Annotated in this window: 51 protein-coding genes and 2 tRNA genes (2 of these 53 only partly in view); 30 read left to right on the top strand and 23 right to left on the bottom strand. The window is 69.9% G+C overall.

From position 1 onward, the window contains the following. Positions 1-866, top strand: the 3' portion of a protein-coding gene (locus ACZ7J0_RS14145) for a site-specific integrase (RefSeq protein ID WP_470887340.1). Its footprint begins 175 nt before the window's first position; 866 of the gene's 1,041 nt are visible here — the last part of the coding sequence; the start codon falls outside the window, past its left edge; its stop codon occupies positions 864-866. Here the strand turns inward: ACZ7J0_RS14145 and ACZ7J0_RS14140 are convergent. From ACZ7J0_RS14140 to ACZ7J0_RS14125, 4 genes are all read right to left on the bottom strand, one after another. Beyond that, entirely contained in the window at positions 788-1,168 is a 381-nt protein-coding gene (locus ACZ7J0_RS14140) for a hypothetical protein (RefSeq protein ID WP_470887127.1), read from the bottom strand. The two genes, ACZ7J0_RS14145 and ACZ7J0_RS14140, sit on opposite strands and share 79 nt — an antisense overlap. 114 nt (positions 1,169-1,282) lie before the next feature. Beyond that, a complete protein-coding gene (locus ACZ7J0_RS14135; RefSeq protein ID WP_470887125.1) occupies positions 1,283-1,978 on the bottom strand; it encodes a hypothetical protein in 696 nt (231 codons plus the stop codon). 207 nt (positions 1,979-2,185) lie between these two features. Beyond that, a tRNA-Ser gene (locus ACZ7J0_RS14130) sits at positions 2,186-2,270 on the bottom strand. A gap of 44 nt (positions 2,271-2,314) precedes the next feature. Beyond that, a complete protein-coding gene (locus ACZ7J0_RS14125; RefSeq protein ID WP_470887123.1) occupies positions 2,315-3,790 on the bottom strand; it encodes a S1C family serine protease in 1,476 nt (491 codons plus the stop codon). Between the two features lie 202 nt (positions 3,791-3,992). Here ACZ7J0_RS14125 and ACZ7J0_RS14120 point away from each other — a divergent pair, with 202 nt between their 5' ends. From ACZ7J0_RS14120 to ACZ7J0_RS14110, 3 genes are all read left to right on the top strand, one after another. Beyond that, positions 3,993-4,799: a glycerophosphodiester phosphodiesterase gene (locus tag ACZ7J0_RS14120; RefSeq protein WP_470887121.1), complete on the top strand. Its 807-nt coding sequence runs from the start codon at positions 3,993-3,995 to the stop codon at positions 4,797-4,799. A gap of 53 nt (positions 4,800-4,852) precedes the next feature. Further along, positions 4,853-5,461, top strand: coding sequence for an ATP-binding protein (locus tag ACZ7J0_RS14115; RefSeq protein ID WP_470887119.1), 609 nt, complete (start codon positions 4,853-4,855; stop codon positions 5,459-5,461). 165 nt (positions 5,462-5,626) lie between these two features. Next, a complete protein-coding gene (locus ACZ7J0_RS14110) occupies positions 5,627-6,619 on the top strand; it encodes a DUF5926 family protein (RefSeq protein ID WP_470887117.1) in 993 nt (330 codons plus the stop codon). Positions 6,620-7,163: 544 nt separating this feature from the next. On the opposite strand, the gene ACZ7J0_RS14105 is transcribed toward ACZ7J0_RS14110, so the two are convergent. Then, the gene (locus tag ACZ7J0_RS14105) at positions 7,164-7,742 is read right to left on the bottom strand and encodes a hypothetical protein (protein WP_470887115.1); all 579 of its coding nucleotides are present in this window, start codon (positions 7,740-7,742) and stop codon (positions 7,164-7,166) included. Positions 7,743-8,019: 277 nt separating this feature from the next. Further along, positions 8,020-8,703: a bifunctional DNA primase/polymerase gene (locus ACZ7J0_RS14100; RefSeq protein ID WP_470887113.1), complete on the bottom strand. Its 684-nt coding sequence runs from the start codon at positions 8,701-8,703 to the stop codon at positions 8,020-8,022. Between the two features lie 460 nt (positions 8,704-9,163). Here ACZ7J0_RS14100 and ACZ7J0_RS14095 point away from each other — a divergent pair, with 460 nt between their 5' ends. Together ACZ7J0_RS14095 and ACZ7J0_RS14090 are read left to right on the top strand one after the other, a co-directional pair. Beyond that, positions 9,164-10,669: a PP2C family protein-serine/threonine phosphatase gene (locus ACZ7J0_RS14095; protein WP_470887111.1), complete on the top strand. Its 1,506-nt coding sequence runs from the start codon at positions 9,164-9,166 to the stop codon at positions 10,667-10,669. A 123-nt stretch (positions 10,670-10,792) separates the two neighbouring features. Then, positions 10,793-12,253, top strand: a complete 1,461-nt coding sequence (locus ACZ7J0_RS14090; RefSeq protein ID WP_470887109.1) for an aminopeptidase P family protein — start codon at positions 10,793-10,795, stop codon at positions 12,251-12,253. A 76-nt stretch (positions 12,254-12,329) separates the two neighbouring features. On the opposite strand, the gene ACZ7J0_RS14085 is transcribed toward ACZ7J0_RS14090, so the two are convergent. Beyond that, positions 12,330-12,788: an ATP-binding protein gene (locus ACZ7J0_RS14085; protein WP_470887107.1), complete on the bottom strand. Its 459-nt coding sequence runs from the start codon at positions 12,786-12,788 to the stop codon at positions 12,330-12,332. A 205-nt stretch (positions 12,789-12,993) separates the two neighbouring features. On the opposite strand from ACZ7J0_RS14085, the gene ACZ7J0_RS14080 reads away from it, so the two are divergent. From ACZ7J0_RS14080 to ACZ7J0_RS14040, 9 genes are all read left to right on the top strand, one after another. Next, a complete protein-coding gene (locus ACZ7J0_RS14080) occupies positions 12,994-13,809 on the top strand; it encodes a hypothetical protein (protein ID WP_470887105.1) in 816 nt (271 codons plus the stop codon). A gap of 94 nt (positions 13,810-13,903) precedes the next feature. Next, complete coding sequence (locus ACZ7J0_RS14075) at positions 13,904-14,644, top strand: YcnI family copper-binding membrane protein (RefSeq protein ID WP_470887103.1); 741 nt, start codon at positions 13,904-13,906, stop codon at positions 14,642-14,644. Positions 14,645-14,684: 40 nt separating this feature from the next. Continuing rightward, entirely contained in the window at positions 14,685-15,380 is a 696-nt protein-coding gene (locus tag ACZ7J0_RS14070) for an SCO family protein (protein ID WP_470887101.1), read from the top strand. After that, the gene (locus tag ACZ7J0_RS14065) at positions 15,377-15,841 is read left to right on the top strand and encodes a copper chaperone PCu(A)C (protein WP_470887099.1); all 465 of its coding nucleotides are present in this window, start codon (positions 15,377-15,379) and stop codon (positions 15,839-15,841) included. Before ACZ7J0_RS14070 ends, ACZ7J0_RS14065 begins: the two co-directional genes overlap by 4 nt. A 23-nt stretch (positions 15,842-15,864) precedes the next feature. Beyond that, positions 15,865-17,808: a copper resistance protein CopC gene (locus ACZ7J0_RS14060; protein WP_470887097.1), complete on the top strand. Its 1,944-nt coding sequence runs from the start codon at positions 15,865-15,867 to the stop codon at positions 17,806-17,808. Positions 17,809-17,844: 36 nt separating this feature from the next. Continuing rightward, positions 17,845-19,059, top strand: coding sequence for an iron uptake transporter deferrochelatase/peroxidase subunit (gene efeB, locus ACZ7J0_RS14055; protein WP_470887326.1), 1,215 nt, complete (start codon positions 17,845-17,847; stop codon positions 19,057-19,059). A gap of 102 nt (positions 19,060-19,161) precedes the next feature. Then, complete coding sequence (gene pheA / locus ACZ7J0_RS14050; protein WP_470887095.1) at positions 19,162-20,097, top strand: prephenate dehydratase; 936 nt, start codon at positions 19,162-19,164, stop codon at positions 20,095-20,097. 673 nt (positions 20,098-20,770) lie between these two features. Further along, entirely contained in the window at positions 20,771-22,048 is a 1,278-nt protein-coding gene (serS, locus tag ACZ7J0_RS14045) for a serine--tRNA ligase (protein ID WP_470887093.1), read from the top strand. Then, positions 22,045-22,848 (top strand): HAD family hydrolase, encoded by an 804-nt coding sequence (locus ACZ7J0_RS14040; protein WP_470887091.1) that lies wholly within the window; start codon positions 22,045-22,047, stop codon positions 22,846-22,848. Before serS ends, ACZ7J0_RS14040 begins: the two co-directional genes overlap by 4 nt. A 177-nt stretch (positions 22,849-23,025) precedes the next feature. Here the strand turns inward: ACZ7J0_RS14040 and ACZ7J0_RS14035 are convergent. Both ACZ7J0_RS14035 and lpdA read right to left on the bottom strand, forming a co-directional pair. Then, positions 23,026-23,110: transfer RNA gene (locus ACZ7J0_RS14035), tRNA-Ser, on the bottom strand. A gap of 324 nt (positions 23,111-23,434) precedes the next feature. After that, on the bottom strand, positions 23,435-24,838 hold the full coding sequence (gene lpdA / locus ACZ7J0_RS14030; RefSeq protein WP_470887089.1) for a dihydrolipoyl dehydrogenase: 1,404 nt from the start codon (positions 24,836-24,838) through the stop codon (positions 23,435-23,437). A 113-nt stretch (positions 24,839-24,951) separates the two neighbouring features. On the opposite strand from lpdA, the gene ACZ7J0_RS14025 reads away from it, so the two are divergent. Then, positions 24,952-25,632 carry a FadR/GntR family transcriptional regulator gene (locus ACZ7J0_RS14025; RefSeq protein WP_470887087.1) on the top strand — a complete coding sequence of 227 codons (681 nt, stop codon included), beginning with the start codon at positions 24,952-24,954 and terminating at the stop codon, positions 25,630-25,632. An 81-nt stretch (positions 25,633-25,713) separates the two neighbouring features. Then, positions 25,714-26,946, top strand: a complete 1,233-nt coding sequence (locus ACZ7J0_RS14020) for a CynX/NimT family MFS transporter (protein ID WP_470887324.1) — start codon at positions 25,714-25,716, stop codon at positions 26,944-26,946. A gap of 52 nt (positions 26,947-26,998) precedes the next feature. Here the strand turns inward: ACZ7J0_RS14020 and ACZ7J0_RS14015 are convergent, their stop codons facing one another. From ACZ7J0_RS14015 to ACZ7J0_RS14000, 4 genes are read right to left on the bottom strand one after another with little or no spacing between them, the layout of a single operon-like run. Continuing rightward, on the bottom strand, positions 26,999-27,718 hold the full coding sequence (locus ACZ7J0_RS14015; RefSeq protein WP_470887085.1) for an ABC transporter permease: 720 nt from the start codon (positions 27,716-27,718) through the stop codon (positions 26,999-27,001). A 13-nt stretch (positions 27,719-27,731) separates the two neighbouring features. Next, positions 27,732-28,643 (bottom strand): ABC transporter ATP-binding protein, encoded by a 912-nt coding sequence (locus ACZ7J0_RS14010; protein WP_470887083.1) that lies wholly within the window; start codon positions 28,641-28,643, stop codon positions 27,732-27,734. Then, positions 28,640-29,521 (bottom strand): ABC transporter permease subunit, encoded by an 882-nt coding sequence (locus ACZ7J0_RS14005; protein WP_470887081.1) that lies wholly within the window; start codon positions 29,519-29,521, stop codon positions 28,640-28,642. Before ACZ7J0_RS14005 ends, ACZ7J0_RS14010 begins: the two co-directional genes overlap by 4 nt. Beyond that, positions 29,518-30,492: an ABC transporter ATP-binding protein gene (locus ACZ7J0_RS14000; RefSeq protein ID WP_470887322.1), complete on the bottom strand. Its 975-nt coding sequence runs from the start codon at positions 30,490-30,492 to the stop codon at positions 29,518-29,520. Before ACZ7J0_RS14000 ends, ACZ7J0_RS14005 begins: the two co-directional genes overlap by 4 nt. A 240-nt stretch (positions 30,493-30,732) precedes the next feature. Between ACZ7J0_RS14000 and ACZ7J0_RS13995 the strand changes: the two genes are divergently transcribed. From ACZ7J0_RS13995 to ACZ7J0_RS13970, 6 genes are all read left to right on the top strand, one after another. Beyond that, positions 30,733-31,584 (top strand): M24 family metallopeptidase, encoded by an 852-nt coding sequence (locus ACZ7J0_RS13995; RefSeq protein ID WP_470887079.1) that lies wholly within the window; start codon positions 30,733-30,735, stop codon positions 31,582-31,584. Beyond that, positions 31,584-33,350, top strand: a complete 1,767-nt coding sequence (locus ACZ7J0_RS13990; protein ID WP_470887077.1) for an SDR family oxidoreductase — start codon at positions 31,584-31,586, stop codon at positions 33,348-33,350. The genes ACZ7J0_RS13995 and ACZ7J0_RS13990 overlap by 1 nt, the downstream gene beginning before the upstream one ends. Then, positions 33,347-34,258 carry a metal-dependent hydrolase gene (locus ACZ7J0_RS13985; protein WP_470887075.1) on the top strand — a complete coding sequence of 304 codons (912 nt, stop codon included), beginning with the start codon at positions 33,347-33,349 and terminating at the stop codon, positions 34,256-34,258. Before ACZ7J0_RS13990 ends, ACZ7J0_RS13985 begins: the two co-directional genes overlap by 4 nt. A gap of 12 nt (positions 34,259-34,270) precedes the next feature. Beyond that, entirely contained in the window at positions 34,271-35,212 is a 942-nt protein-coding gene (locus tag ACZ7J0_RS13980; protein ID WP_470887073.1) for a MerR family transcriptional regulator, read from the top strand. Between the two features lie 122 nt (positions 35,213-35,334). Beyond that, positions 35,335-35,877 carry an RNA 2'-phosphotransferase gene (locus tag ACZ7J0_RS13975; RefSeq protein ID WP_470887071.1) on the top strand — a complete coding sequence of 181 codons (543 nt, stop codon included), beginning with the start codon at positions 35,335-35,337 and terminating at the stop codon, positions 35,875-35,877. Between the two features lie 75 nt (positions 35,878-35,952). Then, complete coding sequence (locus ACZ7J0_RS13970; RefSeq protein WP_470887069.1) at positions 35,953-36,411, top strand: hypothetical protein; 459 nt, start codon at positions 35,953-35,955, stop codon at positions 36,409-36,411. Here ACZ7J0_RS13970 and ACZ7J0_RS13965 read toward each other — a convergent pair. Then, complete coding sequence (locus ACZ7J0_RS13965; protein ID WP_470887067.1) at positions 36,408-37,304, bottom strand: LLM class flavin-dependent oxidoreductase; 897 nt, start codon at positions 37,302-37,304, stop codon at positions 36,408-36,410. The two genes, ACZ7J0_RS13970 and ACZ7J0_RS13965, sit on opposite strands and share 4 nt — an antisense overlap. 179 nt (positions 37,305-37,483) lie before the next feature. Here ACZ7J0_RS13965 and ACZ7J0_RS13960 point away from each other — a divergent pair, with 179 nt between their 5' ends. Further along, positions 37,484-38,332 carry a Cof-type HAD-IIB family hydrolase gene (locus ACZ7J0_RS13960; RefSeq protein WP_470887065.1) on the top strand — a complete coding sequence of 283 codons (849 nt, stop codon included), beginning with the start codon at positions 37,484-37,486 and terminating at the stop codon, positions 38,330-38,332. Between the two features lie 91 nt (positions 38,333-38,423). On the opposite strand, the gene ACZ7J0_RS13955 is transcribed toward ACZ7J0_RS13960, so the two are convergent. From ACZ7J0_RS13955 to ACZ7J0_RS13940, 4 genes are read right to left on the bottom strand one after another with little or no spacing between them, the layout of a single operon-like run. Further along, entirely contained in the window at positions 38,424-40,130 is a 1,707-nt protein-coding gene (locus ACZ7J0_RS13955; RefSeq protein WP_470887063.1) for a sensor histidine kinase, read from the bottom strand. 20 nt (positions 40,131-40,150) lie between these two features. After that, positions 40,151-43,720 (bottom strand): thiol reductant ABC exporter subunit CydD, encoded by a 3,570-nt coding sequence (gene cydD / locus ACZ7J0_RS13950; protein WP_470887061.1) that lies wholly within the window; start codon positions 43,718-43,720, stop codon positions 40,151-40,153. 7 nt (positions 43,721-43,727) lie between these two features. Continuing rightward, positions 43,728-44,732 carry a cytochrome d ubiquinol oxidase subunit II gene (cydB, locus tag ACZ7J0_RS13945; RefSeq protein ID WP_470887059.1) on the bottom strand — a complete coding sequence of 335 codons (1,005 nt, stop codon included), beginning with the start codon at positions 44,730-44,732 and terminating at the stop codon, positions 43,728-43,730. 18 nt (positions 44,733-44,750) lie between these two features. Further along, positions 44,751-46,259 (bottom strand): cytochrome ubiquinol oxidase subunit I, encoded by a 1,509-nt coding sequence (locus ACZ7J0_RS13940; RefSeq protein WP_470887057.1) that lies wholly within the window; start codon positions 46,257-46,259, stop codon positions 44,751-44,753. Between the two features lie 202 nt (positions 46,260-46,461). Here ACZ7J0_RS13940 and ACZ7J0_RS13935 point away from each other — a divergent pair, with 202 nt between their 5' ends. Continuing rightward, positions 46,462-46,845, top strand: coding sequence for a cyclophilin-like fold protein (locus tag ACZ7J0_RS13935; RefSeq protein WP_470887055.1), 384 nt, complete (start codon positions 46,462-46,464; stop codon positions 46,843-46,845). 32 nt (positions 46,846-46,877) lie between these two features. On the opposite strand, the gene hisC is transcribed toward ACZ7J0_RS13935, so the two are convergent. Then, a complete protein-coding gene (gene hisC, locus ACZ7J0_RS13930; protein WP_470887053.1) occupies positions 46,878-47,972 on the bottom strand; it encodes a histidinol-phosphate transaminase in 1,095 nt (364 codons plus the stop codon). Between the two features lie 357 nt (positions 47,973-48,329). On the opposite strand from hisC, the gene ACZ7J0_RS13925 reads away from it, so the two are divergent. The 4 genes from ACZ7J0_RS13925 (at position 48,330) to ACZ7J0_RS13910 (ending at position 52,292) form a co-directional block, all read left to right on the top strand. Then, positions 48,330-49,436, top strand: a complete 1,107-nt coding sequence (locus tag ACZ7J0_RS13925; protein WP_470887051.1) for a LacI family DNA-binding transcriptional regulator — start codon at positions 48,330-48,332, stop codon at positions 49,434-49,436. Between the two features lie 158 nt (positions 49,437-49,594). After that, a complete protein-coding gene (locus tag ACZ7J0_RS13920; RefSeq protein WP_470887049.1) occupies positions 49,595-50,668 on the top strand; it encodes a metallophosphoesterase in 1,074 nt (357 codons plus the stop codon). A 148-nt stretch (positions 50,669-50,816) separates the two neighbouring features. Beyond that, positions 50,817-51,641 carry a hypothetical protein gene (locus tag ACZ7J0_RS13915; RefSeq protein ID WP_470887047.1) on the top strand — a complete coding sequence of 275 codons (825 nt, stop codon included), beginning with the start codon at positions 50,817-50,819 and terminating at the stop codon, positions 51,639-51,641. 75 nt (positions 51,642-51,716) lie between these two features. Then, the gene (locus ACZ7J0_RS13910; protein WP_470887045.1) at positions 51,717-52,292 is read left to right on the top strand and encodes a DUF4240 domain-containing protein; all 576 of its coding nucleotides are present in this window, start codon (positions 51,717-51,719) and stop codon (positions 52,290-52,292) included. Between the two features lie 57 nt (positions 52,293-52,349). On the opposite strand, the gene thiC is transcribed toward ACZ7J0_RS13910, so the two are convergent. Further along, the gene (gene thiC / locus ACZ7J0_RS13905) at positions 52,350-54,131 is read right to left on the bottom strand and encodes a phosphomethylpyrimidine synthase ThiC (protein ID WP_470887043.1); all 1,782 of its coding nucleotides are present in this window, start codon (positions 54,129-54,131) and stop codon (positions 52,350-52,352) included. A gap of 198 nt (positions 54,132-54,329) precedes the next feature. On the opposite strand from thiC, the gene ACZ7J0_RS13900 reads away from it, so the two are divergent. Continuing rightward, positions 54,330-55,634 carry a YibE/F family protein gene (locus ACZ7J0_RS13900; protein WP_470887041.1) on the top strand — a complete coding sequence of 435 codons (1,305 nt, stop codon included), beginning with the start codon at positions 54,330-54,332 and terminating at the stop codon, positions 55,632-55,634. Between the two features lies 1 nt (position 55,635). On the opposite strand, the gene ACZ7J0_RS13895 is transcribed toward ACZ7J0_RS13900, so the two are convergent. The 3 genes from ACZ7J0_RS13895 to ACZ7J0_RS13885 all read right to left on the bottom strand — a co-directional run. Next, entirely contained in the window at positions 55,636-56,070 is a 435-nt protein-coding gene (locus ACZ7J0_RS13895) for an SsgA family sporulation/cell division regulator (RefSeq protein ID WP_470887039.1), read from the bottom strand. A gap of 138 nt (positions 56,071-56,208) precedes the next feature. After that, complete coding sequence (locus ACZ7J0_RS13890; RefSeq protein ID WP_470887037.1) at positions 56,209-56,979, bottom strand: IclR family transcriptional regulator; 771 nt, start codon at positions 56,977-56,979, stop codon at positions 56,209-56,211. 279 nt (positions 56,980-57,258) lie between these two features. Next, positions 57,259-57,309, bottom strand: partial view of a DUF5326 family protein gene (locus tag ACZ7J0_RS13885; RefSeq protein ID WP_468708895.1) — the 3' end only. The gene runs 168 nt beyond the window's last position; 51 of the gene's 219 nt are visible here — the last part of the coding sequence; the start codon falls outside the window, past its right edge; its stop codon occupies positions 57,259-57,261.

The raw sequence follows: 57,309 nt of genomic DNA, 5'->3' as shown, positions 1-57,309 counted from the left end.
TCGACACCGAGACCGGCTTGCCGGCCTCCGAGGTGCAGGCGGCCCAGTCCCCCATCTGGTTCACGCACGCCCGGGAGTACGTGGCAATGAAGTGGCCGAACGCTTCGGCCAAGCACCGCGCGAGCATCGCGGACGCGCTCGCCACGGTCACCCCGCGCCTGGTGAAGGACAACCGCGGTGCCCCCGCTCCCCGGGTCCTGCGGACCGCCCTCTACTCCTGGGCCTTCCGCCTCGTCCTCGACCAGGACGGCGAACTCGTGGCCCGGGTGGAAGCCGAGGAAGCACCCGAAGCCATCGTGGCAGCCCTCGACTGGATCGGCCGGAAGTCCGTGGACATCTCGTCCCTGAACACGCCGACGGTCGTGCGGTCCGCCCTGGACGCGCTCGCGCGCAAGATGGACGGGACCGCTGCGGCGGACAACACGGTGAACCGCAAGGTGCCCGTGTTCAGCAACTGCCTGCGGTACGCGGTCGAGCTGGACCGCCTGCCCTCCCTGCCCCTGACCAAGGTGGACTGGACGGCACCCGAGACTGACGACGAGATCGACTTCCGATACGTCCCCGGCCCGGCCCTGGCCCGCAAGCTGATCGACGCCGTGGGCGAGCAGAACCGTGGTCGGCGCCTCAAGGCGTTCTTCGGGTGCCTCTACTACGCGGCCACCCGTCCCGGCGAAGCCGTGGGTCTCCGCGAGTCGGACTTCACTCTGCCCGAGGAAGGCTGGGGCCAAGTCATCCTGTCGTCCAGCTCCCCTCGCGTCGGCTCGGGCTGGACCGACTCGGGGGAGTCCTACGACTCCCGGGCCTCAAGAAGCGCGCCCGAAAGGCCACCCGCGAGGTACCGATCCCGCCGGTCCTGGTCCGTCTGATCCGCGACCACATCGCGGAGTTCGGCACGGCAGAGGATGGCCGACTCTTCCGCGCGGCCCGTGGCGGCGGCCTCCTGAGCAAGGAGTACGGCGACATCTGGAAGGCTGCTCGTCGGGTCGTCCTCACCAAGCAGGAAGTCAAGACGCCCCTGACCGAGGTCCCATACGGACTTCGCGCCGCGTGCGTCTCCCTCTGGCTGGAGTCCGGTGTCTCCCCGGCCGAGGTCGCCCGCCGCGCCGGCCACAGCATCGCCGTGCTGTTCCGCTTCTACGCCAAGGCCATCCGCCGGAGCCAGAACCACGCGAACCAGCAGATCGAAAGAGCCCGCTCAGCTTCGAACGAAGCGGATGGCTGATAGACGACCGTTGCAGCTCAAGGGGCGCCCCAACCACGGGGCGCCCCTTTCTCACGTTGTTCAGTCCCCCTGTTGTTCCTGGCTCTGCTGGTGCTCCTTGAGCTTCATCAGCAGCCCCTCCAGGGCCAATTCAGCCTTACGCACATCACTCTTCGTAAGGTCATGAGGGGCATTGCTGTAGGCAAGGTACCTACCTGGCTCCGTGATATGGCCAGCACGCAAAGTAAACGTGATCAGGTGTTGCCACCCCTTGCCCCTTCCCCGCAGACGATCCCGCAGCAAGCGATGACCAAGCTTCGCCTCGATGGTCACCTTGTAGTCGCGGGCCGCCGGCACGAACCCGGGGAAAGGTGCTCCGAACTCAATGAATCGTTGCTGCGCGTCTCGGCCATCAACCGCGAAGCACGCAGGCAGACGGAGAGCATCTTCTGTTTCCGGCCGCAGGCGATCCCTGGTGCTGGTCCATGGCAGCGGGAGGACGGCCGATGACTCGTCGGGAAATGACAGGCGAAGGTCAAGCACAACGATTGGCTTCGCTCCAGTGTTGTGGAGCACCAGCGGAAACCGGAGCCGCGCCTTCGCTGTATCCGCCACGATGGCGAACGAATGCGGCTCCCAGGTCTTCAGACGCCCTTGTCGAGCATTGAGCCACCAGAACGAAGCCACGGTGAAGACCAGGGCACATGTAGCGACGAACGCCGCCGCCGGAAGCGAGGCTATGTTGTCCCGCTGTACTGCCAGGTTGAGTGGGATCACGCGGTGAGTGTGCCAGGGGCTCGCTCGCAGCGCTGCTGTTCGGGTGTGTGCGCCGGCTGATCCGTCCACGGACCGTGGTCCACACCTGGTCCACACACCATGATCCAAAACGGCACACGGGCGGATCAGGGTGAGACAGGTCCGCATGACGAAGGGGCGCCCCTAGTCGGGGCACCCCTTCCGGTCAGCGGCTTCGCTGACGTGGTGCGGTGGGTGTGGGATTTGAACCCACGGTGACTCGCGCCACGACGGTTTTCAAGACCGTTCCCTTAGGCCGCTCGGGCAACCCACCCCGCCCCATCCCGACAGGGATGCGGCGGTGAACAGACTAGCCGGTCAGCTGTCGCCCTTGCGCTCGCCCAGGGTGACGTCCACCGTCGTCTCCTTGCCGCCGCGCTCGTACGTCAGCTTGATCTTGTCGCCCGGCTTGTGCGTCCAGATCTCGCTGATCAGGGTCGGGCCGCTGTCGATCTGCTTGTCGCCGAACTTGGTGATGACGTCGCCCGCCTTCAGGCCGGCCTTCGCCGCCGGGCCTCCCGAGGCCACCGCGGCCGTGCCGCCCGCGCCCTGGTCGGCGATCGTCGCTCCCTCGCCCTTGTCCGTCATGTTCACTGTCGCGCCGATGACCGGGTAGACCGGCTGACCGGTCTTGATCAGCTGCTGGGCGACGTTCTTCGCCTGGTTCACCGGGATCGCGAAGCCGAGGCCGATCGAGCCCGCCTGGGACTGGCCGAGGCCGCCCGTGCCGGCCGACTGGATCGCCGAGTTGATGCCGATCACGGCGCCGCGCGCGTCGATGAGCGGGCCGCCGGAGTTGCCCGGGTTGATCGAGGCGTCCGTCTGCAGGGCGCTCATGTACGAGTTGGACTTGCCGGACCCGTCGCCCGAGGCGACCGGGCGGTTCTTGGCGCTGATGATGCCGGTGGTCACGGTGTTGGAGAGGCCGAACGGCGCGCCGATCGCGATCGTCGCGTCGCCGACCGCGACCTTGTCGGAGTCACCCAGCGGCAGCGGCCTGAGCCCCGAGGGCGCGTTCTTCAGCTTCAGGACGGCGACGTCGTAGCCCTGGGCCCGGCCGATGACTTCGGCGTCGTACGTCTTGCCGTTGGAGAAGGTCGCCGACAGCGTGCCGCCTTCCGCGGCGGAGGCCACGACGTGGTTGTTGGTGAGGATGTGGCCTTCCTTGTCGTAGACGAAGCCGGTGCCGGTGCCGCCCTCGCCTTCCGAGCCGCCGGACTTGGCCTGGATCGTCACCACGCTCGGCAGCGCCTTGTTCGCCACCCCCGCGACCGTGCCGGGGTCGCGCTTGAAACCGGCCGGGGAGTCGCCGACCGAGACGGTCGTCGAGGTGCTCGGGTCGTCGCCCTGCTTGGCGGCCCAGTAACCGATCCCACCACCGACACCGCCGGCCACCAGCGCGGCGGCCAGGACCGTGGCGACCAGTCCGCCGGCGCCCCTGCGCGGGGCCGCGGGGCCGGGTGCCGGAGCGCCCCAGCCCTGACCGCCGCCGTTGCCGCCACCGGCGTACGACGGCTGCGCCGGCGGGGGCGGGGGCCAGCCCGCGCCCTGGGCGCCCGGCGCGCCCACCACCGGCGGCGCCGCCGGGACCGGTCCGGGCAGCGGCGCCGTGACGGGCTCGGACCGGGGGGAGTGTCCAGGCCCCTCCTGCGGCACCGCCGCCGGTTCGTGTGCGGCGTCGCGCCGGGGAGCGGCGGACGCCGGGGTTCCCTCGGGAGCGGCGACCGGCACGGGGGGTGCGGACGGGGCGGGCGCTTCCGGCGGAATCGCGTTGCCCTCGTTCTCGGTGCTCACAGCTCTCTCCTCGGTTCCACTTCATCGGCTGGACTCGGCATGTGCACGGTCGACTGACTGCGGTCAGCTTTTCCCACAGGCCGTCAGGCCACTGTAAGCGGGACCTGTGCATCCTCGCCGTTTCCTTTACATACGGACATACCGGTCACCCCTGATGTCCGTATGCCCGCGCGCGTGCCTCCCTCGATGGCACCATGACGCGGTGACAAACGCACGGCAGCACACGATCCAAGTCGTCGCTCACCGAGGCGCCTCCGAGGACGCCCCGGAGCACACCCTCGCGGCGTACGTGAAAGCGATCGAGGACGGGGCCGACGCCCTCGAATGTGACGTACGGCTCACCGCCGACGGCCACCTCGTCTGCGTGCACGACCGGCGCGTCAACCGCACCTCCAACGGCCGCGGCGCCGTCTCCGCCCTGGAGCTGGCCGATCTCGCCGCGCTCGACTTCGGGATCTGGAAGGGGCGCGAGGAGTCGAACGAGAGCCCCGACTGGGGCGACCGCGAGCTGACCTCCGTCCTGACCCTCGAGCGGCTCCTCGAGCTCGTCGCCGACGCCGGGCGCCGCGTCGAACTGGCCATCGAGACCAAGCACCCCACCCGCTGGGCCGGGCAGGTGGAGGAGCGGCTGCTCCAGCTGCTCAAGCGGTTCGGCCTCGCCGATCCCGCGCCGGGCACCTCTCCCGTACGTGTCATGAGCTTCTCGGCCCGCTCGCTGAGCCGCGTCGCGGCCGCCGCGCCGACGCTCCCCACCGTCTACCTCACCCAGTTCGTCACTCCGCGGCTGAAGGACGGACGGCTCCCCGCGGGGGCCCGGATCGCCGGCCCGTCCATCCGGATCGTGCGCCACCACCCCGGCCTGATCGTGCGCCTCCAGCGGGCCGGCCACCAGGTCCATGTCTGGACCGTGGACGATCCGGAGGACGTGGAACTCTGCGCCCGGCTGGGCGTCGAGGCGATCATTACCAATCGCCCCAAGCAGGTCCTGTCCCAACTGGGCCGCCTGTAACAACTGTCACAGGGAGTGCACCGGCGCGTTCGGAACGTATTCGATCGTGTCGAGTGCGTCACCGGAGGGCTACTGGCCGGTTTCCGGTCCAGTCCATTGGGGCATCCACAACGTGGCGTGGGGCGAAGGAGGTCTCGGGGGTGGCGTTGGTGGTGGCACAGGAGGTGCCCACGTCGTCGAGCATGGCCGTACCCCATGGCCCTGCGGGCGTGGGTGAGGCGAGGCATCGCATGCGGGAGCAGTTGCGCCGCAGCGGGATGTCCGAATCGGTCGTCGACGACGCGGTACTGATCCTTTCCGAACTGCTCAGCAATGCCTGCCGGCACGGCAGGCCACTGGGCCGCGCGGACGTGGGTGACGGTGACGTGCGAGCCGCGTGGCGGCTGGACAAGCAGGGCGGGCTGACCGTCGAGGTGACGGACGGAGGTGGTCCGACCCGACCGGTTCCGGCCACGCCCTCGGTCACCGCACGCGGTGGTCGCGGGCTGAACATCATCAGCGCGCTGGCTCAGGACTGGGGCGTGCGCGACAGCGCGTCCGGCGAGGTCACCGTATGGGTCGTGGTCACGGAGGGGCACCGTCGCGACGACTTCGCTACGCGCGTCACAGCACCCGGCTTCGACTTCCTCGGCGCGTACGAGGACGCGTACGAGGAATCATGAGCCCTCGGGGGCGGCGAGTCGGGTCGCGCGAGCGGCCCGGGCACGTCGTGCGTCCTCTACGACGCGCACCGGGAGCGGTTGGACCGCTTGGACTGAGCCGGAGGGCTCCCTACGGCTAGGCTCGCGCCCGACACAGCACTGTCGTAATCGGGAGAAAGCCACACCATGGCCAAGAAGCGCCCCCAGACCAAGGCCGGCAAGCCGCAGTTCAAGGACGGCGCCCGCGACGCCGGCGCCAACGAGAGCGTGCCGGTGGTGGGGGCCCGCGAGCCCTGCCCGTGCGGTTCGGGCCGTCGTTACAAGGCATGCCACGGCCGGGAGGCCGCCCATGCGGTCACCGAGCTGGTCCAGCGCCCCTTCGAGGGCCTGGCCGGCGAGTGCGACTGGGTCGCGCTGCGCGAGCTGGTGCCCGCGGCGACCGCCGAACTGACCCTGAAGGGCGGGCTTCCGGAGGGCGTGCCCTCGGTGACGCTCGCGACGGTCCTGCCGATGGCCTGGCCGGCGCTGCGCCGCGACGACGGCTCGGTCCTGCTCGCGCTGCAGAACGACACCTCGTCCGGCGACCTCAGCCGGGACCTGGCCGCCATCCTCCAGCGCGCGCTGACCGCCGAACCCGGCACCCCGGTCTCCACCCAGCGGGCGGCCGCGGACGGTCCGCGACTGCAGGATCTGCTCGACGCTGACGCCGGTTTCGAGCCGACCGTCCACTCCGGCTTCGAATTCTGGATCCCGGAGTCCGCGGACACCTCGTCCGCCGAGGTCACCGCCTCCCTGGAGCGGGCGAACGCGGCCGCGATCCCGACCGTGAAGCTCTCGTCGGTGGACTCCTCGTACTGGTGCGAGACCCCGGAGAAGAACCATCTGCGCTGGGTCATGCCGCACGCCGAGGAGGCGCTCCTCGACGCGCTCGCCCGGCTGCACGCCGCGGGCACGTCCTCGCTCGGCGAGGGAACGCGCCTGGTCGGCTCCTTCCGGGCGCACGGCCTGATGGTCCCCGTGTGGGACCTGCCGAGCGCGATGGGCGCGGAGGAGTGTGAGAAGCCGGCCGCCGAGTTCGCCGAGCGTCTCGCGGCCGCGCTCGCCGTGACCGAGCCGCTGACCGCCGACGAGCGCCGGGCGCGCGGCGGGCTCACCAATCGCCAGGTGACGCTCAGCTGACGCCGGGGGCCACCCACGAGGGACGGCCGGACTCTGGCACTGGGGGACTCGAGGCCCGGGTACTGGAATCGCGGCTTGAGGTCAGCGGAACTCGAGGCTCGAGGTCAGCGGGACTCGGGCTCGGGCTCTGCGGGACTCCAAGGCTCCGTGATTCCAAGGCTCCGGGGCTACGGGGCTCCGGGACTACGGGGTCCTGGACCCCCGGCCTCCCGCCTCCGTCTCCCCGGTCGCCGCTCGCTCGCCGGTCTGCGGCCTCCCGTCTCCGGCTCAACGAGCCAGTGACAGAAGCTGCTGACAGACCGGCCGGTCGGTGACTTCCGCCACAACTCCCCGTTCGGTGGCTTAAATCGTTGTCCGAATATCCGAGATCGAATTTGCGAACAGCAGATCTCTTGTTACCGTTCTAGAAGCCCGGTCGCTGGTGCATCCCCCGTCGCCAGCGACCGGGCGTTTACGTTCCCGGACGCCGTGCCGCGCGGTGCGCGCCTTTCCGGTGAGTTCCGGTGAGATCACTCCGGGTGTCGAGCGAGACCTCGCGAGTGCGTCAACTTCCTTCCGCGTCAGCGGAGTTGCTCCCCACCCTCAACAGCAGGGGCGTCTCGATGCCCTCGCCCGCCCCCGCGAACTCCGCCACCGCCGTATAAGCGTCCGACCGCCCATGGGATCGTTCGCGCGGCGTCTCACAGGTTCCCGGCTCATCCTCCGCCGGTACCTCACAATGCGTCTGCACGGTTCGCCCGTCGGGTCCCATCAATGTGAGTACGGCGCTCAGAACCTCGCCCGTCGCATTCCGGTAATAGGTGCGCGCCCATGCGTCACGCGCCTCCGACATGACACATGTCTGCGCCTCGATCCCTTCGGGAGAGGTGAGTTCTGGCCCGCAGCGCGCGGACCGGCGCGGGGGGCCGTCGGCGCCCGGCGAGGAGCCCTTCGACTCCGCCGCGTCCGCTCCGTCCGATCCGATCACTCCGAGGAGTCCGGGCTCCGGTGAGGCCTTCGGCTTCGCGTCGGCGGGACCGGATCCGGGGCCGCCCGCCTGGCCGGCCGAGGCGGCCAGCGGGATCAGGGCGGCGAACACGACGGCGACCCCGAGTCCGATCATGCGGATCGTGCGGAGATTCATCGTGGCCCCACCTGCCAACCTGCCGACTGCCCGGGAAATCCTGACGGTGGGCCGACGATATCGGCGGATTGCGGGCGCCCGGGAGCCGCGCGCCCAATTCCCGGGGAACTGGCCCCGGCTCACACCCGTACGAGTGACTCACCGGGGCCAGGCAGTCTCCGCGGCCGCCCCCCTCAGCCGGGCGTACCTCTCAACGGGCGAAGGCCCCTCAGTACGCGAAGGGCCTCCTCAGTGGGCGAACGGCCGCCGCGCCCCTACTACGCGCGGCGGCCGCCCTTCAGTACGCGAGGCGGCTGCCCCCGCCGGGTGCGCTGGTGCTCGCCTCGACCAGCGCGTCCACCACCGCCTCGACATCCGGCAGCCAGGGCGTCGCCGACCCGGCCAGTGGCGCGCGCTCCCAGCGGACCTGGCCCGTGCCGATGACCGAGGGCGGCAGGACGAGATAGCCGCCCTCCCCGTGGAAGCGGAGGGAACTGGGCACGGAGTCCTTGGCGTAGAGCAGTTCGCCGAGTTGTTCGAGGCTGTACGGCGCGACCAGCAGCGACCACCGGGTCGGTGTCGCCACGACCGGGCCGAGTCTCATGCCCATCCGGTCCAGCGCGGCCAGGGCGCGGGCCCCGGCGACCGCCGGGAGGCTGACCGCGCACGGTGCGACGCCTCCGGTGGCCAGGAGGATCGGGGCGTCGGGCCGGTTGGTCCACCACCAGCGCACCATGCGCGCGTCGGTGGAGGCGGCCAGCAGCCCGGGGTCGAAGGGGTGTGCGCCGGGTACGACGCACTCGGGATCGGGGCAGGCGCATCCGCGCCCGCGGTCGCTACGGCTTCCGGCCGACGTCAGCCCCACACCGGGGAGGACCGGCCAGTGCCACTCGGTGGCGCAGGTGAGCACCGCGTCGAGCTGGACAGGCCTCCCCTTGCGCCGGAACCGGAGCCTGCGTCGCCTTCCGAGGATCTCGCGCATGAGCGCTCGTTCCTTTCCGTTGAACGCCGAGGGTCCACATCACATCTGGTGTGCATTGCTTCACTGTGCGTACAAAGCGGCGCGCCCTCGCCCCCGTCAGGAGCGTCGAGCTCGGGCCCGAGCATGGGCTGTAGTCCATTAAACGCGTGGCGAGGGGTGGCGCGCCCCTGGCGCGTACCGACCCGCTGAACTGTCCCCGCCACCCGGGGATGGGGTGCGGCCGTCGGCGGTTAAGACGCCGGGGCTCTCCACCAGGTTCCGGGGCTGTGCCAACTGCCCCTTGCCATCTCCGTGTACGTACCCAACACGCTCGGAATGACGCTCCCCCCGGGACCTGCCCCCGGAGGAACCCCATTCACGCGGTGTCAGTCGACCTCAAATACCGTGCATAGGGGGCAATTTTTGGCCAAGTTCGTTACCCCTCCCTCACCCCACAGACACCGCAAGTCCCGGGTTGACAATGCTGGACATCCCCTTACTTGTGCGTGTACATGTGGATGCGTTGATAGCGGCGCAGAATGACATGGGGGTTTGCGATGCTATTGCGCGAAACGCACCGGTCGGAAAGCCGGCTGGCATGAGCGCCCCTCACCTGCCTAAAGTGGCTGGAATCGATTCAACGGTTCCTTCGCCCACGCACACTGCGGCGCCCCTGCCGGGCGTTTCCGCCGCTCCGGCCCCGCCCGGCGCGCTGCTCCAGGACCGATTGGCCGGCTGGGTCTCCGATCTCACCACCCTCCATGAACTCACCGAACGCCTGGCGCGGACCGGGTCGCTCGACGACGCGCTGCACGAACTGCTGCGCGCCGGAGCCGCCCTGGTGGGCGCGCGACGCGGCATGGCCGTACTGGAACCGGCCGACGGCCTGGGCCCCGCCCTGACCATCGGCCTCGGACTCGCCCACGCCGAACTCGGCCACATCGAGACCGTGCCCCGCAGCGCCACCTCCTACGGCCGCATCCTGGAGGGCCTTCCCGATCCGGTCGCGGTTCCCGATCCGATCGCCGTCCCCGATCTGCTCGGCGACGAGCATCTCGACCCGCGCCACCGCGAGGTCGCCGCCCGCCTCGGCTACGCCGCCAGTTACGCCCTGCCGCTGGCCACCGAGGAGGCCGGGAAGCTCGGGGCCGTCGTCTGGCTCTACGACGAACCGGCGGAACCGATCGAACGCCGACGCCACCTCGTCGGCCTCTACGCCCGCTACGCCACCGAGCACCTGGCGCGCCTCCTCGAACTGGAGCGGGCCCGCGCCGAGATCGCCACCGTCGCCGAGGAGCTGCTGCCCAGCAGGCTCCCCCGCGTTCCCGGTGTGCAGCTCGCCGCGCGCCACCGCACCGGCTCCCAGGGCGGCGGCGACTGGTACGACGCACTGCCGCTGCCCGATGCCGCGCTGGGCCTGGCGGTCGGCTCGGTCTCCGGTTCGGGACCGAGCGCGCTGGCCGCGATGGGCCGGCTGCGGGCCAGCCTGCGGGCGTACGCCGTGATGGAGGGCGAGGACCCCGTCGCCGTACTCTCCGATCTCGAACTGCTGCTGCGGCTGACCGAGCCGGCCCGCTCGGCCACCGCGCTCTTCGGCTACGCCGAGCCCGCCCAGCGCAAGATCGTGCTGGCAGGGGCGGGACACACCCCGCCGCTGATCGTCGGTGAGCGGCGCACCGAGTACGTCGAAACGTCCCTGTCCGCTCCGCTCGGCATGCTGTCGTGCTGGGAGGCGCCCAGCGTGGAGCTCTCCCTCGCACCCGGAGAAACGGTCTTGCTCTATACGGACGGGCTGCTTCGGCGGACCGGCGACCCGATGGACCGGGCGTTCGCGCGGCTCCACGCCGCGGCGGCCGGCGTGCCCAGGGCGGACCGCGGCGATCCCGGCGCGATCGCCGACCATGTGCTCCGGACCGTCCTGCCGGAGGGCCTGGACGCCGACGGCGGCGGCGAGGACGTGGTCCTTCTCGCCGCGCGCTTCGCCTGAAACCGGCAACCGGGCCGCCCGCGAAACACCGATCTTGGTAATGGGCCTTCCGGCCCTGGGCCCCCTTCCGTACGACCGTACGATGGAGGGGGTTCAGTGTCGTACCAACAAGGAGGCGGACCCGTGGCCGAAGAGCTCATCCCGGAGACCCCGGAAGAGGCAGAAGAGCCGATCAAGCAGCGCAAGAACGGCCTTTACTCGGGCGTTTCCGATGAACTCGCCGAGAACATGAAGTCCGGCTGGGCCGACACCGAACTGCGTGACCTGGAGCCGATCGCCCAGGCGGCCCACACCGCCGCCCGGCGCGCCGCGCTCTCGGCCCGCTTCCCGGGCGAGCGTCTGGTGATCCCCGCGGGCAATCTGAAGACCCGGTCGAACGACACCGAGTACAGCTTCCGCGCCTCCACCGAGTACGCGTACCTCACCGGCGATCAGACCCAGGACGGCGTTCTCGTCCTGGAGCCGGTGAAGGACGGCGGCCACCGGGCCACCCTCTATCTGCTGCCGCGCTCCAACCGCGAGAACGGTGAGTTCTGGCTGGACGGCCAGGGCGAGCTGTGGGTCGGCCGCAGGCACTCGCTCGCCGAGGCCGAGCAGCTTCTCGGCATCCCGGCCAAGGACGTCCGCGAGCTCCCCGCCATGCTGCGCGAGGCCACCGGTCCGGTCCGCAACGTCCGCGGTCACGACTCCGCCGTCGAGGCCGCCCTGACCGACAAGGTCACCGCCGAGCGCGACGAGGAACTGCGGGTGTTCCTCTCCGAGGCGCGCCTGGTCAAGGACGAGTTCGAGATCGCCGAGCTGCAGAAGGCGTGCGACTCCACCGCCCGTGGGTTCGAGGACGTCGTCAAGGTCCTCGACAAGGCCGAGGCGACGAGCGAGCGCTACATCGAAGGCACCTTCTTCCTGCGTGCCCGTGTCGAGGGCAACGACATCGGCTACGGCTCCATCTGCGCCGCGGGTCCGCACGCCACCACCCTGCACTGGGTGCGCAACGACGGCCCGGTGCGCTCCGGCGAGCTGCTGCTGCTCGACGCCGGCGTGGAGACCACCGAGCTCTACACCGCCGACGTCACGCGCACCCTGCCGATCAACGGCCGCTACACCGACCTCCAGCGCAAGATCTACGACGCGGTGTACGAGGCCCAGGAGGCGGGCATCGCCGCGGTGAAGCCCGGCGCCGCCTACCGCGACTTCCACGACGCGGCGCAGCGCGTCCTGGCCGAGAAGCTCGTCGAGTGGGGTCTGGTCGAGGGTCCCGTCGAGCGCGTCCTGGAGCTGGACCTGCAGCGCCGCTGGACCCTGCACGGCACCGGCCACATGCTCGGCATGGACGTCCACGACTGCGCCGCCGCGCGCACCGAGACGTATGTCGACACGACGCTGGAGCCGGGCATGTGCCTGACCGTCGAGCCGGGTCTGTACTTCCAGGCCGACGACCTGACGGTGCCGGAGGAGTACCGCGGGATCGGCGTCCGGATCGAGGACGACATCCTGGTCACCGAGGACGGGAACCGGAACCTGTCCGCGGCGCTGCCGCGCCGGTCGGACGAGGTCGAGGCGTGGATGGCCGGCCTGAAGGGCTGACCCCGCACAGCACACGGCGGCCCCTGTCGGTTCCTCGGCGGGGGCCGTCGGCGTGTCCGGCCGCCGGCGGCCGACGTCAGGTCAGGGCGAGCGGCGCGTCCGGGCGCCACTTCACGATCTTGTCGAAGCTGACCACCGCGCCGCCCCGGCCGCCGCCGCCGTTCCCGAAGTACACATGGTCGGCGAGCTCCTCGATCAGCCGCATGCCCCGGCCGTGTTCCTGGGTGTGCGGGACCGGGAGGCGGGCGGCGAAGCCCTCTCCCGCCGGGAAACCCGGACCCGAGTCGGTCACTTCGATATGACAGGTCTCGCCGTCGAGATAGGCCGTCACCCGGTACGCCTCGGACGCCTCACCGGCCCCCAGATCGCCGCCGTGCTCCACCGCGTTCGCACATGCTTCGCTGAGCGCCACCGAGAGTTCGTAGGAGTCGTCCGGATCGACCCCCGCCGTCTCCATCGTGCCGATCAGGAGGCGGCGGGCCAGCGGCACACTCGCAGCCTCACGCCGCAGATGGAGTGACCACCAGATGCTCATGCGCCAGCCTCCCGGCCCCCGCTCGACATACCGATACGTATTGCCGCAAGGCCGGGCTTGTAAGCCACCCATCGAGGCGAGAGCGCCCATCCGGCGGATTCACACCACCCCGCACGCCGGTGTATGTCGGGCCTCTGCCGCCAAACGGTGATCTTCCGGACCTGCCGTGTGGCGGGCACAAGCGCAGTGCGATGATGAGCCCGCTATGTCTGCACCCTCGTCGACAGCACCTTCCGGAGCCTCTTCACGGCTCCTGCGGGCCGCGGTGTTCACCGCGGTCTGTGTCGTGCTGTCCGCGCTGGGACACGTGCTCGCCGCGTGCGCGACGGTCCCCTGGTGGACGCTGCTCCTGGGCTTCGTGGGCGTCTTCGCGCTCACCTCGCTGTTCACGGGACGCGAGCGGTCGCTTCCGGTGATCGTCGGCGCCCTGGCCGTCGGACAGCTCTCGCTGCACACCCTGTTCGGTCTCGGCCAGCGCCATCTGATGGTGGGCGTCGGGCCGCAGGCCGACGACGCGCTGATCCGGATGGCGACCAAGCTGGTCTGCGGAGCGGGTGCCGCCTCACTCACCCCCGCCGACGCGAGCCGGATCATCACGACCGCCGGACTCGACCCGGCGACGGCGACCGTCGCCGACGGCCATCACCACATCGGCGGCGCCGCCGCCCGTACGGCCGAGAGCGCGAGCCTGCTGCCCAGCCTCACCATGGTGCTCGGCCATCTGCTCGCCGCGCTGGCCACCGGCTGGCTGCTACGCCGGGGGGACAGGGCCCTGCGCCGGGTCGCCCAGCTCTCCGCACAGGGCGCCATCGAGATCGCGGAAGGGGCGCTCGTACGGGCCCTTCGCTCCGCCCTCGCCTTCGTAGGCGCCCTGCTGGCCGGACTTCCCGGTCTCCCCTCGACGGGCCCGCGCACCGCCGGGACCCGTCGTGACACCCCGCCGCCCTCCGCGGCGGAGGCCCTCCAGCACACGGTGATCAGGCGCGGCCCCCCGGCCGTCGCGCTCTGCCTCGCAGCCTGACGCGGCCCACTCGACGGGAGTGGTGCCGCGGTACCCGCGCGTGTCCGCGCCCCGGTCACGTCACCACTTTCCTGTTCCTGGAGTGTGTTCAGCCATGAGTTCTGTCAGCGTTTCGCGTCTCGCCGTCGCCGGCGGCGTCGCCGTCTCCTCCGTTCTCCTGCTCTCAAGCACCGCCTTCGCCCACGTCGGCGTGCAGCCGCAGGGCGCGGCGGCCAAGGGCGGCTACGCCACGGTGAACGTCAAGGTCCCCAACGAGCGGCCGAACGCCTCCACCATCAAGGTCGAGCTGAACATCCCGGCCGATCACCCGCTGGCCTCCGTGATGCCGCAGCCCGTCCCCGGCTGGAAGGTCGAGACGACCAAGACCAAGCTGGCCAAGCCGCTCGACATGCACGGCAAGAAGATCACTGAGTCGGTGTCCAAGGTGACCTGGACGGCGGCCGGTTCGAAGATCGGGCCCGGTGAGTTCCAGCAGTTCCCGGTCTCCCTCGGCCGCCTGCCCGAGGACGCGGACCAGCTGGTCTTCAAGGCCGTGCAGACGTACGACAACAACGAGGTCGTGCGCTGGATCGAGGAGCCCAAGGAGGGCGCTGCCGAGCCCGAGAACCCGGCGCCCGTGCTCAAGCTGTCGGCCGCCACCGAGGACCACCAAGGCGGCGGCAGCGACGACAAGGCGAAGAACGCCGGTCACGACACGGCCGACAGCAGGGCGGAGGCCCACGCCGAGTCGGCGTCGTCCGACACCACCGCCCGCGTCCTCGGCATCGTCGGCATCCTGGTGGGCGCCGCCGGTGTCGCCTTCGGCGTCCTCGCCGGCCGCCGCCGCTCGGCCTGACGGCCGGCCACCCTTCCTGAAAGCCTGAGAGAGAACCCTCATGCACCACCTGAAGAACGACGGGGGGCGTCGCGGCACGCGGCGCACCCCGCTGGTCGCGGCGGCCCTCGTCGCCGCCGCCGCGCTCGCCCTGTCCGCGTGCGGCGGAGGCGACGACCAGGCCGGAAGCCCGGTCGCCAACGTCTCCTCCGACACCGACGGCTCCAAGCCGGGCACGGTGCTCGACCGCCCCTTCCAGAAGCCCGCCCTCGTCCTCACGGACACCAAGGGCCAGAAGTACGACCTGCGCGAGCGGACCAAGGGCAAGCCGACGCTGATCTACTTCGGCTACACGCACTGCCCGGACGTCTGCCCGCTGACGATGAGCAACATCGCCATTGCCAGGAAGCAGCTCCCCAAGGCCGATCAGGACAAGCTCCAGGTCGTCTTCGTCACCACCGACCCCGAGCGCGACACCTCGGCGGAGCTCGGCAAGTGGCTGCCGTCCGCGGGTGACCCCTCCTTCACCGGTCTGACCGGCGACTTCGCGGCCATCCAGGCCGGCGCGCGTCAGATCGGCATCGGCATCGACCCGCCGAAGAAGGAGAAGGACGGCACAGTCGTCTCCATGCACGGAGCGCAGGTGATCGCGTTCTCGCCCACGACCGACCAGGGCTATGTCCTGTACGGCGAGGACACCACCGCGGACGACTACGCCAAGGACCTGCCGAAGATCATCAAGGGGGAGAACCCGTGAACCGCCGCACCGCCCTCGTCTCCTCCATAGCCCTGGCGGCGGGCCTCGCCCTGGCCGGTTGCTCCACGGACAGCGGGCCGGAGCGGTCGTCGAAGCCGGAACTGAAGGTCAGCGGCGCGTTCATGCCGCAGCCGGTGATGGACATGGCCGGTGGCTTCCTCGTCATCAAGAACGACAGCGGGACGGCCGACAAGCTCACGTCCGTCAGCAGCCCGCTCTCCGACGACGTCACGATCCACGAGAGCGTGAACCAGAAGATGCGGCAGGTCGAGTCGCTCGACATCCCCGCGAACGGCGAGCTGGCCCTCGAACGCGGCGGCAACCACATCATGTTCATGAAGATCAAGGAGAAGCCGAAGCAGGGCGACAAGGTGAGCGTCGAGCTCCACTTCGAGAAGTCCGACCCGATCAAGGTCGAGCTTCCCGTCGAGGCGCCGAACCACAACCCGAAGAAGCACTGAGCTACTTGAGGGACTGACACACCATGACAGCCACCGCCCCGCGCTTCGGGCCCGCCGCGGTCCTGCGACTGCTGCTGGTCGCGGCCACGCTCCTCGCCACGCTCACCGGCGCTCTGCTCGCCGCCGCGGCTCCCGCGTCGGCGCACGCCGCGCTCACCGGGAGCGACCCGAAGGACGGGGCGGTGGTCGCCAAGGCCCCGCAGACCGTCAGCCTGACCTTCTCCGAACAGGTCGCCCTCGGAGACGACGCCATCCGCGTCATGGACCCCAGCGGCAAGCGCGCCGACACCGGTGAACTGCGCGATCTGTGCAGCGGATCCGTCGTGAAGTACGCCGTCGCGCTCCACTCCGGGCTCCCGAACGGCACGTACACGGTGGCCTGGCGGCTGGTCTCCGCCGACAGCCACCCCATTTCAGGCGCCTTCACCTTCTCGGTCGGGGCCCCCTCCCAAACCACGGTCGCCCTGCCGAAGGAAGAAGCCGGCGGCGGTCTCGTCGGCCTGCTCTACGACATCGCGCGCTATCTCTCGTACGCGGGCTTCACCGTGCTCGTCGGCGGCGCCGCGTTCGTCCTCACCTGCTGGCCGCGCGGCGCGTCCGTACGGCCGGTGCAGCGGTTGGTCGTGCGCGGCTGGCTGGCCCTGACGGCCGGCACCCTGGCCATGCTGCTGCTGCGCCATCCGTACACGGACTCGGGGAACCTCGCCGACGCGTTCGACCTCGGCGGCCTCAAATCCGTACTCGAGACCAAGACCGGCGCGTCGCTGGTCTCCCGGCTGCTGCTGCTCGGGGCGGCCGCGCTCTTCGTCGCCGTTCTCTTCGGGGCGTACGCGAAGCGCGAGGACGAGAAGGAGAAGAAGGACCTCACCTTCGGGCTCGCCGTCGGCGGAACCGTCGTCGCCGCCGGGATCGCCGGGACCTGGGCGCTCGCCGAGCACGCCTCGACCGGACTCCAGCCCGGCGTCGCGATGCCCGTCGACATCCTGCACCTGCTGGCCGTCGCCACCTGGCTCGGCGGCCTGGCCGCGTTGCTGGTCGCGTTGCACCGGGCGCCGACGATCGAGGGGACGGCCGTACGGCGGTTCTCCACGGTCGCGTTCTGGTCGGTGGTCGTGCTCTCGGCGACCGGCGTCTACCAGTCCTGGCGGCAGGTCGGCTCCTGGTCGGCGCTGACGGGCACCTCGTACGGACAGCTGCTGCTGCTCAAGGTGGGGCTGGTCGTCGTACTGGTCGGCATCGCGTGGATGTCCCGGCGCTGGACGCGGCGGCTGGCGGCAACAGCCACGGTGGACGCCGAAGCCGAAGAGGCCGAAGAGGCGGACGGGGCCGAGCAGGATGCCGAGGACGCGGAGGAGGCGGAGGCCGAGAAGGTCACCGTTCCCGAGGATCCGGAGAGGGCCGCTCAGCTCGCCCGTCAGAAGGCCGCCATGGCCACGGCCCGCAAGAAGCGGATCCGCGACGCCGACCCCTGCCGCACCGGCCTGCGCCGCTCGGTCATGGCCGAAGCGGGTGTCGCCGTGGTCCTGCTGGCCGTGACAACCGTACTGACCTCGACCGAGCCGGGCCGTACGGAGGAGGAGGCCGCCAAGGCCCAGTCCTCGACGACGGCCACCGCCGTGCCCGACCGCCCCGTCGACATCCGGATGCCCTTCGACACCGGCGGCCAGGACGGCAAGGGCACCCTACGGCTCACCCTCGACCCGGGCCGCTCCGGCGCCAACGCGCTGCACATCTTTGTGGACCGGCCCAATGGGCGGCCCCTCGACGTTCCCGAGATCAGAGTCTCCTTCACCCTGAAGGCGAAGGAGATCGGGCCTCTGCCCGCCGTCCCGGACCGCATCCAGACCGGACACTGGAGCGCGAGCAACGTGCAGATCCCGATGCCCGGGGACTGGCAGATCCAGGTGACCGTACGCACCTCGGACATCGACCAGACGACCATCGACAAGAACGTGAAGATCGGCTGACCCGTGACTGAGAACCTCGAAATCTCGCGGCGGCGGATGCTCGGCACCGTCGGCGCGGCGGGCGCGGCAGGGCTGGCGCTCGGCGCGGTCGGCGGCGCGGGGGTGTACGCGGCGGTCTCGGGCGAGTCCGCGGGCTCCGAAGGGGCCACGGCGCTGGCGGGCGTCGGCTCCTCGGAGGTGATGTTTCACGGGAAACATCAAGCGGGGATCACCACTCCGCTTCAGGCCAAGGGCCATCTGATCGCCTTCGACCTCGCGCCAGGCGCGGGACGCAAGGAGGCGGCCGCGCTGCTGCGGCGCTGGTCGGTCACGGCGAAGGCGCTGATGGCGGGGGAGCCGACCGCCGGCGACACCGGCGTGGCACTGGACGCCGGTCCGTCCTCGCTGACCGTGACCCTCGGCTTCGGACACTCCTTCTTCGGCCGTACGGGCCTGACGGCACAGCGCCCGCCGCAGTTGGACGCGCTGCCCGCGTTCTCCGCCGACGCGCTGGACCCCAAGCGGTCGAACGGCGACCTGTGGGTACAGATCGGCGCCGACGACGCGCTGGTCGCGTTCCATGCGCTGCGGGCCCTGCAGAAGGCCGCGGGCGACGCGGCGCGGGTGCGCTGGCAGATGAACGGCTTCAACCGTTCGCTCGGCGCGACGCCGCGGCCGATGACCGCCCGCAATCTGATGGGCCAGGTCGACGGCACGGGCAATCCGAAGCCGTCCGATCCGGACTTCGACCGCCGGATCTTCGTCCCTTCGGGCGGGACGCCGGCGTGGATGGCGGACGGCTCGTACGCCGTCGTCCGCCGCATCCGGATGCTTCTGGACGACTGGGAGAAGCTGCCCCTGGACAAGCAGGAGCAGGTCATCGGCCGCCGGAAGTCGGACGGCGCCCCGCTGACGGGCGGCACCGAGACCACCGAGCCGGATCTGAACAAGACGGGACCGGACGGGAAGCTCGTCATCCCCGGCAACGCCCATGCCCGGATCTCCGCCCCCGAACAGAACGGCGGGGCGGCGATGCTGCGCAGGCCGTTCTCCTTCCACGACGGAATCGGCCCGGACGGTACGCCGGACGCGGGTCTGCTCTTCATCTGCTGGCAGGCCGATCCCCTCAAGGGCTTCGTCCCCGTGCAGCGCAAGCTCGACCGGGGCGACGCGCTCTCGCCGTTCCTCCGCCACGAGGCCAGCGGGCTCTTCGCGGTCCCGGGAGGCCCGGCGGAGGGCGAGTACGTGGGCCAGCGGCTCCTGGAGTCGTGAGGACAGCGAAGGGCGGCGCTCGCGCCGCGGGCCCCGGGGCGGGACCCTGGAGACGTGGACAGAGACGGGCCCGTCGCGTCGCGGGCCCATTAGGGTGACGGTATGTCGGCCACGCGCTACACCTATCTCGGCCCCGAGGGCACCTTCACGGAGGCCGCCCTGCGGACGCTCCCGGAAGCCGCCACCCGGGAGCTCGTTCCGATGCTCTCCGTGCCGGCCGCGCTGGACGCGGTGCGCAACGGCGAGGCCGCCGCCGCTCTCGTGCCGATCGAGAACTCGGTGGAGGGCGGGGTCACCGCGACCATCGACGAGCTCGCCTCCGGTGAGCCGTTGATGATCTACCGCGAGGTACTGCTGCCGATCGCGTTCGCGCTGCTCGTACGGCCGGGCACCAAGCTGTCCGAGATCAAGACGGTCACCGGCCACCCGGTCGCGCAGCCTCAGGTCCGGAACTGGCTGCGGGCCCATTTGCCGGACGCGGTGTGGGAGTCGGCCGCGTCGAACGCGGACGGAGCGCGGCTGGTCCAGGAGGGGCGTTTCGACGCGGCCTTCGCGGGCGAGTTCGCCGCGGCGACCTACGGACTGGAAGCGCTGGTCACCGAGATCCACGACGCGGAGAACGCCGAGACGCGGTTCGTCCTCGTCGGCAGGCCCGCCAGGCCCGCCGCCCCCACCGGGGCGGACAAGACCTCCGTCGTCATCTGGCTGGGCGACGACCATCCGGGTGCACTGCTCGAACTGCTTCAGGAGTTCGCGGTGCGCGGCGTCAACCTGATGCTGATCCAGTCGCGGCCCACGGGTGCGGGAATCGGCAACTACTGCTTCGCCGTCGACGCCGAGGGCCATATCTCGGACCGCAGGGTGGGCGAGGCACTGATGGGCCTGAAGCGCATCTGCCCGAACGTGCGGTTCCTGGGGTCGTACCCCCGGGCGGGCGTGGCGGTGGCGGACGTGCGGCAGCTCCGGCCCGGCACGTCGGACGCCGAGTTCACCGCGGCCTCGGACTGGCTGGCACGCTGCCAGGACGGCAGGGCCTGACGCTTCACGCCGCGGGCCCGGGCGCGCGGTGACGGCGCGGGACGTCGAGGGCGGTCGGGACGTCGAGAGCGGTCATCCCCAGGGGCCCCAGCCAGTCCTACCAGCACACTTTTCCATACCCACAGCAGTTATCCACAGGCCTACTCTCGACCTGGGGACAAGTCGACAACGTAAGCCGACATGGTCGACAAATCGCTCCAGTCGCCCTACTTCCGTCCACAGGACGGTACGACGCCCCAGGTCACCGCATGTCCACCCCATTCCGTCGATCAACTCTTCAGAGTGACGAATTCCCACTCCAATGAGTGCGCGAAGCAGGTTTGGCCGGAGAATCCTTTGCCCCTCATGCGATCTTCCACGGCTTTCGGAATGATCCATTCCAGGGATCGCGGTTCTTCCACACAGCCTGTGGATAACTTTACGGAGCCGGACATATCTGTGGACAAGGGGGCCACGCTCCCGGCGCGTACGGCCAGTTCGCAGAGTCGGCCAGTCAAGATCACGCCGCCCTACCGCCCCATTTCGGGCAATAGCGGTCGACTTATTGACAGATGCCCGGCACGATCCCGGTCGATTCATCGCCACCATTCCTTAACTCCGGCAATTCGGGCAAAGTGACACGTGAGCCGATATCAGTTGGGGTGGCGCGAGCCCGCACCGGTAGCCTGGTGAGGTGATTGACCTTCGCCTGCTCCGTGAGGACCCCGACCGTGTTCGCGCCTCCCAGCGCGCCCGTGGAGAGGACGTCGCGCTCGTCGACGCCCTGCTCTCCGCCGATGAGCGGCGCAGGTCGTCCGGCGTCCGCTTCGACGAGCTCCGCTCCGAGCAGAAGTCGCTCGGCAAGCTCATCCCCAAGGCCTCTCCCGAGGAGCGCGCCGAACTGCTCAAGAAGGCCGAGCAGCTCAAGGCCGACGTGAAGGCCGCCGAGGCCGAGCAGAACGAGGCCGACGAGGCCGCCAGGACCCTGCTCCTCCAGCTCGGCAACGTCGTCCACGCGGACGTGCCGGTCGGCGGCGAGGAGGACTTCGTCGTCCTGGAGACGCACGGCACCATCCGTGACTTCGCCGCCGAGGGCTTCGAGCCCAAGGACCACCTGGAGCTCGGCGAGGCGCTCGGCGCCATCGACGTCGAGCGCGGCGCCAAGGTGTCGGGCTCGCGCTTCTACTACCTGACGGGCGTCGGCGCCCTTCTCGAGCTCGCGCTCGTCAACGCGGCGATCGCGCAGGCCACCGAGGCCGGCTTCATCCCCATGCTCACCCCCGCGCTCGTCCGCCCGCGCGCCATGGAGGGCACCGGCTTCCTCGGCCAGGCCGCGGAGAACGTGTACCACCTGGAGAAGGACGACTTCTACCTGGTCGGTACGTCCGAGGTGCCGCTCGCCGCGTACCACATGGACGAGATCATCGACGCCGACAAGCTGCCGCTGCGGTACGCGGGCTTCTCGCCCTGCTTCCGCCGCGAGGCCGGCACGTACGGCAAGGACACCCGGGGCATCTTCCGGGTCCACCAGTTCGACAAGGTCGAGATGTTCTCGTACGTCGACCCGGCCGACGCGGAGAACGAGCACAAGCGGCTGCTGGACTGGGAGAAGCAGTGGCTGACGGGCCTCGAGCTGCCGTTCCAGGTCATCGACGTCGCGACCGGTGACCTCGGGTCGTCCGCCTCGCGGAAGTTCGACTGCGAGGCCTGGATCCCGACGCAGGGCAAGTACCGCGAGCTGACCTCCGCGTCCAACTGCGACGGCTTCCAGGCGCGCCGCCTGTCCGTCCGCATGCGGGACGGCAAGAAGGTCCAGCCGCTGGCGACGCTGAACGGCACGCTGTGCGCCGTACCGCGCACGATCGTGGCGATCCTGGAGAACCACCAGCTCGCCGACGGCTCGGTGCGGGTGCCGGAGATGCTCCGCCCGTACCTGGGTGGCCGTGAGGTGCTGGAGCCGATCACCAAGTGACGTTCCCGTACCGTCTCGTCGCGACGGACCTCGACGGCACCCTGCTGCGGGCCGACGAGTCCGTCTCGGCCCGGACGCGTGACGCGCTCGCCGCCGCCACGGAGGCGGGCGCGGCCCACATCGTCGTGACCGGACGGGCCGTGCCCTGGACCCGGCACATCCTCGACGACCTCGGTTACGACGGTCTCGCGGTGTGCGGCCAGGGCGCGCAGGTCTACCACGCGGGCGAGCACAGGCTGCTGACGTCCGTGACCCTGGACCGCCAGCTCGCCGGGCTGGCGCTGTCCAAGGTCGAGGCGGAGATCGGGCCGCTGGCCCTCGCCGCGAGCCGCGACGGGCTGGACGGCGAGGTCCTGGTCGGCCCCGGCTACCGGCTCCTGGAGGGGACCCTGCCGACCCGGCCGATGGAGGACCCGGCCGAGCTGTGGGCGGCTCCGCTCAACAAGGTCTACATCCAGCACCCCGACCTGAGCGACGACGCCCTGGCCCAGGTGGTCCGCGAGACGGTGGGCAGCCTGGTCGACGTGGTCATGGCGGGCGCCGGAGTGGTCGAGATCCTGCCGCTGGGCCTGAGCAAGGCGACGGGCCTCTCCCTTGCGGCGCGCCGTCTCGGCGTGAAGGCGGCGGAGACGATCGCGTTCGGCGACATGCCGAACGACATCCCCATGTTCGGGTGGGCGGCCCACGGCGTGGCCATGGCCAATGCCCATGACGACCTGAAGGCCGTGGCCGACGAGGTCACGGCATCGAACGACGCGGACGGCATCGCGGTGGTGCTGGAGCGGCTGCTCCGGGGCTGAGCCCGGGGCGGGGATGGGTCGTTCGGGGCGCCGACCGAGGCAGGTACTGGCGCCGGCTGCCCGGGCCGCCGTCCGGGCCCGCCGTCCGGGACGGCTTCTGGTGACGGGATCCTGTTGCGGGTTCTGCTGAGGACTTCTTGTGCGTCGAAGCGGGTCTGCCGCCCGCTCAGGGCTACGCGGAGGATGCGCGGATCGAACGCGCGCGGGGCTGACCCCGACCACGGCTTAGCAAGCCGGTGCCTTACCACTCGGCCAATCCTCCGGGGGGCGGCCCGCGCAGATCACTGCGCGCTCGAAGCGGCCGCCCGGGCGGTTCTCACACACCGCCCTGCTGGGAGCACGACGGACTCGGACTCTTCTCGGTCAACGTCCCGCTCCTCCCCGGTCTGCCCACCCGCCGTGTCGCGGTGTGGCCTCAACCACTGTGCATCGGACCGGTGTTCGACCGCCACCGGTTTTCGGCGCGCGCGACCGAGGGCAGAGCGGCGGGCCGAGCACAGAGGCGTCGGCCCGAGGGCAGGGCCGGGGGCCGAGCGCACGGGTGTGGGGCCCCCTCGGACACCCCCCACCCGTGCGTCGCTGGACCTCAGAAGTTGATCATGTGTCCCGCGAGGCCGTGCACGGCCTCCTTTACGGCCTCGCCCAGCGTCGGGTGCGCGTGCACGTTCCGCGCCACCTCGTGGACCGTCAGATCCCACTGCTGAGCCAGCGTCAGCTCGGGCAGCAGCTCGGTGACATCGGGCCCGATGAGGTGCGCGCCGATGATCTCGCCGTACTTCGCATCGCTGATGATCTTGACGAATCCGGTGGTGTCACCGAGACCGTGCGCCTTGCCGTTCGCCATGAAGGGGAACTTGGCGACCTTGACGTCGAAGCCCTTCTCCTTCGCCTGCGCCTCGGTCCAGCCGAAGCTGGCGATCTGCGGCTGGCAGTACGTGGCGCGCGGGATCATCGGGTAGTCGAGCTCCATGGTCTCGGCGCCCCCGATCGTCTCGGCGGCGACGACGCCCATCGCCTCGGCGGTGTGCGCGAGCATCAGCTTCGCGGTCACGTCACCGATGGCGTAGATGTGCGGCACGGAGGTGCGGCTGCGGCCGTCGACGTCGATCGCGCCGCGCTCCGTGAGCGCCACGCCGGTGGCCTCCAGGCCGTAACCGGTCACGTTGGGCGCGAACCCGATCGCCTGCAGGACCTTGTCGGCCTCCAGGACCCGCTGGGTGCCGTCCTTGGCGGTGACGGTGACCCGGACCTGCGGTCCGGACTCGTCGATCGACTCGACCCGGGTGGAGGTCAGGACGTCGATGCCCAGCTTGCGGTACTGCTTCGCCAGCTCGGCCGAGACGTCCGCGTCCTCCAGCGGCGCGATCCGGTCCAGGAACTCGACGATCGTGACCTTCACGCCGTAGTTGTGCAGGACGTACGCGAACTCGATGCCGATCGCGCCCGCGCCGGCGATCACGATGGAGCTCGGCACGTCCTCGGCGAGGATCTGCTCTTCGTAGGACACCACGCGCTCGCTCAGGCTCGTGCCCGGCAGCAGACGCGGGGTCGCGCCGGTGGCGATGATGCAGTTGTCGAAGGTGATCGTCTGCGAGGTGCCGTCCGAGAGCGCGACCTGCATGGTGTTCGCGTCCAGGAAGGTGCCCCGGCCGGTGAACTCGGTGATCTTGTTCTTCTTCATCAGGAAGTGGACGCCCTTGACGCGTCCCTCCGCGACCGTGCGGCTGCGCCGGAACGCCTCGCCGTAGTCGAACGACACCTCGCCGTCGACCTTGATGCCGTACGTCTTGGCCTCGTGGGTGAAGAGGTGCGCCAGCTCGGCGTTGCGCAGCAGCGCCTTGGTCGGGATGCAGCCGACGTTCAGGCAGACACCGCCCCAGTACTTCTCCTCCACGACCGCGACCCGCTTGCCCAGCTGGGCGGCGCGAATGGCGGCGACATAGCCGCCGGGGCCTGCTCCGAGCACAACAACGTCGAAGCGGTCTGACATGACTGACTCCCCAAGTTGTAAGTGTGGTGGGTGTAGCCGCACACGTGCCCACATTAATCGGGCGAGCGAGTTGTAGGATGACTGGGCAACCGGGCGAATAGAGGAGTGGCGGCATGGCGCTGAAGGCAGCGGGACGGACTTCCCTGGTGGATTCCGTCGTCGACCAGCTCCGTGCCCAGCTCACGGACGGCGAATGGGCCGTGGGCGACCGCATTCCGACCGAGCACGAGCTCGCCGAGCAGCTGGGCGTCGGCCGCAACACCGTCCGCGAGGCGATCCGCGTACTGGTCCATGCGGGGCTCCTGGAGTCGCGGCAGGGCAACGGCACGTTCGTCCGGTCCACGGCCGACCCGTCCGCCGTGCTGCGCGGGATGCGTCACGCCGGAGCGCTCGACGTACTGGAACTGCGGGTGGCCCTGGAGGCGGAGGCGGCGCGCCTGGCAGCCGTGCGGCGGGACACGCACGACCTGCTGCGGCTGCGGGCGGCCCTGGCGACGCTCCGCGAGGAGGGCGACCGGGACGCGGACGCGGACATGGCCTTCCACCTCGGGGTGGTGGAGGCCACGCACAACGGCGCCTTCACCGAGGTCTACCGCTTCTTCTCGACCCAGGTGCACGAGGTACTGGTGGAGGCCCTGGGCGACCAGGAGATGCCGCCGGTCGACATCGACGCCCACGAGGCGCTGGTGGACGCGGTCGAAGCGGGCGACCCGGACGCGGCCGAGGCGGCGGCGCGTGCGCTGCTGCGGGTCCCGATGGAGACGGTGGGCGCGCTCTCCGCCACCACCCGCTGACGTCTTCCCGCCCCTTCCTTCCTGCTTACGGGCCCCTGGCCCGCCCCCGTGAGAAAGGTGACCGCCGTGTCACGCCCGGACATCGCCGACCGCGCGGACCCGTCACCGCTGACGAGCGATCTGGAGACGGTCGTACGACGGGCGTCGCCGGCCCGGTCCGCGCTGCTCCTGGCCGCGATCGTGCTGGCCTCACTCAACATGCGGGCGGCGCTGGCGAGTGTGTCGCCTCTGGTGAGCGAGATCGGCGCCGCGTTCGGTCTGTCGTCGACGGCGACCTCGCTGATCACCTCGGTGCCGGTGCTCTTCCTCGGTCTCGGCGCCTTGGCCGCGCCCTGGCTGGGACGCCGCCTGGGCAGCGAACGGGTGCTGATCGGCGCGCTGTTGCTGCTCGCCGCCGGGATCCTGGTGCGCGTCCTGCCGTCGGTGTGGGCGCTGTACGGCGGCGGTGTGCTGGTCGGCACGTCGATCGCCCTGCTCAACGTCCTGATGCCCGGACTGATCAAGCGGGACTTCCCGGACCGGGCGGCCTCCATGACCTCCGTCTACACCGGCGCCATGATCGCGGGAGCGACGGTGGTGGCGGCCACGTCCGTGCCGTTGGAGAAGGCGTTCGGCGGCAGCTGGGAGGCCTCGCTCGCCTCCTGGTCCCTGCTCGCCGTCGTGGCGGCGGTGGCCTGGCTGCCGCAGGTACGCGGCTTCCGGAGCGGTCCCGGCTTCACCGTCACGGCCACCCCGGCGCCCGCCCGCAACGTCTGGCGCTCCGCGCTGGCCTGGCAGGTGACGCTCTTCATGGGCCTGCAGTCCCTGTGGTCGTACGTCCTGATCGCCTGGATGCCGACGATCTTCACCGACCACGGAATGAGCCGCTCCACCGCGGGCGTCATCTTCGCCTTCAACAACCTCATCCAGGTCGCGGGCGCCTTCGCCGTCCCTCTGCTGGCAGGCCGTATGCGCGGCCAGCGCCCGCTGGTCGCGCTCGTCACCACCCTGGTGGCGACCGGTTACGCGGGCCTGATGATCGCGCCCGTGTCCGGGGCGTGGCTCTGGTCGGCCGTGCTCGGCGTCGGCCAGGGCGGAGCGGTAGGCCTGGCCCTCACTCTGATCGTGCTGCGCAGCCCCGACGCCCCGACGGCGGCCCGCCTCTCCGGAATGGCTCAGACCGTCGGCTACCTCCTGGCGGCGGCCGGTCCTCTCGCGGCCGGCGCGGTCCACCAGGCGACGGGCAGTTGGACGGTCCCCCTCGCCCTGGTGCTGTGCGTGTGCGCGACGGCCCTGGGGGTCGGCCTGCCGGCGGCCGGGGACCGCAAGGTCTGAGACGGACGAGGGACGGGGAATCGCCCCCGCCCCTCGCCATCCCTTCGCCGGACTACTCGTCCCCGGCCAGCGTCAGCGTCCGCAGCTTCTGTCCCGCGTACCAGGTCGCCACGACCGTGACGGCGGCCAGCAGCGCGGTCGCGACCGGCAGCCCCACGTCGGAGGCGACCAGCCCCTCGCCCGCGACCTTCTCGGCCACGGCGAGCGACCACTGCTGAACGCTCAATGTGCGCGCGCCGGCGATGAGGCTGCCGAAGAGTGCCTCCCACACCAGGGCGTAGACGAGACCGATGACGACGGCGTGCCGGCTGACCGTGCCGAGCAGCAGGAACAGCGCGCTGTAGGCGATCGAGGCGACCAGCGCCGCGACGGTGTACGCCACCGCGACCTGCTGCCCGTTGCCATTGAGGATCATGCCCGCGACGAAGGTGGGCAGGGCCGAGAAGACCATCGTGACGGCGATGGCCACGATCAGCTTCGTGAAGATGATCGTCGACCGATTCACGGGCTTGGCCAGTAGATAGACGATCGAGCCGTCGTCGATCTCGGGTCCGATCGCGCCCGTGCCGGCGATGACACCGATCAGCGGCACCATCGTCGCGAGGGCGAAGCCTCCGAGGACATCGGCGGCGATCTGGTCGTCCGCACCGTTGAACGCGCGCACCGCCACCGCGATCAGCAGCAGAAGTCCGGGCAGCGCGAACATGATCGCGGCGCGTCGGCGGCCGAGGAGGGCCCGGTAGGTGAGCCGGGCGACTGTCGGGTTGTACATCGCGAAGCTCCTTTCAGGCCGCTACGAGATAGGAGAAGACGGATTCGAGGGACTCGTCGGAGGGCGAGACCGTCAGCAGTCGGATCGAGTGCGCCCGGGCGACCCGCGGCAGCAGCTCCGTGAACCGGCCGAAGTCCACCGCCTGGATGCGCAGGGCGCCTTCGGCGAGGTCGACCTCGATACCCGCCGTGGACGGGTCGGCGATGAGTGCGGCGGCGAGCGCCCGGTCGTCGGAGGACCGTACGAGATAGCGGTGCGGCCGGTCCGTCATCAGACGGCGGATCTTGCGGAAGTCTCCGGACGCGGCGTGCCGCCCGGCCACGATCACCTCGATGTGCGAGGCCAGTTGCTCGACTTCTTCCAGGATGTGGGAGGAGAAGAGCACCGTGCGTCCCGCCGCCCCCATGCGCCGCAGCAGATCCATGAGCTGCATGCGCTGGCGGGGATCCATGCCGTTGAAGGGCTCGTCGAGCAGGAGTACGGACGGGTCGTGGACCAGCGCGGACGCCATCTTCACGCGCTGCCGCATGCCCTTGCTGTACGTGGCGATCTTGCGGTCCTGCGCGTACTCCATCTCGACCGTGGCGAGCGCCTGCTGGGCCTCCTTCTTGCCCAGGCCGTGCAATTCCGCGTTGGCGACGACGAATTCGTATCCGGTGAGGAAGTCGTACATCGCCTCCCTCTCAGGCACGACACCGATCTGCCGGTACACGGACTCGTTGCGCCAGATCGTCTGTCCGTCCAGCGTGACGCTTCCGGTCGAGGGAGCGAGGAAGCCACCCATCATGTTGATCAGAGTGGACTTCCCGGCGCCGTTGGGACCGAGGAGCCCGGTCACGCCCGGGCCGATGGTCATGGTCACGTCGTTGACGGCCACGACGTTCCCGAACCACCGTGAGGTGTGGTCGATGTTGAGCGTGGTCACAGTCCGACCTTTCGGTAGCGGCGCATCAGGACGGCGTACGAGCCGAGGATGAGCCCGAGGACGACCAGCAGATAGACCGCGCCGGGGCCCGCGCCCGGTCCGGCTCCACCGGGGAACGCGGAGTCGGCGCCCAGGAAGGCGGTCTGCACGCCGTCGATGAGGGTGATCGGCGAGAACAGCCCCAGCCACTTGATGGCCGAGACGTTGTCCGTCCCGTACGCGATCCCCTGCAGGGTGGTGACGGCGCCGTACGAGATCGTCAGCGTGGCGATGACGGCGGCGACGCCGAAGCCCCGTCGGGGGGTCACCGCGGCCATCACCAGGCCGATTCCGCCGAAGAGGAGGGAGAGCAGCGCTACCGAGACCAGGCCCTGGCCCAAGCCCTCGGTCTGGTCACCGAAGTCCATCTTCGCGAGCATCGATCCGATGTAGAGGATGATCAGCGGCGCCGCGGTGAGGATGAACAGCGCGGAGGTCATCGCGCCGTACTTCGCGAGGACGTAGTCCATGCGCTCGATCGGGCGCGAGAAGTACAGCGGAACCGTCTTGAACCGCAGGTCGCGGGAGACGGACTGGGGTGCCTGCGCGGCGAGGTAGAGGCCGATGACCGCCTGGGTGAGGATCGCGTACCGGGTGTAGTCCACCGGAAGGCTGTTGCTCTTCAGTGCGACCGCGATGGCGACGATGATCGCCGCCGGCACGCACATGACGGCGAAGAGGATCATCGGCAGAACCTTGGACTTGGCCGAGCGGCCGAGGCCGTACGCGCCGCGCAGCGACTGCGAGAAGAGCGACCGGCGGGCGTAGGCACGGCCGAGGCGGGGCCCGTCGTAGGTGCGGTAGCCGATGTTGTGGATCTGGGTGGTCTCGGTGCTCATCGCGCCCGCACCTCCATGGGCTGGGCCGCTGCCTGGTCCGCCTCCGGGCGGAAGACCTCGGCGATGTGGTGACGGCGCTGCTCCATCCGTACGAGCCCGAGGCCGAGGTCGGCGACGGTGTCCCGGACGATGTCGTAGGTCTCCTCGCCGGTGGCTTCGAGGAGCAGGATGTGACCCGCGCCGGGCAGCCCCTCCTCCACCCCCGCGTGGAGCGTGATCCCGGCCGCGGCGAGCGCCTCGCGCAGGGCCCGGGTGCCGTCGGGGCGGGCGTCGGTGTCGGTGACCTCGACCGCGAGCGTCGCCGTCGTCTGGGTGAAGTCGCTGGTGGAGCTGGAGCGCAGCAGTGTGCCGCCGTCGATGACGACGACATGGTCGCAGGTGCGCTCGAGCTCGCCGAGCAGATGGGACGTGACGAGGACCGAGATCCCGAAGTCGGTCCAGACGCGGCGGATCAGGCCGAGCATCTCGTCACGGCCGACGGGGTCGAGGCCGTTGGTGGGTTCGTCGAGGAGGACCAGCTGCGGGTCGTGGACCAGCGCCTGCGCCAGTTTCACGCGCTGCTTCATACCCGTCGAGTAGCCGCCGATGGGGCGGTAGCGCTCCTCGTACAGACCGACGTGGCGCAGGGTGTCGGCGGTCCGCTCGCGTGCGGCGGTGGGCGGCAGGCCGGACATCCGCGCCATGTGGACGACGAACTCGGTGGCCGAGACGTCGGGCGGGAGGCAGTCGTGCTCGGGCATGTACCCGACCCGCTCCCGGATGGCGGCGCCGGAGGTGGCGACGTCGAGGCCGAGCACTTCGGCGCGGCCCTCCGTGGCGGGGGACAGACCCAGCAGGATCTTGATCATGGTTGACTTGCCGGCTCCGTTGGCACCCACCAGTCCGGTCACACCGGGCCCGATGTCCAGGGAGAGCCGGTCGAGAGCGGTCACCCGGGGGAACCGCTTGCTGAGGCTTTCGGTAGCGATCACAGTCACGCTTCGACGGTAGTGGCGCGGAACTCACCGGTCGTCAGCCCAACGGCTCGACCCGTGTCCGACTCCAGGCGTACAGACCCGTAAGGGAGTCGCGACCAAAGTCGTTGTCCGCCCCGTCACGCAGCGCGTTTTCCACAGGCCGACGCACGCCCCTTGACGTAGCCGCCGGGCATTGTCACATTCATCAGTGTCAAGTTACGAACGCGTACCGCACACACGGGACGGACGGGTGGCATGGCCTCAGCGGTCTCAGCTTTGAACACCGAACTCGACGCGGAGCTGCGAGGGTTCAGAGAAGTGCAGCGCCTCTCCTACGCGTGCGCGGAGGCCGTCGCGGCGCAGCTCAAGCCGGGCGTGACCGAGCGCGAGGCGGCCCGGATGCAGCGCGACTGGCTGCGGGAGCGGGGCGTGCGGGACTGGTTCCACATGCCCTTCGCCTGGTTCGGGGACCGCACGGCGTTCGTGAACTTCCGCATCCCACTGCAGTTCTTCCCGACGAACCGGAAGCTGGAGCCGGGGATGCCGTTCATCCTCGACATGGCCCCGGTCCACAAGGGCTACACCGCCGACATCGGGTATTCGGGCTGCCTCGGCCTCAACCCCGTGCACGACAAGCTGCTCGCCGATCTCCAGGCGCACCGGGAGCTGATCCTGCGGGAGGTGCGCGAGCGCCGCACGCTGCGGGAGATCTACGAGGACGTGGACCGGCTCATGGTCCGCCAGGGGTATGCCAACCGGCACCGCGCGTACCCCTTCGGCGTCATCGCTCACAAGATCGACCGGGTGAAGGAGCGCCGCTGGTCACCGACGCTGTTCGGCTTCGGCACCCAGTCGCTCAAGGGTCTCGCGAGCGATGCGGTCCACGGTCACCGGGACGGCTGGTCGCCGCTCTGGTCGCCGTACAAGTTCTCCGACCACCCGCCCCGGCCGGGGCTCTGGGCGGTCGAGCCGCACCTCGGATTCCGGGGTACGGGCGCGAAGTTCGAGGAGATCCTGGTGGTCACCGACTCCAAGGACCCCGAGCAGAGCGCGTTCTGGCTGGACGACGATCTGCCGCATGTGCGGCGCTGGGCGGAGGGCGTGTGATGGCGGGGCTGACGGGGGCGCGGGAGCGCTGGGTGCGTACGGGCGGCATCAAGTTGTGCGTCGCGGAGCTGGGGGACGAGAGCCGGCCGACCGTGATGCTGGTGCACGGCTACCCGGACTCCAAGGAGGTCTGGTCCGAGGTCGCCACCCGGCTCGCCGAGCGGTTCCATGTGGTGCTGTACGACGTCCGGGGACACGGCCGCTCCACGGCGCCGGCCCCCCTGCGCGGCGGCTTCACCCTGGAGAAGCTCACCGACGACTTCCTGGCGGTGGCCGAGGCGGTCAGCCCGGACAAGCCGGTCCATCTGGTCGGGCACGACTGGGGATCCGTACAGGCCTGGGAGTTCGTCACGGTCCCCCGCACCGAGGGCCGCATCGCCTCGTTCACCTCGATGTCCGGTCCTTCGCTCGACCACTTCGGGCACTGGATCAAGCAGCGGATGACCCGGCCGACACCGCGGAGGATCGGCCAGCTGCTCGGCCAGGGCGCCAAGTCCTGGTACGTGTACATGCTGCACACGCCGGTGCTGCCGGAGCTCGCCTGGCGCGGGCCGCTCGGCAAGCGGTGGCCCACGATTCTCCAGCGGATGGAGAAGGTGTCCGCCAGTGACTACCCGACGCCCTCGCTGCCGACGGACGCCGCCCACGGCGCCTGGCTGTACCGCGACAACGTCCGGGCCCGGCTGCGCCGGCCCCGCGCCGACGCCTACGCGCACGCACCGGTCCAGCTGATCACACCGACCGGTGACGTCTTCCTGTCCGAGCGCCTCTACGACGACCTGTCGCACTGGGCGCCCGAGCTGACGCGCCGGTCGCTGCCCGCCAAGCACTGGGTGCCGCGCACCCGCCCGGACCAGCTGTCCGCCTGGATCACCGACTTCGTCACCACGCACGAGGACCCGGCGGCCAGGGCACCCGTCACACCCCTGAAGGGCAGGCACGCCGACCGTTTCGCCGGTCAGCTGGTCCTGGTCACGGGCGCCGCCAGCGGAATCGGCCGGGCCACGGCCTTCGCGTTCGCCGAGGCGGGAGCGCGGATCGTCGCCGTGGACCGGGACGCCGAGGGAGCCGCCCGTACGGCCGAGATGTCCCGGCTGATCGGCTCCCCGGAGGCATGGGGCGAGGCCGTCGACGTCAGCGACGAGCAGGCGATGGAGAAGCTCGCCGAGAAGGTCGCCACCGAATACGGCATCGTCGACGTGCTGGTGAACAACGCCGGTATCGGCCTGACCGGCTCCTTCTTCGAGACGAGCAGCGAGGACTGGAAGCGGGTCCTCGACGTGAATCTCTGGGGCGTCATCCACGGCTGCCGGATCTTCGGCAAGCAGATGGCCGACCGCGGCCAGGGCGGCCACATCGTCAACACCGCCTCCGCCGCCGCCTTCCAGCCCTCCCGCGCCCTCCCCGCCTACGCGACCTCCAAGGCGGCGGTGCTCATGCTGAGCGAGTGCCTGCGGGCCGAGCTGGCCGGCCAGGGCATCGGTGTCAGCGCGATCTGTCCCGGGATCGTCAACACCAACATCACCGCCACTGCTCGGTTCGCCGGGGCCGACGAGCAGGAGGAGAAGCGCAAGCAGAAGCAGGCCTCACGGCTGTACGGGCTGCGCAACTATCCGCCGGAGAAGGTCGCCGACGCGATCCTGCGCGCGGTGGTGAGGAACCAGGCGGTCGTCCCCGTGACCCCGGAGGCGCGCGGCGCCCACCTGTTGTCCCGCTTCACACCCAAGGCCCTGCGCGCGATAGCGCGGTTGGAGCCGCCGGCATGAGCGGGGCGCAGGAGCGCCACGAGATCTCACCACGCCGGGTGTCCTTCGACTGGGACGAGACCCCACTTCACTGGATACCGGGCGAGCCCACCGCCACCCACGTCATCAATGTGCTGCATCTGCTGCTGCCGGCCGGGGAGCGGTGGTTCGTCAAGGTCTTCAAGGAGGCTCTGCCACTGGTCGAGGACCCGGAGCTGCTCAAGGACGTCAAGGGCTTCATGGGCCAGGAGGCGACCCACAGCGTCCAGCACGCGTACGTGCTGGATCACCTGGCCGCGCAGCGGCTCGACACCTCCGCCTACACGAAGCACGTCGACTTCCTCTTCGAGAAGCTGCTGGGCGAGACACCGCCGTTCGGTGCCCCGATACCGACGCAGGAGTGGCTGCGCTTCCGGCTCTCGCTGATCGCCGCGATCGAGCAGTTCACGGCGGTCCTCGGGAACTGGGTGCTGCACGCCGAGGCGCTCGACCGGTCCGGCACCGACGAGATCATGCTGGACCTGCTGCGCTGGCACGGCGCTGAGGAGGTCGAGCACCGGGCCGTGGCCTTCGACATGTACCAGCACTGCGGTGGCACGGGACTGCCGCGCTACGCCCGCCGCGTCGAGGGCATGGCCGTCACCGCTCCCGTCCTGCTGTGGCTGTGGGCGTGGGGCGCCTCGTACCTGATCCGGCACGACCCCCAACTGGCAGGCCGGCTCCGCTATTCGCTCCGGGAGCACAACAGGGCGGTCGCCAAGGGGTTGCTGCCGAGCTGGCGCGAGATCGGCGCGGCCATACCCCGCTACCTGCGGCGGTCGTACCATCCCTCGCAGGAGGGTTCGCTGCGCAAGGCCGTCGAGTACCTCGCGTCCTCGCCCGCGGCCCGTACCGCGGCGGGCGTCGTGGGCCGCGCCGCGATGGGGTAGTAGGGAGCGGTCTTGTCCGACCAGACGACAGCCGAATACCGGATCGAGGACCTGGCACACCACAGTGGCGCCACGGTCCGGACGATCCGTGCCTACCAGGACCGCGGGCTGCTGCCCAAGCCGGAGCGGCGCGGCCGGGCGAATGTGTACGGGGACACCCATCTGGCGCGGCTGCGCCAGATCGCCGATCTCCTCGACCGGGGATACACCCTGGCCTCCATCAAGGAGCTGCTGGAGGCCTGGGACGCGGGACGCGGACTCGGCGGCGTCCTCGGCCTTGTGGCCGAGGTCGACGGACCCTGGACGGACGAGAAGGCGGACCGCATCTCCCGTACGGAGCTCGACGCGACCTTCGGCGGCACGCCGGACGAGGACGCCGTGCGGGAGGCGGTCGAGCTGGGTGTTCTGGAACGGATTCCCGGGAAGGACGATGAATTCCTGGTGCCCAGTCCCCAGGAGCTGGCGGTCGCCGCCGAGTTGTACGCGGCGGGCGTTCCGCTGATGGCAATCTCCGGACATCTCAAGGAGCTTCGCGGCCAGGTGGAGCACATCGCCTCCCGCTTCCTGGAGTTCACCACCGAGCATGTCTTCGCCCGGTATCTGGAGCATCGGCCGCCGACCGACGCGGATGCCGCCGAGGCGGCGTCGATGGTGCGGCGGCTCCGGCCGCTCGCCCAGCAGACGGTGGACGCCGAACTCGCCCGCGCCATGCGACTGTTCGCCACTCGGCACCTTCAGCAGCACCTGACCGCCGACCCGGTGGCGCCACGGGACGACGAACCACGCCAGGTGACACTCCCCGCGGGCACGATCCGTGCGGTGGACAGCCTGGTTGGCCGGGCCAACACGGCCGCGTTCATCGCCGCCGCCGCCGAACGAGAAGTCCAGGCAAGGACATTGGACGCACTTGCCTCAAACCGCTTTCATGACGGTCAACTTGGTCAAAAGGCTTGAAATACAAGGTTAGTTGTCCACAGAATCGCCAATTCCCCTGTGGATAACCCGACTTGGTTGTGGATCAAACATCCCCTCCAAAATTAATCACCCGTCGAGCCGGCGTCGGGCATCCTGACCCGATGGACGAACGACGCACCGTGAAGGTGTCCAAATACCTCTCGAAACACCTGCGGCACCAGCCCGAGCGCATCGGACTCGTCCTCGACCCGAACGGCTGGGTGCCGATCGACGAGCTGCTGCGGGCGACGGCCGCCCACGGCTTCGTGATCACCCGCGGCGAGCTGAACCATGTCGTCGCGGTGAACGACAAACAGCGGTTCACGATCGACGGAGACCGCATCCGCGCCAACCAGGGCCATACGGTCGAGGTGGACCTGGACCTGCCACCGACCGAGCCGCCCGCGTACCTCTACCACGGTACGGTCGCCCGCTCACTGGACGCGATCCGCGCCGAGGGCCTGCGCCCCATGGCCCGGCACCATGTTCACCTCTCCCCGGACCGCGAGACCGCCACGCGCGTGGGGGCCCGCCGGGGCCGCCCGATCGTGCTGTCCGTGGACGCCGGAGCGATGTACCGCGCGGGTCATGTCTTCCGGGTCAGCGCCAACGGCGTCTGGCTCACCGACGCCGTGCCGCCGGAGTACCTGCGCTTCCCGAACTGAGCCGGGAGCCGGACTCGGAGCCGCCCCCGTGCCGCGAACCGGTGGGCCTGACGGCCCTGCGGCATGATCGTCCGTATGGGACACCACCCGCACCTGCCGACCACCGAGTCCGCCGTCCGCGCGATCCGCGAGATCGCCGAGGAGTACCGGCGGGAGATGGTCGTCACCGATGACATCGGCGCCGATCAGACCTCCCGGCGCACATCGGCCGGGGCCTTCACGGTCCTCGACCCGGACGGCACCCTTCCGCACGAGGCGTTCATCGAGCTCGGGGGCTCACCCCGACTGACCGTCCGGCTCTTCCCGGAGGACGACGCGAAGATCGAGGTCGACGGCGCGGAGTTCGACGACGTACCCCGGGACTCCGTCCCCGCGTTCCTCCGCTCCGTCTACGGAGACCTCGCCCATGTGAAGGGCAGGTTCTTCCCGCCCGGGTGGTGGCTGATCGTGCCGCTGCCCGGAGACGAGACGTACAAGGAACTCGTCCTGACCGGCACGCTCACCCGCTGGCTGAGCAGCCGGGTCCGTCGCTAGCGGCCGCCCAGCTGGGCAAGCCCCTCCGTGGCGATCCGCTCGAAGACCGCCTGATCCGCCGCGAAGACCGAATCCGCGATCGGAGCGTGCAGCACGATCTCGTCGAAGCCCAGCTCGTAGTGACGGCCGGCGAAGTCGACAAACGCGTCGAAGGACTCCAGCGGCCGGTCCGGGGTGAACCCGGTGAGCAGGATCTTGTCCAGCTCGGCCACGTCCCGGCCCACATCCGCGCACGCCTTGCCGAGCTTCTCGATCTGTCCCCGGATCGCCTCGCGCGACTCCTCGGGCGTCCCGGACTCGAACAGCTTCGGATCCCCCGTCGTCACCCACGCCTGACCGTGCCGCGCCGCCAGCTTCAGACCCCGCGGACCGGTGGCGGCCACGGCGAACGGCAGTCGCGGGCGCTGGACGCATCCGGGGATGTTCTGTGCCTCCTCCGCCGAGTAGAACGTCCCGCGCTCGGAGACGGTGTCCTCACTCAGCAGCCGGTCGAGCAGCGACACGAACTCGGCGAACCGGTCCGCGCGCTCCCGAGGCGTCCACGGCTCCTGTCCCAGGGCGGTGGCGTCGAAGCCGATGCCACCCGCGCCGATGCCCAGCGTGATCCGGCCGCCGGAGATGTCGTCCAGCGAGATCAGTTCCTTGGCGAGCGTGACCGGGTGCCGGAAGTTCGGCGAGGTCACCAGCGTGCCGAGGCGTATCCGCTCGGTGGCGGCGGCCGCGGCGGTCAGGGTCGGGACGGCACCGAACCACGGGCCGTCGCGGAAGGTCCGCCAGGACAGGTGGTCGTAGGTGTACGCGGCGTGGAAACCGAGCCGCTCGGCTCGGACCCACTCATCGCGGCCACCAGCGTGCCAACGGCGGGACGGGAGGATCACGGTGCTCAGGCGCATGGACCGACCCTACGCTGCCCCACTGACAACGCGCGTACGCCCATTCAACCCCGCTCGGTCCCGGTCATCCGCTGCCACCGCACGACCGCTCCACGCCCCGGCCACGCACAGCGAGCATCCGTGCACTCAAATGTGCGCCCTCCCGCACGCCCGTGCGCTCCGTACGGGAGAATGAACCCGTGACCTCATCCCGCTCTCCGCGTCCCCCCGCCCCGAAGCCCCGGCTGATCGCCACCGACCTGGACGGCACCCTGCTGCGCGACGACAAGTCCGTGTCGGAGCGCACCATCGCCGCCCTCGCCGCCGCGGAGAAGGCCGGGATCGAGGTCTTCTTCGTCACCGGCCGCCCGGCCCGCTGGATGGACGTCGTCAGCGACCATGTCCACGGCCACGGCCTCGCGATCTGCGCCAACGGCGCCGCGGTCGTCGATCTGCACGCGGGCGGCAAGCTGATCGAGGTGCGCCCGCTGCACCGGGACACCGCCCTGCACGTCGTGCGGACCCTGCGCGCCTCGGCCCCCGGCACCTCGTTCGCGGTCGAGCTGGCGACCGGTATCCACTACGAGCCGCACTACCCGCCCTTCCACCTGGACCCGGGCGCGACCGTCGCCACCGCGGAGAAGCTGCTGTACGAGGAGGAGCCGGGGGCCGGCACGCCCGTGCTGAAGCTGCTCGCCCACCACCCCGAGCTGGCACCGGACGACTTCCTGACCCTGGCCCGTTCGGCCGCGGGAGAGCATGCCTCCATCACCCGCTCCAGCCCCACGGCCCTGCTCGAGGTGAGCGGGCTGGGCATCTCCAAGGCGTCGACGCTCGCGCTCTGCTGTGCCGAGCGCGAAATCTCCGCCGACGAGGTCGTCGCCTTCGGAGACATGCCCAACGACGTGGAGATGCTGACCTGGGCGGGCACCTCGTACGCGATGGGCAACGCGCATCCGGACGTGATCGCCGCCGCGTCCGGACGTACCGTCGCCAACAACGAGGACGGCGTCGCGGTGGTCATCGAGCAGATCCTCAAGGATTTCTGAGAGGGCTTCCGACAAGCGGGACTCCGAGCGGGGAACTCCGAGGAGAGACGGGGAGCACCCCGGAGGCGCGGGGGAGCGTCGGCGCCATGGACTACAGGGGGGCCTGCCAGAAGACGGTGGCGCCTCCGCCGTCCTTCCCGAGGCCGGGGCCGCACCAGCTCGACCCGCCCAGCGACTCGGCCCGCCGGGCCAGATTGCGCAGTCCGCTGCGCCGGCCGCCCTCCGGGATGCCCACCCCGTCGTCCGCCACCGACAGCCGGACCGCTTCGGTGCCGTCGGGGAGCCGCGCGGTCGCGTCGACGGTGACCTCGATACGGCTCGCCCTCGCGTGCCGGAAGGCATTGGACAGCGCCTCGCGCAGGGCCGCGATGAGGTTCTTGCCGGGGAGGTCGCCGACGGTCGCGTCGATCGGTCCGACGAAGCGGTGCCCCGGCTTGAAGCCAAGGGGCACGGACGCCATGTTGATCTCCCGCAGTATGCGGGTCCGCAGTCCGGACGGCGCCTCGGCCGGCCCCTGCTGAAGCGCGAAAATGGCCGTACGGATCTCCTGGATGGTCACGTCCAGTTCGTCCACGGCCTTGCCGACACCCTCCTGGACGGCGGGGACGACGGAGGTGCGCTGCGCGCTCTCCAGCATCATCCCGGTGGCGAACAGCCGCTGGATGACCAGGTCGTGGAGATCACGGGCGATCCGGTCGCGGTCCTCGAAGACGGCGAGGCGCTCGCGGTCCCGCTGGGCGTCCGCCATCATCAGCGCGAGCGCGGCCTGCGAGGCGAACTGGGTGGCCAGTGTGCGCTCGGTCTCGGAGAACGGTCTGCCGCCACGCGCGCGGGGCGTGGCCAGGGCGCCCAGCACCCGCCCGCCGCTGTGCAGCGGCAGGATCATGCTCGGCCCGTACCGCTCCGCCAGCCTGGTGAGCATCCGGAGATCGGTGGCCGCGTCGGACACGAAGACGGGCTCTCCCCCGAGCACCCGTTGGACGACCGGGCTCTCCGGGGGCATGACGATCCCGAGTGACTCCGCCGGCTGGTCGGAGGAGACGGCGACGATCTCCAAACCACCCTCCCGCGCCGGCAGGAGGACGATGCCGGCGGCCGAGTCGGCGAGCCGGCGGGCCTGTTCGGCGACGACGGCGAGCGCGTCGTCGGCGTCGCCACCGGACAGCAGGGCGGTGGTGACCGCGACCGAGCCGTCGATCCAGCGCTCGCGCTGCCGCGCCGCCTCATACAGACGGGCGTTGCCGATGGCGATCCCGGCCTCGGTGGCGAGCACCCTCACCATGTGCAGGTCGTCGTCGGTGAACTCGCCGCCGTTGATCTTCTCGGAGAGATAGAGATTGCCGAAGATCTCGCCCTGGACCCGGATGGGGACCCCGAGGAAGGTCCGCATCGGGGGATGGCCGGCCGGAAATCCGGCCGCGCGCGGGTCCTTCGTCAGATCGGCGAACCGCATCGGCTCGGGATGGTGGATCAGCGCGCCGAGCAGGCCGGCCCGCCCGTCCGGCCGCCGTCCGATCGATCGGGCGATCTCCTCGGAGACCCCATGGGTGACGAAGTCGGAGAGACCCTGGCCCTCCGCGTCGACCACGCCGATCGCGGCGTAGCGCGCGCAGGCCAGCTCAGCGGCGGTCTCGCAGATCCGGTCGAGCGTCGCGTGCAGTTCGAGTCCCGTGCCGACCGATCGCATGGCCTCCAGGAGTTGGGGGACTCGCGCGGTCAGCTCGGTCGACAGGCCCTGGAGGCTGTGGGCCGCCCGTCTCGCGGCATCGCCGGAATCCTTGCGTTCGGGCACTGTCATGCCCTTGAGACTAGTAAGCCCTATTTAGCGAGGAAAGTCGGCTTCCGCTCTCCGCCCTCACCGGGAGCAGCAGCCGCGCCGAGCAGGTCACTCTCGCGCTCCCTCTCCAGCATCCGCCGCAACGGCCCCTCCTGGGCCGCGAGCTCCTGGTACGGGCCACGCTGCACGGCTCGGCCACCGTCGAGCACGACCACCTCGTCGACCGCGTCGAGTCCGTGGAGCCGATGGGTGATGAGCACGGTCGTCCGGCCCTCGGTGGCCCGCAGCAGATCGTCGGTGAGCGCGTCCGCCGTGGCCAGGTCGAGATGCTCGGCCGGTTCGTCGAGGACGAGCACCGGAAAGTCCGCGAGAAGCGCGCGGGCCAGCGCGAGACGCTGCCGCTGGCCGCCGGAGAGCTGGGCGCCGTGCTCGCCCACGGGGGTGTCGATGCCGGCGGGCAGCGAGTCCACCCACTCCAGCAGCCGTGCCCCGGCCAGCGCGCCGCGCAGCTCGCCCTCGGTCGCACCGGTTCGAGCGAGGCGCAGGTTTTCCCGGAGGGTACTGTCGAAGATGTGCGCGTCCTGCGCGCAGAGCCCGACGAAGCGGCGGACGGCGTCGGTTTCCAGCGCCGTAGCGTCGACGCCGCCGAGCCGGTACGTCCCCTGCCGCGCGTCCAGGAACCGCAGCAGCACCTGGGCGAGGGTGGTCTTCCCGGAACCTGAGGCGCCGAGGACGGCGATGCGCCGCCCCGCCTCGATCCGCAGATCGATACCGCTGAGCGCGTCCCGCTCCTGACCGGCGTACCGGGCGGACAGCCCCCGCAGCTCCAGAGGGAAGGGGCTGCTCGGCAGCTCTGCCGGGTGCTCCGGCTCCTGGACGGGAGCGGGCGCGTCCAGCACTTCGTGGACGCGCTCGGCACTGCGCTTGACCCGCTGCCGGTACTGGACGGCGAGCGGCAGCCCGGTGACGGCCTCGAAAGCGGCGAGCGGAGTGAGGACGACCACCGCGAGGGCGACGCCCTCCAGCCGCCCGTCCCGCACGGCCTGGACGCCGGCGAACGCGGCGGCCGCCACAGTGATGCCGCAGAACAGCGCCGAGAGTCCGGCACCGAGGGCGGTGGCGGCGGCCTGCCGCGAGGCGATACGGGTGAGCCGGCGATCGGCGTCCCGCGTCTCGCCGATTCGGGTGGCGAGCGCGCCGGCCACCGTCAGCTCGGCGCATCCGCGCAGCAGATCGACGACGCCGGTTGCCAGCGCCCCCCGAGCGGGGGCGAGTTGCCGCTCGGCCAGCCGCGCCAGCGCGCCACCGGCCATGGGAACGGCCACACCGGCGGCCAGCAGCGCGATGGCGAGAACGGCACCGGCCTCGGGCAGGAGCCACGCTGTGAAGCCCACGGACGCGGCCCCCACGACCAGGGCGGTCCCGGCGGGGAGCAGCCACCGCAGCCAGTAGTCCTGCAGTGCGTCCACGTCGGAGACCAGCCGGGACAGAAGATCCCCACGCCGCACCTGCCGCAGCCCGGCCGGGGCGATGCGCTCAAGGCGCCGGTAGACGGTGACCCGCAGCTCGGCGAGCATCCGCAGCACGGCATCGTGCGACACCAGCCGCTCGGCGTACCGGAAGACGGCCCGCCCGATCCCGAACGCGCGCGTCGCGGTGACGGCGACCATCAAATACAGCACGGGCGGCTGTTCGGAGGCGCGCGAGATGAGCCATCCGGATACGGCCATGAGCCCGACGGCCGATCCGAGGGCCAGGCTCCCAAGCAGCAGCCCGAGCGCCAGCCGCCCCCTCAGTCCCCCGGCCATCGCGCGCACCCGCGCGAGCGCACCTCTGCGCGTCCCGGTGTGAGCACCCGGGTCAGCGGCTCGCGGCTCCTCGGACCCGGAGCTCTCCGGCCGCACCGCACTCGACGCCGGCACCACCGCGGACCCTCCTTCGGCGGGTGTGCCCACGGGGGAGCTCGCGCCGGAAGGGCTGAGCGTCACCACCCGGTCCGCGACGGCCAGCAGGGCGGGCCGGTGGACCACCAGCAGCACGGTCCGGCCCACGGCCAGTCGGCGGACCGCGTCCACGACAGCCGCCTCGGTCGTCCCGTCCAGCGCCGCCGTCGGCTCATCGAGCAGCAGCAGCGGCCGGTCGGCGAGGAACGCCCGGGCCAGTGCCAGCCGCTGACGCTGGCCGGCCGACAGACCAGCGCCGTCCTCGCCGAGCCGGGTCAGCGCTCCCTGCGGCAGCGCGTCGACGAACTCCCCTGCCCCGGCGTCCTCGAGCGCCCGGAGCACCGCCTCGTCCGAGGCGTCCGGCCGGGCCAGACGGACGTTCTCCGCGATCGTGCCCGCGAAGAGGTACGGCCGCTGCGGAACCCACGCGATCCGCTCCCGCCACCGCTCCAGGTCCAGCGACGCGAGATCGGCGCCCCCGACCCGTACCGCCCCCTCGTCCGGCGCCGCGAAGCCCAGCACCACATCCAGGAGGGTCGACTTCCCGACACCGCTCGGCCCGACCAGGGCGACGACCTCGCCCTCCGCGATCTCCAGGGAGGCCGCACCCAGCGCCGGCTCCGCCCGTCCGGCGTGGCGTACCGTCACCGCGTCGAGCTCCAGCCGGAGCGACGCCGGGACCTCTCGCGCGCCGCCTTCCCGCACCGGCGTCTCCAGCACCTCGAAGATTTCCTCGGCGGCCGCAAGGCCCTCCGCCGCCGCGTGATACTGCGCCCCCACTTGCCGGATCGGCAGATACGCCTCGGGCGCGAGGATCAGAATCACCAGCCCCGTGTACAGGTCCAGATCGCCGTGGACCAGACGCATACCGATCCCGACCGCGACCAACGCCACCGACAGGGTCGCCAGCAGCTCCAGCGCGAACGACGACAGGAAGGCGATCCGAAGCGTCCGCAGCGTCGCTTGCCGGTACTCCGAGGTGATCGCGCGGATCGACTCCGCCTGCGCCTTCGCCCGCCCGAAGACCTTCAGCGTCGGGAGCCCGGCCACCACGTCCAGGAAGTGGCCCGAGAGGCGGGACAGCAGCTTCCACTGGCGGTCCATCCGGGACTGCGTGGCCCATCCGATGAGGACCATGAAGAGCGGGATCAGCGGCAGGGTCACCACGATGATCGCCGCCGAGACCCAGTCCTCGGTGACGATCCTCGCGAGGACGGCGACCGGCACGACCACCGCCAGCCCCAGCTGGGGCAGATAGCGCGAGAAGTAGTCGTCGAGGGCGTCGACACCCCGGGTGGCGAGGGCGACCAGCGAGCCGCCCCGCTGCCCGCTCAGCCACCCCGGACCCAACCCGGCGGCCCGTTCCAGCAGCCGCCCCCGCAGCTCGGACTTGACCGCCGCACTCGCCCGATGGGCCGCCAGCTCCGTCAGCCAGGAAACCAGGCCGCGGCCCACGGCGACCGCCGCCAGCAGCAGGAGCGCCGTCCGCAGCCCGGAAACCGGAAGACCTTGCTGGAAGGCGCCCACCACCACCTCGGCGATGAGCATCGCCTGGGCGACGACCAACGCCGCCCCGACAAGGCCGAGCAGGACCACCGCCGCCAGAAAACGGCGGGTGGCTCGGGCGTACCGGAGCAGACGCGGGTCAATCGGTTTCACGTGAAACATTCCCCAGCTAGTGAGCGGCGTCGGCGAGGTGCTGCGTGCCGATCCGCTTGCGGAACACCCAGTACGTCCAGCTCTGGTAGAGCAGGACCAACGGCGTGGCGATCGCCGCACACCAGGTCATGATCTTGAGCGTGTACGGACTCGACGACGCGTTGGTGACCGTGAGGCTCCACGCGGGGTTCAGCGAGGACGGCATGACGTTCGGGAAGAGCGTCAGGAAAAGCATCGCGACGGCGGCCGCGATCGTGACACCGGACAGCGCGAACGACCATCCTTCTCGCCCGGCCTTGATCGCCCCGATCGCCCCCACGAGCGCCACCACCGCGACAGCCATGGCGATCAGACTCGTGCCGTCGCCCCTTGAGGTCTGGGTCCAGACGAGGAAGCCGAGAGTCACCACGGCCGTGGCGAGCCCCAGCCGGAGAGCCAGCTTCCGAGCTCGCTCGCGGATGTCCCCGACCGTCTTGAGCGCCGCGAACACCGTCCCGTGGAAGGTGAAGAGGAGGAGCGTCACCAGGCCGCCGAGCAGGGCGTAGGGGTTGAGCAGATCCGCGAGGCCGCCGACGTACTCCATCTGTGCGTCGATCTTCACGCCGCGCACGATGTTGCCGAAGGCCACGCCCCACAGGACGGCGGGGATGAGCGAGGTCCAGAAGATCGCAGTCTCCCAGTTGCGCTGCCAGCTCTCCTCCGTCCGCTTCACCCGGTACTCGAAGGCGACACCGCGCACGATCAGACAGACCAGGATGATCAGCAGCGGGAGGTAGAAGCCGGAGAAGAGCGTGGCGTACCACTCGGGGAAAGCGGCGAAGGTCGCGCCGCCGGCCGTCAGAAGCCACACCTCGTTCCCGTCCCAGACGGGTCCGATGGTGTTGATCAGCACGCGCTTCTCGGGCCGGTCACGGGCCAGCACCTTGGTCAGGACACCGATCCCGAAGTCGAAGCCCTCCAGGAAGAAGTAGCCGATCCACAGGACGGCGATGAGCACGAACCAGACGTCGTGGAGTTCCATCGATCGATCTCCTCAGCCTCAGTACGAGAAGGCCATAGGCCGGTCGGGGTCACGGTCGTCCCCGCCGATCTTGGTGGGCGGGTTGAGGTCGGCGTCGGTGAGCTCCGGCGGTCCGGCCTTGACGTACTTCACGAGCAGCCTGACCTCGATCACGGCGAGGACGGCGTAGAGCAACGTGAAGATGACCATCGAGGTGATGACCTCGCCCTGCGAGACGCCGGGGGAGACCGCGTCGCGGGTGCGGAGCACGCCGTACACCACCCACGGCTGCCGGCCCATCTCGGTGAAGATCCAGCCCCAGGAGTTCGCGATCAGCGGGAATCCCATGGTCCAGAGCGCGACGATCCAGTACAGGGTCGCGAACTTCGGGCTCAGGGCCTTCCGCCTGAAGAGGACCAGGTTCGGTACCTCGTCGTCGCCGGTCCGCAGGCCGGGCGGCAGCAGGAACTTCTTCCGGGTCAGCCAGAGGCCGAGCATCCCGATCGAGAGCGACGCCATGCCGAAGCCGATCATCCAGCGGAATCCCCAGTAGGCGACGGGGATGTTGGGCCGGTAGTCGCCGGGACCGAACTGCTCCTGCTCGGCCTTGTTGACGTCGTTGATGCCAGGGACGAACGAGGTGAAGTCGTCGTTGGCCAGGAAGGACAGCAGGCCCGGGACCTCGATGGCGACCTTGTTGTGGCCCTTCTCGACATCGCCGTACGCGAAGATGGAGAAGGGCGCGGGCGCCTCGCCGTCCCAGAGCGCCTCGGCAGCGGCCATCTTCATCGGCTGCTGCTTGTACATGACCTTGCCGAGCAGGTCACCGCTGATGGCGGTGCCCATTCCGGCGATGATCAAGGTGATCAGGCCGAGCCGCAACGAGGTCCGCATCACCGGGATGTGCTTCTTGCGCGCCAGGTGGAAGGCCGCGATGCCGACCATGAACGCACCACCGACCAGGAACGCGGCCGTGATGGTGTGGAAGAACTGGGTGAGCGCGGTGTTCTGCGTCAGCACCAGCCAGAAGTCGGTGAGCTCCGCCCGACCGCGCTCCGCGTTGATGCGGTAGCCGACCGGGTGCTGCATCCAGGAGTTGGCGGCCAGGATGAAGTACGCCGACAGGACGGTGCCGAGGGAGACCATCCAGATGCAGGCCAGGTGGATCTTCTTGGGGAGCTTGTCCCAGCCGAAGATCCACAGGCCGATGAAGGTGGACTCGAAGAAGAACGCGATCAGCGCCTCGAAGGCGAGCGGGGCTCCGAAGATGTCACCCACGAACCGCGAGTAGTCGGACCAGTTCATGCCGAACTGGAACTCCTGGACGATGCCGGTGACCACGCCCATGGCGATATTGATCAGGAACAGCTTGCCCCAGAACTTCGTCGCCTTGAGGTACTTCTCCTTCTCCGTCCGCACCCATGCGGTCTGCAGGCCGGCGGTGAGCGCGGCGAGCGAGATCGTCAGGGGGACGAAGAGAAAGTGGTAGACGGTGGTGATGCCGAACTGCCAGCGCGCCAGAGTTTCTGGCGCCAGAGCTAGGTTCACGTCCTCTTCTCCTTACATCGCCGTGGTCGCACCGGCCGTTTGCCCCGTTAATTCCGCCCATGTCGGGAGGATCAAGACGAGCTTGTGAACGCGTTCACATTCACAAGCATTATTACTCATACGAAATCCGTACCTGCAAGGGGGGTGCCACTACCGGCGGGTACCTCTTCCCAAGAACTTCAACATATTGTTGAATCCGGCCATGAAGATCCGAATCTCCTGGCCTGCGGGCCACCTCAACGCCACCCTCGAAGAAACCCCCACGAGCAAGTCGCTCGCAGGGGTTCTCCCGATCATCTCCACCGCCCGGACCTGGGGCGAGGAGGTGTACTTCGACACTCCGGTGTCGGTCGCGCTCGAAGCCGACGCCCAGCAGGTCGTGGAACCGGGCACGGTCGCCTTCTGGACCGACGGCGACGCGCTCGCGCTTCCCTACGGCCCCACGCCCATCTCACGCGGCGACGAATGCCGCCTCGCGAGCCCGTGCAATCTGCTCGGCCGCGTCGACGGCGACCCGAGCCGGCTGGCCACCGTCCGCGACGGGGACCCGATCCGTGTGGAACTCGTCGCCGGCCAGGACGACTAGCGCCCTCCCAGCCGGTCCGGACGTCTCGAGGCTCAGATCTCCTGGAAGAAGTTCTCGGCCGTCTTCAGGAAGATGTCATTGGCCTCGGACTCACCGATCGTGACCCGCACGCCCTCGCCCGCGAACGGCCGTACCACCACACCGGCCCGCTCGCAGGCCGCCGCGAAGTCGACGGTCCGCTCGCCCAGCCGCAGCCACACGAAGTTCGCCTGCGTGTCGGGCACGGTCCAGCCCTGGCCCACGAGGCCCTCGTACACCCGGGTCCGCTCGCAGACCAACGAGCCGACCCGGCCCAGCAGTTCGTCCTCGGCCCGCAGCGAGGCCACCGCCGCGTCCTGCGCGAGCTGGCTCACGCCGAACGGCACCGCCGTCTTGCGCAGCGCCGCCGCCACCGGCTCATGGGCGACCGCGAAGCCGACCCGCAGCCCGGCCAGCCCGTACGCCTTGGAGAAGGTGCGGAGCACGGCGACGTTCGGGCGGTCACGGTAGATCTCGATGCCGTCGGGGATGTCCGTGTCCCGGACGAACTCGCGGTACGCCTCGTCCAGCACCACGAGGACGTCGGACGGCACCCGGTCCAGGAAGCGCTCCAGCTCGGCCCGACGCACCGCCGTGCCGGTCGGGTTGTTCGGGTTGCAGACGAAGATCAGCCGGGTGCGGTCGGTGATCGCGTCCGCCATCGCGTCCAGGTCGTGCACGTCGCCCTCGGTCAGCGGAACCTTCACCGAGGTGGCACCGGAGATCTGGGTGATGATCGGGTAGGCCTCGAAGGACCGCCAGGCGTAGATGACCTCGTCGCCCGGGCCCGAGGTCGACTGGAGCAGCGACTGGGCAACCCCGACCGAACCGGTGCCGGTCGCCAGATGCGACACGGGCACGCCGAAACGGTCCGCCAGCTCGTTCATCAGGCCGGTGCAGGCCATGTCGGGGTAACGGTTGAAGGCCGCGGCCGCGGCCAGTGTGCTTTCCATCACGCCGGGCAGCGGCGGGTAGGGGTTCTCGTTGGAGGACAGCTTGTACGCGACCGGGCCCTCGGCGGCCGCGGGCTTGCCCGGCTTGTAGGTGGGGATGCCGTCCAGCTCGGTGCGCAGCTTCGGGCTGGTCCCGCTCGGGCTCGTCTCGCTCACTGTGGTCCTCCTCGACCGTGCGTACCACCAATACTGCTCACCTTATGAGGATTCGCCGCCGCTGCGAATGGCTGGCGCCAGGAAGTCCTGGGGAGGGGGGAGCGCTCATTTCCCTGTCGCGCGCCGGTGGCGAGCGCCGTGGCGCGCATCCCCCGTAGTGGTGAGTTGAGACCTCTTCGAAACATCGGTCATACGGCAGGCTCGCATGGGTGGACAACCATGGGTCGCATGCAAAAACCCCCAACTCCCTTGCCTTCCAAGGCATTTGATCGTTTTCGATCATGCAGAAACGTGCCTGTCAACGAGTGAATATGCGACCGGCCCAAGCACCCGCCCTCGCCCTACTATCGGCTCGCCATGACAGCAGCAGGGAAGCACCAGGTGAGCCGGGCACAGACCCGGGGAAGCCGGCAGGGCCGAGCGGGCATCCGGGACGTGGCCGCCGCAGCCGGAGTCTCCATCACGACTGTCTCCGACGCGCTCAACGGCAAGGGCCGGCTCCCGGACGCCACCCGCCGCCATGTCCGCGAGGTCGCCGACCGGCTGGGCTACCGCCCATCGGCCGCGGCCCGAACGCTCCGTACCGGCAAGTCGGGACTCATCGGCCTGACCGTGACGACCTACGGGGATGAACCTTTCACCTTCACCGAATTCGCGTACTTCGCCGAGATGGCGAGAGCCGCTACCTCCGCGGCGCTCGCCCGCGGCTATGCCCTCGTCATCCTGCCCGCCACCTCACGCCATGACGTCTGGTCGAACGTCGCCCTCGACGGCACCGTCGTCATCGACCCCTCCGACCATGATCCGGTCGTCACCGAGCTCGTCCGTCAGGGCCTGCCCGTCGTCTCCGACGGACGCCCCGCGGGCACCCTGCCGGTGACCGCCTGGGTCGACAACGACCACGAAGCCGCCGTACTCGATCTTCTCGACCATCTCGCCGCCGCCGGCGCCCGCCGGATCGGTCTGCTCACCGGCACCACCACCGACACGTACACCCGACTGTCCACGACCGCGTACCTGAACTGGTGCGAGCGGGTGGGACAGGACCCCGTCTACGAGGCCTATCCCGCGCACGACCCGTGTGCGGGCGCCGTCGCCGCCGACCGGCTCCTCGCCCGCCCCGACCGCCCCGACGCCGTCTACGGTCTCTTCGACCCCAACGGCACCGATCTGCTCGCCGCCGCACGGCGGTACGGGCTTCGCGTCCCCGACGATCTGCTGCTGGTCTGCTGCAGCGAATCCACGGTCTACGCCACCACCGAACCGCCCATCACCACGCTCTCGCTCAAACCGCGCCGGATCGGCACGGCCGTCGTCCAACTCCTCATCGACGCCATCGAAGGGGTGGATACGGACGGTCCTGTGGAGCAGGTGATACCGACCGAACTCATCGTCCGGACGTCCTCCCAGAGGCGCCCTCCCCGGACGACGGTCAGTCCACCGCGGTCGCCCTCGCAGGACTAGACCTTCTCAATTGGGGCGAAACGACCGGTGAACCAGGGGTGGACCGGGATTCGCCACCCCTGGTGCGTCACACAGGAGGAGCCTCATTCCTATGATGGGCGCACGACACCGTGGACCTCCCCGACCAGGTCGGTCCGCGCGTGTAGGGCGTCGCGACGGTGGTGGAGGGGTCGATGACTCAGGGGGCCGGGCAGGAACCCGTGGTGCGGACGGCGACGTTGCGTGACTTCCGCGTGCCGCCGTACGCGCGGGTGCCCGTGCAGGGTCACGCCGCTCACCCCGGCAACGCGGTGCCGGACGACGAACTTCCAGAGGGCTACACCCCCACCGAACGGGACCTCCCCGTGATCAACCGGGGAGACACCGTGCAGGTCCGGGTCGACACCCCCGAGATGCCCGTGGCCGACGGCCTTGGCCCGCTCTACGTCGTCGGCGACGTCCACGGCTATCTCGACGAACTTCTCGCCGCGCTCCGTGAGCAGGGCCTGATCGACGCCGAGGGGAACTGGGCCGCGGGCAACGCCCGCCTCTGGTTCCTCGGCGACTTCACTGACCGGGGCCCCGACGGCATCGGCGTCATCGACCTCGTGATGCGGCTGTCCGCCGAGGCCGCGGCGGCCGGCGGGTACTGCAAGGCGCTCATGGGGAACCACGAGCTGCTGCTGATCGGGGCCAAGCGGTTCGCCGACACCCCGGTGAACTCCGGCGCCGGCACCGCCACCTTCCAGGCCGCCTGGCTGCTCAACGGCGGTCAGAAGTACGACATGGACCGCCTCCAGGACGTCCACCTGCAGTGGATGTCCAGGCTCGACGCCATGGTGGAGGAGGACGGGCATCTGCTGATGCACTCCGACACCACGGCGTATCTCGACTACGGCTCGACCATCGAGGACGTCAACGACACCGTCCACGAGATCCTCCGCCGGGGAGACGCCGACGAGTGCTGGGACCTGTTCCGCAAGCTCACCAAGCGCTTCGCCTTCCGTGACGAGGCCGGCCCGCAGGCCGTACGGGAGCTGCTCTCCACTTACGGCGGAGGCCGTGTGGTCCATGGCCACAGTCCCATCCCGTACCTGCTGGGTGAGGTCGGCACCGAGGACGCGGACGGCGAGGCCACCAGGCCCGTCGTGGAAGGCCCCCATGTCTACGCGGGCGGACTCGCGATCGCGATGGACGGCGGAGTGACCATGGCCGGAAAGCTGCTCGTCGTCCAACTCCCCTTGCCTCACTGAGCGGAGCCGACGCAGGCGATTTCCGGAAACCCCCTGTCACCCCGTGCCGGAACCGCTCTACCATCGGCGTATCCGTAGCAGGCTCTCCTCCGTTTCCGCCCAACTGCCCGCTGTCCGCTGGCAGACAGGCCCTACGGAGCATCGGGGGATGCACATGAACGTGGCTCCGCACCTGCTGACCGAGGACCGCGCCGAGTTCGAGCGCATCCTCGACGACGCACTCCGCAACGCGCCCGACCGTCCGGATCTCGCTGCGGTCGGGGAACGGCTGAACACCGAACAGCTACGCACCATGGCTCTGAACGCGACAGCTCTGATCACCTCCTCGGCCGCCGCTGAGTACGACCACTTCGTGAAGGTTCGCGAGGAGTTCCGCTCGCCGTCCGGGGCGAGCGTCATGGACGCCGTCCTGTCGCCGTCGGGCGCCGTGACCGAGGACGGCACGGGCGCGGGACTCGCCGCGGTCGTCACCGTGCTGGCACCCGTCCTCTCGGGTACGGCAGCACTGATATTCCTGCTCGTCGGGTACATCCTGAAGGCCCTCACTCCGGCACCTTCCTTCGCCGAGACCCTGCTGACCGCGGGCTGGTTCTTCGGCGCGGTGACGGCGGCGGGCATTCTGGTCGCGGCGATCGGGCTGCTCGTCACCGCTCTGCGCAACGGGGCGACCCAAGTGGCGGCGCAGGAGCCCGGGGGGGAGCTACCCGACGAGGTCTCCAGAGCCAGGGAGGCGTGGCGCCATGCTGTGCTGGAGCGCGGCATCCTGCCGTTCCTGAGAGCCGCACTGACCGACCCCAGCTCCGATCCGGCTTCATCGACTCCCCCGCGAGCGGCGGGCCGGATCCCCAAGGTGGGCTACAGCGGCCCAGACTTCTCGAGCCCGAACGAAGGCGCCTCGGGCAATCGCCCCAGATTCACCAGCCCGGACTTCACCAGCCCGGACTTCGGCGGCCCCGAGCACCAGCCCGAGTGACGGGATTTCGGGTTCACCGTTTCACGTGAAACATTCCGAGGCCGTCTGTCAGACCGGACTGGCACAGTGCCGTCCATGGACATCGACCGGTTCTGGCAGATCATCGAAACCGCACGCGTCTCAGCGGCCACGGAGGACGAGCCTTTCGACGAGGCTCTGGTGAACCTGCTCACCAGCCGCCCGCCGCAGGAGATCCTTGAGTACGCGGAGCGGTTCGACGAGGCGCACGACGCCCTGTATCGCTGGGACGTATGGGGCGCGGCGTACCTCATCGGCGGTGGATGCTCCGACGACAGCTTCATCGACTTCCGTGCGGGCATGATCACGCTCGGCCGCGAGTGGTACGAACGCACTGCGGCGGACCCGGACAGTCTCGCTGAGAACCCCGTCGTGATCGCGGCCGCCAAGGTGCACCGCGACGAGGCTCTCTTCTACGAAGAGGTGAACTACGCGGCCGCGGAGGCGTACGAACGCATCACCGGAGATTCCGATGCCTTCTACAAGGCCTGGGCAGAGTACCGGCCGGCACCTGCGAAGGACCTCGAGCCGGGCGACGACTTCGACTTCGATGACGCCGATGAGATGCACCGTCGCCTTCCGCTCCTGGCGCAGCTGTATCTCGCCCCGGGGAACGCGGTGGAGCTCTCATGACGAGGGGCCGGCTCGCGACTCCCCCCGTGAGGGTCGCGAGCCGGCCCGTTCGTCGGATCAGTCGGCCAGCGGCAGATAGACCCGGTTCCCGGACGCGGCGAACTCGGCGGACTTCTCCGCCATGCCGGCCTGAATCTCCTCGGACTTGAGGTCACCGCCGTGCTCGCGCCGAATGTCCTGGGAGATCTTCATCGAGCAGAACTTAGGGCCGCACATCGAGCAGAAGTGCGCCGTCTTGGCCGGCTCGGCGGGCAGCGTCTCGTCATGGAACTCCCGCGCCGTGTCCGGGTCGAGGGCCAGGTTGAACTGGTCCTCCCACCGGAACTCGAAGCGCGCGTCGGACAGCGCGTCGTCCCACTCCTGCGCCCCGGGGTGCCCCTTGGCCAGGTCCGCCGCGTGCGCCGCGATCTTGTACGTGATGACACCGGTCTTCACGTCGTCGCGGTTCGGCAGGCCGAGGTGCTCCTTGGGCGTGACGTAGCAGAGCATCGCGGTGCCCCACCAGGCGATCATCGCGGCACCGATGCCCGAGGTGATGTGGTCGTAGGCGGGCGCCACATCGGTGGTCAGCGGGCCGAGCGTGTAGAACGGCGCCTCCTCGCAGATCTCCTGCTGAAGGTCGATGTTCTCCTTGATCTTGTGCATCGGGACGTGGCCCGGGCCCTCGATCATCGTCTGGACATTGTGCCGCTTGGCGATCGTGTTGAGCTCTCCGAGCGTCTTCAGCTCGGCGAACTGCGCCTCGTCGTTGGCGTCCGCGATGGAGCCGGGACGCAGCCCGTCGCCGAGGGAGTACGTCACGTCGTAGGCGGCGAGGATCTCGCAGAGCTCCTCGAAGTTCTCGTACAGGAACGACTCCTTGTGGTGCGCGAGGCACCACGCGGCCATGATCGAGCCTCCGCGGGAGACGATGCCGGTCTTGCGGCGCGCCGTCAGCGGCACGTACCGCAGCAGCACACCCGCGTGGACCGTCATGTAGTCGACGCCCTGCTCGGCCTGCTCGATGACCGTGTCCTTGTAGATGTCCCAGGTCAGCTCCTCGGCCTTGCCGTCCACCTTCTCCAGGGCCTGGTAGAGCGGCACGGTGCCGATCGGCACGGGGGAGTTGCGCAGCACCCACTCGCGGGTGGTGTGGATGTTACGGCCGGTGGAGAGGTCCATGACCGTGTCCGCGCCCCACTTGGTCGCCCAGGTCATCTTCTCCACCTCCTCCTCGATCGAGGAGGTGACGGCGGAGTTGCCGATGTTGGCGTTGACCTTCACCAGGAACCGCTTGCCGATGATCATCGGCTCGATCTCCGGGTGATTGACGTTCGCCGGGAGGACGGCGCGACCGGCCGCGATCTCCTCGCGCACCACCTCGGGGGAGACGTTCTCGCGGATCGCGACGTACTCCATCTCCGGAGTGATCTCGCCCCGGCGGGCGTACGCGAGCTGCGTCACCGCCTGGCCGCTGCGGCCCCGGCGGGGCTGGCGCGGCCGGCCGGGGAAGACCGCATCCAGGTTCTTGAGCCCGCCTCGGGGCGACGTGTGCTTGATCCCGTCGTCCTCGGGGCGGACCGGCCGACCCGCGTACTCCTCCGTGTCGCCGCGACCGATGATCCAGTTCTCCCGCAGCGGCGGAAGGCCGCGGCGGACGTCGGTCTCGACGGTCGGGTCGGTGTACGGCCCGGACGTGTCGTACAGCGTCACGTCCTTGCCGTTGGTGAGGTGCACCTGGCGGACCGGCACACGGAGATCGGGGCGCGAGCCCTCGATGTACCCCTTGTGCCAGCCCGGCGTGCGCTCCGCCTGGCCGTCCTGGCTGGTGGCAGGCGTGCGTGCATCCTGAATGGTCATGAGACCTACTCCCTACGCCGGCATTACCCGGTAACAGGTTCGGCGGTCGGCGCAGCCTCTTCCCGTACGGATGTACGGTGATCAGCGCCCTCTCAGCCCGGTGCTCCGAGCTCCCGCGTGTGCAAAGGTGTCACCACGCTAGCGTCATCACTGGCGTGCTGAACAGTGGGCCCCCTCCGTTCTTGCGATGATCGGCCGGTGACTTCCACGCAGCGGACCCCAGAACCCCACGGCCACTCGCACAACCACGGCCCCGCGGCACCTGTGTCCCGGCATCTGCGCAAGGTCATCGCCGCCGTGCTGATTCCCTTCGCCACCGCCGTTCTCGTAGGGCTCGCCATCCTGTGGCCGGGCGGCGCCCCGGCGCACGAGCGCACCGGCGTCGGCTTCGACCGGCAGACCCAGCAGGCGAAGGTCACCCGGGTCGACTGGGTGGACTGCAAGGACGTGAACGCCGCGCAGGTCCCGCCGACCGGTGACACCTCGACCCCAGAAGGCCGTGAGGCGGTCAATGCCCAGAAGGGGCAGTGCGCGAAGGCGACCGTCGAGGTCACCACCGGCAAGGACAAGGGCCGTACGTTCGTCGAGATCGTGCAGCCGGACGCGCCCAGGCAGCTGCACGAGGGCCAGGACGTCGTGGTGGCCTACGCTCCCGACGCCCCTCGCGACCTGCAGTACTCCGTGAGCGACGTGAACCGGAAGCTCCCCATGGCGCTGCTCGCCGCGATCTTCGCACTGGCGGTCGTCGTCGTGGGCCGGATGCGCGGTGTGATGGCGCTGATCGCGCTCGCGGTGAGCTTCGGCGTACTGACCCTCTTCATCCTCCCGGCCATCCTCCAGGGCTCGAATCCGCTGGTCGTGGCGGTGGTCGGGGCAAGCGCCATCATGCTGATCGCCCTCTACATGTGCCATGGCCTGTCGGCCCGCACATCGGTCGCCGTTCTGGGCACCCTCATCTCGCTGCTGCTGATCGGGCTGCTGGGCTCGCTGTTCATCGGCTGGGCCTCCCTGACCGGCAACACCGACGACAACACCGGCCTGATCCATGGCCTCTACCCGGACATCGACATGTCAGGTCTGCTCCTGGCCGGCGTGATCATCGGCTCGCTCGGTGTCCTCGACGATGTGACGGTCACCCAGACATCGGCTGTGTGGGAGCTGCATCAGGCGGATCCGACGATGGGGCCGCGCGGGCTGTACCGGGCCGGCATCCGTATCGGCCGGGATCACATCGCGTCCGTGGTCAACACGCTCGTTCTCGCTTACGCCGGTGCCGCCCTGCCCCTGCTGCTGCTCTTCTCGATCGCGCAGAGCAGCGTGGGCACCGTGGCCAACAGCGAGTTGGTGGCGGAGGAGATCGTGCGGACGCTCGTGGGCTCGATCGGGCTGGTCGCCTCGGTGCCGGTCACCACCGCGCTGGCGGCCCTGGTCGTTTCAGCCGACCGGCCGGGTGCCGCCGAAGCCCACGCGAAGCGCGGTGGCAGGCGCCGCCGCGCGAAGTGACTCAGCCGGCGTTCTCCTCCGCGAGGATCCGGCCGAGCGCCGCTTCCAAGTGCTCCTCGAAGTCCCCGAGAGCGCGCTCCTGTCCCAACGGCATCAGCCTGTCCGTGCGATCCAGGAAGGCCACCAGCGGAGGTGCGCTGGCCCGGAAGAGGGCGCGGTCGCTTCCCACCCGGAGCCGGATGATGACGTCGGACAACTGTCGCGAGCCGGTCGGGGCGATGTGAACGTCCCCTTCTCCGCTCGGGCCGTTGATCCCGTCCACCAGCAGTTCTCTGCCGAAGGTCCAGGTCACGGGCGCGTCGCCGGGAAGGTGGAACGTCATGCGCACCGCATAGGGATCTCGGGTCTCGTAACGGAGTTCCACCGTGATTCGGAAGGAGAGCTCCTCGGAGACGAGGAAACTCATCAGGACCTCGGCCTGAACCGACTCGCGCATCATGTACTCCGCAGTAGATGAAGCAGTTGTGAAAGGACACCCTGCTACAAGCTCTGATCAAAACGGCCAGGAATGATCCCCATGACCCTCTTGACGCAATCGTCCTGGACGCGTTAACGGATCACAAGGAGTGATTTTTCAGATACTGATAGAGAATGCGAACGAACTGAAGAGTCTTCCAATGTCGTTGCGCAGCCGATCCACTGCGGGCAACAGTCGATCTTGCAGGTGAAGCGGCAGAGAAATGGCCATCGCGGCCGCTGTGGACCCCGCCGTGATGGGAATTGCCGCACAGACCGTGCCGAGCGCGTACTCCTGACGCTCCACCAGGGGTTCCATTCGCCCCATGGAGCCCAACCGCTCCAAGAGCATGCGGCGGTTACGCACCGTATACGGCGTGATGGCCTGGACCGGATGGCGGCTGAGGTGGTCTTGACGACTCTTTTCGTCCAATTGACTCAGCAGACACTGCCCGATGGCATGCGCGTGACCGGTCTCCCGGAAATCGGCCCACTCGTCGACGGCGGGGGCGGTGGGGGTGTCGGCAACCGCCACGAGTTCGATCTCGCCGTCGCGGTAGATCGCGAAGTACACGGGCACACCGATGGCATCGCGCCAATGCGCCAACGCGTCCTCGATCGTGGTGCGACGATTCTGCGCGGTCTGTCCCCCGGCCAGTCGGCCCGCCGCGTCCCCGAACACGAACACACCCTTCTCACGGCGCAGATAGCCCTCGTGAGTCAGAGTGCGGAGAAGGTGATAGGCGGTGGGAAGAGGGAGCCCCGCCTCGCGCGCGAGCTGTTTGGCGGGGGCACCGTCCTCATGGGAGCCGACGGCCTCCATGAGTCGCAGAGCCCGCTGGACCGAGCCGATCAGGGTAGGGGCAGAGGTCTGTGGAGCCGTGGCCAAAGGTCACCCCCAAGGCGTGTCGACGGGTGCGACACACCCGCCCGCAGGGGCCGCCCCCGCGCGCCCGCCGCGTCCCGTGGCCCGGGGTGAGGACCTGCCAGGACCGTCGTGCAACCACTGATCAGGGCAAGTGTCGACGCCCTGGACCAGGGCGGCAGAGCCGTTTCACTCTATTAGGAGCCCCGGTTCCCCCACGCCGTTTCTCCTGGGGCTTCCCTCGGCCGGGCTAACGCCCGCACGCACAGCCCGTCGCGCGCAGCCCAGCCCTCGACTCGGCCGCTACCAGTCGCTGCGGGAGGACGACGACGACATGAACTTCCGTACGACGTA

Source organism: Streptomyces sp. NPDC038280, from assembly GCF_055600045.1.
This window is presented reverse-complemented; position numbering and strand designations above follow the sequence as displayed.

What these genes read in the sequence shown, in the direction of transcription:
- ACZ7J0_RS14110 (WP_470887117.1), top strand. Translation starts at nt 5,627, where the DNA reads ATGGCCAAGAAGCGCCCCCAGACCAAGGCCGGCAAGCCGCAGTTCAAG.
- ACZ7J0_RS14105 (WP_470887115.1), bottom strand. Translation starts at nt 7,742, where the DNA reads ATGAATCTCCGCACGATCCGCATGATCGGACTCGGGGTCGCCGTCGTG.
- ACZ7J0_RS14100 (WP_470887113.1), bottom strand. Translation starts at nt 8,703, where the DNA reads ATGCGCGAGATCCTCGGAAGGCGACGCAGGCTCCGGTTCCGGCGCAAG.
- ACZ7J0_RS14095 (WP_470887111.1), top strand. Translation starts at nt 9,164, where the DNA reads ATGCTGGACATCCCCTTACTTGTGCGTGTACATGTGGATGCGTTGATA.
- ACZ7J0_RS14085 (WP_470887107.1), bottom strand. Translation starts at nt 12,788, where the DNA reads ATGAGCATCTGGTGGTCACTCCATCTGCGGCGTGAGGCTGCGAGTGTG.
- ACZ7J0_RS14080 (WP_470887105.1), top strand. Translation starts at nt 12,994, where the DNA reads ATGTCTGCACCCTCGTCGACAGCACCTTCCGGAGCCTCTTCACGGCTC.
- ACZ7J0_RS14075 (WP_470887103.1), top strand. Translation starts at nt 13,904, where the DNA reads ATGAGTTCTGTCAGCGTTTCGCGTCTCGCCGTCGCCGGCGGCGTCGCC.
- ACZ7J0_RS14070 (WP_470887101.1), top strand. Translation starts at nt 14,685, where the DNA reads ATGCACCACCTGAAGAACGACGGGGGGCGTCGCGGCACGCGGCGCACC.
- ACZ7J0_RS14060 (WP_470887097.1), top strand. Translation starts at nt 15,865, where the DNA reads ATGACAGCCACCGCCCCGCGCTTCGGGCCCGCCGCGGTCCTGCGACTG.
- efeB (WP_470887326.1), top strand. Translation starts at nt 17,845, where the DNA reads ATGCTCGGCACCGTCGGCGCGGCGGGCGCGGCAGGGCTGGCGCTCGGC.
- pheA (WP_470887095.1), top strand. Translation starts at nt 19,162, where the DNA reads ATGTCGGCCACGCGCTACACCTATCTCGGCCCCGAGGGCACCTTCACG.
- lpdA (WP_470887089.1), bottom strand. Translation starts at nt 24,838, where the DNA reads ATGTCAGACCGCTTCGACGTTGTTGTGCTCGGAGCAGGCCCCGGCGGC.
- ACZ7J0_RS14025 (WP_470887087.1), top strand. Translation starts at nt 24,952, where the DNA reads ATGGCGCTGAAGGCAGCGGGACGGACTTCCCTGGTGGATTCCGTCGTC.
- ACZ7J0_RS14015 (WP_470887085.1), bottom strand. Translation starts at nt 27,718, where the DNA reads ATGTACAACCCGACAGTCGCCCGGCTCACCTACCGGGCCCTCCTCGGC.
- ACZ7J0_RS14005 (WP_470887081.1), bottom strand. Translation starts at nt 29,521, where the DNA reads ATGAGCACCGAGACCACCCAGATCCACAACATCGGCTACCGCACCTAC.
- ACZ7J0_RS13995 (WP_470887079.1), top strand. Translation starts at nt 30,733, where the DNA reads ATGGCCTCAGCGGTCTCAGCTTTGAACACCGAACTCGACGCGGAGCTG.
- ACZ7J0_RS13990 (WP_470887077.1), top strand. Translation starts at nt 31,584, where the DNA reads ATGGCGGGGCTGACGGGGGCGCGGGAGCGCTGGGTGCGTACGGGCGGC.
- ACZ7J0_RS13985 (WP_470887075.1), top strand. Translation starts at nt 33,347, where the DNA reads ATGAGCGGGGCGCAGGAGCGCCACGAGATCTCACCACGCCGGGTGTCC.
- ACZ7J0_RS13975 (WP_470887071.1), top strand. Translation starts at nt 35,335, where the DNA reads ATGGACGAACGACGCACCGTGAAGGTGTCCAAATACCTCTCGAAACAC.
- ACZ7J0_RS13970 (WP_470887069.1), top strand. Translation starts at nt 35,953, where the DNA reads ATGGGACACCACCCGCACCTGCCGACCACCGAGTCCGCCGTCCGCGCG.
- ACZ7J0_RS13965 (WP_470887067.1), bottom strand. Translation starts at nt 37,304, where the DNA reads ATGCGCCTGAGCACCGTGATCCTCCCGTCCCGCCGTTGGCACGCTGGT.
- ACZ7J0_RS13955 (WP_470887063.1), bottom strand. Translation starts at nt 40,130, where the DNA reads ATGACAGTGCCCGAACGCAAGGATTCCGGCGATGCCGCGAGACGGGCG.
- cydD (WP_470887061.1), bottom strand. Translation starts at nt 43,720, where the DNA reads ATGTTTCACGTGAAACCGATTGACCCGCGTCTGCTCCGGTACGCCCGA.
- cydB (WP_470887059.1), bottom strand. Translation starts at nt 44,732, where the DNA reads ATGGAACTCCACGACGTCTGGTTCGTGCTCATCGCCGTCCTGTGGATC.
- ACZ7J0_RS13935 (WP_470887055.1), top strand. Translation starts at nt 46,462, where the DNA reads ATGAAGATCCGAATCTCCTGGCCTGCGGGCCACCTCAACGCCACCCTC.
- ACZ7J0_RS13925 (WP_470887051.1), top strand. Translation starts at nt 48,330, where the DNA reads ATGACAGCAGCAGGGAAGCACCAGGTGAGCCGGGCACAGACCCGGGGA.
- ACZ7J0_RS13915 (WP_470887047.1), top strand. Translation starts at nt 50,817, where the DNA reads ATGCACATGAACGTGGCTCCGCACCTGCTGACCGAGGACCGCGCCGAG.
- ACZ7J0_RS13910 (WP_470887045.1), top strand. Translation starts at nt 51,717, where the DNA reads ATGGACATCGACCGGTTCTGGCAGATCATCGAAACCGCACGCGTCTCA.
- thiC (WP_470887043.1), bottom strand. Translation starts at nt 54,131, where the DNA reads ATGACCATTCAGGATGCACGCACGCCTGCCACCAGCCAGGACGGCCAG.
- ACZ7J0_RS13895 (WP_470887039.1), bottom strand. Translation starts at nt 56,070, where the DNA reads ATGCGCGAGTCGGTTCAGGCCGAGGTCCTGATGAGTTTCCTCGTCTCC.